The sequence below is a fragment of the Streptomyces sp. bgisy027 genome (assembly GCF_057710365.1).
This window is the reverse complement of the sequence record NZ_JBYIVZ010000062.1, coordinates 1-57671: the sequence shown is the minus strand read 5'-3', so window position 1 is coordinate 57671 and position 57671 is coordinate 1. Positions and strand designations below refer to the sequence as shown.

The window sequence follows — 57671 nt, the reverse complement described above, 5'->3', positions numbered from 1 at the left end:
CAGGCCGACCGCGATGCCCGCGATCATGCCGGTGTTGGAGTTCGCACCGGTCTCGGCGAGGTTGGAGTCACCGGCCGCGGGGGACGGGGCGCTGCTCGCGGGAGGGGTGCTGTCGCTCTCCGACGGGGTCGGGGTCGGCGAGTCGGTCTCCTCGGCCGGGGTCGAGGCGGGGGCCGACGGAGTCGGGGTGTCCGACGGAGCCGGCGGCTCCTCCTTCTTGCAGGCCGTGGACGGGGTCGTCAGGTTCGGCTTGATGTCCTCGTCGACATAGCCGGCCGCCTTGACGTGGACGCGGTACTCGGCGTCCGGCTTCCAGTCCTCGGCGAAGGTGATGGTGACGCCCTCGCGGGAGCCCTTGACCACCTGCTCACCGACCTTCTTCAGATCGGCGCCGTTGTTCTGGAGGAACACCGTGATGGTCGCCGGGACACCGCTGGGGTCCACATCGGTGACGGTGATGACGCCCTTGTCGCCGTCGCACTTGGCTTCGGCGGAGAATTCACTGATGTTGCACGCGAGCGCGGTGCCCGCGGCGGAGAGCGCGAGTGCGGCCGCTGCGGAGGCGACACTCAGAGCGCGCACGGAACGCGCGACAGTACGGCGGTTTATGGACACGTTTGTCCTTTACGGGAGTTGCACCACTGAGGGGGGTTCGGAGGGGGCCGGTGACGCGACATCACCGTCCCCAGGAGTCTCACAGGTCTATAAGCGTGGCATAAGGAGTGTCAACGCATATGCAGCCTACAGGCGTTGGCTTTGCCCTCTTATTAACAGCCGAGGCGTTTCAACGCCTCCGGCGCCTCCTCGATCCGGTCGACCAGGGCGATCCGGGCCTCCATCGACCGTTCCCGGGCAAGGGACTTGAGCAGTGGCCAGGCCGGCAGCCGCTCCGTCCAGTGCGCACGGTCGACGAGCACCATCGGGGTCGGTTCGCCGCGCGACTCGTAGTAGTTGGGCGTGGCGTTGTCGAAGATCTCCTGTACGGTCCCGGCGGCTCCCGGCAGGAAGACGACGCCCGCGCCGGAGCGGGCCAGCAGGCCGTCCTCGCGGGTGGCGTTGGCGAAGTACTTCGCGATGTGCGAGGCGAAGGGGTTCGGCGGCTCGTGGCCGTAGAACCAGGTCGGGATGCCGACGGAGCGGCCGCCCTTGGGCCAGCGGGCGCGCACCTCGAAGGCGGCCGACGCCCAGTCGGTGATCGAGGGCGTGAACGCCGGTGCCTTGGCCAGGAGTCGGAGCGCGTCGATGAGCATCCCGTCGTCGAGCGGGGCGGCGTACGCGCCGAGATTGGCGGCCTCCATCGCGCCCGGGCCGCCGCCGGTGGCGACGGTGAGACCGGCGCGGGTCAGCTCCCGGCCGAGCCGCGCGGCACCCTCGTACTCCTGCGTGCCGCGGCGCATCGCGTGCCCGCCCATCACGCCCACCACCCGGGCGCCGGACAGGAGTTCGTCGAGCGCGTCCGAGATGGAGTCGTCGTGGATGGCGCGGAGCATGGAGGCGTAGACGTCGCGGTCGGCCTTCGTGCGCTGGAACCAGGCGTAGGCCTGGGCGTCGGGGGTGCTCTCGTAGCCGTCCGCGAGGGAGGTGAAGAGTTCGTCGGGGGAGTAGACCAGGCCCCGGTACGGGTCGAAGGGGAGGTCCGGAACCGGGGGGAAGACCAGGGCGCCGCCGGTGCGGATCTTCGCGGCCGCCTCCTCGCGCATCGCGCAGCCGAGGAAGACGGCACCGGTGGTGTCCGCGGTGAGCAGTTCGCGCGTACGGTCCGTCAGGTCGACTGCCTGGACACGGAATCCGGCGAGGGAGCCGCGCGCCGAGACGATCGCGTCGAACTCCTGGAGCGTCTCTATCTCATGGTCGTCGTGGTGGGCCGCATGGGCGGGCATCGTCTGCACCCGCCCATGCTAGGCACCCTGTGTCGTACGGCGGTTGTCAGCCCTCGACGGCCGACGGGTCCATCCACACGACCTCCCAGGTGTGGCCGTCGAGGTCGTCGAAGGCGCGGCCGTACATGAAGCCCATGTCCTGGACCTTGTCCGACGCGGTGCCGCCGGCGGTGACCGCCTTCTCGACCAGCTCGTCCACCTTGTCGCGGCTCTCGGCGCTCAGACAGATCAGCACCTCGCTGGTCGTCGTGGCGTCTGCGATCTCCTTCTTGGTGAAGGTCGAGTAGAACGGCTTGGTGAGCAGCATCGCGACGATGGTGTCGCTGATCACGACGGACGCCGCGTTCTCGTCGCTGAACTGCGCGTTGATCGAGTAACCCAGTCCCGTGAAGAACTTCTTCGACGCGTCGAGGTCGTTCACGGGCAGGTTGACGAAGATCATCTGCTGGTAGGCGGGGGCGCTCATCGTGGTCTCTCCCATCACGGTGGTTGCTGTTCGGTGGGGTAGACCGGCGGGCCGGCCGGAACTCATCGCCCGGTGGAGATTTTTTCCCACGAGTTCCTCGGGACGTCCGCGAACGACCGCGGTGGCCGCCTCAGCGGGCGGCCAGCGGCAGTGCTGCCAGCTCCGCCACGATCAGGGTCAGGGGGCCGAAGACGGCCAGCAGGACGCCGGTGCGCAGGGCGGCGGCGCCGCGGAGCATCGTGGTCGGCGCGCCGAGGCGCAGCAGCGCGGCCGTGGTGTCGGCGCGGGCCTGCCTGGCCTCCAGCGCGGCCATGAAGAGGGTGGTCACGGTCGCGCCGGCGACCACGGTCGCGCCGAGGGCGGAGAGGGGGCCGATGGCGTCGGTGGCCGCGGAGCCGGACCGGGGGGCCATGGCGTGGACGGCGGCGGCCACCGCGCAGACGACACCGAGGGGGCGGCCGATCCGGGTGGCTTCCGCCATGAGGCCGCGGCCCGCCAGGAGCCGGAGCGGCCCCGGCCGTACGGCCTGGAGCACCCGGCCGCAGAGATGGGTGAGGCCCGGTGCCGCGAGGGCGAGGCCGACGGCCGCGAGTACCCAGCCGACCAGGACCGCGGTGGGGCCGGTGGGCAGGGCCGTGGGGAGGGCGAGCGTGTCGTCGGCGGTGACGCGGCCGGCGTAGGTCTCCACGGCCAGGCCCGCGGTGAGGACGGTGATGCCCCAGGGGAGGCCCGCCGGGGGTTTGCGGGGCACCGGGAAGTGGGTCAGGTCGTCCGGCGTCTGCCGACTGCCGTTCTCCTCGGCCGTCGCGGGGGCCGGGACGTCGGCAGGCGCTTGCGCCGCGCCGCCGTTCTGCGCGGCCCCGGGCGGCCGGCCTGCCGGGGCGGGCGCGGCCGTACGCTCGGCCGAGGCGGTGTCTGGCGTGGTCGCGCCGCCGCGTACCGCACCCCGCAGCCGTGCCCCGAACCGCCCGTAGGCCCCGAACGTCTCGCGGTCGGCCGATCTGCCGGACACCCCGAAGCGGCCGTACGGCCGTGCCCTCGCCTTCGTCGCGGCGGGCGCGGCGTGCTTCGGGCGCAGCAGCAGGGCGACCGCGGCCGACGCCAGTGCCGGTGTCAGGGCCAGGAGTGTCAGGGCGGCCGGCAGCGGCAGGGGGCTGTCCGCCGCCAGGAACCGGGAGGCGTCGCCGTCGAAGGGCATGCCCGTCAGATCGCCCCTCAGGTGCAGGAAGACCAGGAGGGCCAGCATCGAGCCGAGCAGGCAGGACAGGGCCGTCGTGGTGGCGGAGACCAGCATGAGCCGACCCGGTCCGAGGCCGGCCGCCGCCAGGCCGGGGCGCGGTCTGGTGCCGGGGTCCGTGCGGGCCACCGCCACCGCGAGGTGGATCGTCGCGGCCAGCGGGGGTGCGCACCAGGCCAGCCTGAGCGTGGCTGCGGCGGGGGAGTCCGGGTGCGACATCGCGTAGCCGAGGGCGGACAGCAACAGGAAGCCCGTGCCCGCCGACGCCGCCGCGACGAGCAGCCGGCGCAGCTGTACGGGGGGGTGGGCGCCGCGGGTCAGACGGAGAGCGAGCACGCGGCCCGGCCTTCCGCCTCGGCGACCGGAGGCAGTTGCACCGTGTTCACGCGCCGCCCGTCCAGCAGTGTCACGCTTCGGTCGGCGAGGGCTGCCGTGTCCGCGTCATGGCTGGCGAGCACCACGGTGATGCCGTGCGAGCGGGCGGCCGTCGTCAGGGTGCGCAGCACGTGCGTTCGGTCGGCACGGTGCAGGGGTGCCGTCGGCTCGTCGGCGAACAGCACCGTCGGCGAGGGAGCCAGCGCACGGGCGATGCAGACGCGCTGACGTACGGCCTGGACCAGCTGGTGCGGGCGCCTGCGGGCGACCTCACCCACGTCCAGGCGCTCCAGCCACTCCAGCGCGGCCTTCTTGGCGCGGCGGCGGCTGGTGCCGCGCAGCATCAGCGGCAGGGCCGTGTTCTCCCAGACGTTCAGCTCGGGAACGAGCGACGGCGCGGTGTCGACCCAGGCGAACCGGTCCCGGCGCAGCCGCTCGCGGGCCACCGGGCCCATCGTGTGCACCGGCACGCTGTTGAACCAGACCTCGCCGCGCCCCGCCGGGGCCAGGCCGGACAGACAGCGCAGCAGGGCGGTCTTGCCGCTGCCGCGTGGACCGAGGACGGCGAGGATCTCCCCCTCCTGGACGCCGAGCGAGACCCCGCTGAGCGCGGGCGAGCCGTCGTGGTACGAGAAGTGCAGGGCACGTGCCCAGAGCACGTCGTTGTCCGGCGGGGCCACCATGGCGTACACCTCGGTTCTGATCCGTTTTCCCGTTCTTCGTTCCCCCGTGCGGGGGAACGAAGGCTGGGCCGATCGGTCACTGGCACGCTAGGCAGTCGTCGCCCGAAGCCGGGACAGCACAGGGCCCCGGGCCGCCGTGTCTCACTCGAACGGGCGGCACCGGGGCCGGTGTGTTGATCATTCCGGCCGCGGGGCGGCGGAGGATCGGTCGGGGGTCACAGCTTCGTCCACGCCTCCGACAGCGTCTCGCGCAGAATCTGCTCGATCTCGTCGAACGTCTCCTGGTTGGAGATCAGCGGCGGGGCGAGCTGGATGACCGGGTCGCCGCGGTCGTCCGCACGGCAGTACAGGCCGTTCTCGAAGAGCTTCTTGGAGAGGAAGCCGTACAGGACGCGCTCGGTCTCCTCGTCGTTGAAGGACTCCTTGGTGGCCCTGTCCTTCACCAGCTCGATGCCGTAGAAGAAGCCGTTGCCGCGGACGTCGCCGACGATCGGCAGGTCGTACAGCTTCTCCAGCGTGCCGCGGAAGGCGCCCTCGTTGTCGAGGACGTGCTTGTTGAGGCCCTCGCGCTCGAACAGGTCGAGGTTGGCGATGCCCACGGCCGCGGAGACCGGGTGGCCGCCGAAGGTGTAGCCGTGCAGGAAGGTGTTGTCGCCCTTGTAGAAGGGCTCGGCCAGGCGGTCGGAGATGATGCAGGCGCCGATCGGGGAGTAGCCCGAGGTCATGCCCTTGGCGCAGGTGATCATGTCCGGGACGTAGCCGAACTTGTCGCAGGCGAACGTCGTGCCCAGGCGCCCGAAGGCGCAGATGACCTCGTCCGACACCAGCAGCACGTCGTACTGGTCGCAGATCTCGCGCACCCGCTGGAAGTAGCCGGGCGGGGGCGGGAAGCAGCCGCCCGCGTTCTGCACCGGCTCCAGGAAGACCGCGGCGACCGTGTCCGGGCCCTCGAAGAGGATCTGCTGCTCGATCTGGTCGGCGGCCCAGCGGCCGAAGGCCTCCGGGTCGTCGCCGAAGATCGGGGCGCGGTAGATGTTGGTGTTCGGGACCTTGTGCGCACCCGGCACCAGCGGCTCGAAGGGGGCCTTCAGGCCCGGCAGGCCGGTGATGGACAGGGCGCCCTGCGGGGTGCCGTGGTAGGCGACGGCACGCGAGATCACCTTGTGCTTGGTGGGCTTGCCGACCAGCTTGAAGTACTGCTTGGCGAGCTTCCAGGCGGTCTCCACCGCCTCGCCGCCGCCGGTGGTGAAGAAGACCTTGTTGAGATCGCCCGGCGCCTCGTCGGCCAGCCGCTCCGCCAGCTCGACCGCCTTCGGGTGGGCGTAGGACCACACCGGGAAGAACGCCAGCTCCTGGGCCTGCTTGAACGCGGTCTCGGCCAGCTCGACGCGGCCGTGACCGGCCTGGACCACGAACAGGCCGGCGAGACCGTCGAGGTAGCGCCTGCCCTTGTCGTCGTAGATGTAGGTGCCCTCGCCCCGGACGATGGTCGGGACGGGAGCCTTCTCGTACGAGGACATACGCGTGAAGTGCATCCACAAGTGGTCGTACGCGGTCCTGCTGAGGTCCTGAGGGGTGTCGGTGCTCACGGTTATCGGGTCCTCACGGTTATCGGGTTCCCCACATGTAGGTCTGCTTCTTGAGCTTGAGATAGACGAAGCTCTCCGTCGAGCGCACTCCGGGGACGGCCCGGATGCGTCTGTTGATGACCTCCAGGAGGTGGTCGTCGTCCTCGCAGACGATCTCCACCATCAGGTCGAAGGACCCGGCGGTCATCACCACGTACTCGCATTCGGACATGGCGGTCAGCGCGTCGGCCACGGACTCCACGTCGCCCTCGACGTTCACGCCGACCATCGCCTGCCGCCGGAAGCCCACGGTGAGCGGGTCCGTGACGGCGACGATCTGCATGACGCCCTGGTCGAGCAGCTTCTGGACGCGCTGGCGCACGGCCGCCTCGGACAGGCCCACGGCCTTGCCGATGGCGGCGTACGGCCGGCGGCCGTCCTCCTGAAGTTGTTCGATGATGGCTAGGGAGACGGCGTCCAGCGTGGGGCCGCCGCCGTTCCTGGACTCGCGGGAGTCCCTGTGCTCTGCGCTTCGACTGGCCACGACGTCACTGTGCACGACGTCTCGACAGTTCCGCAAGGCCGAGGCGATGAAATTCGTTGTTTACGTGACTGAGACCTGCGGATTTCGCAGAAGTGGCGCCAGCGGGGGTGTTGAAAACGTGGGCCGGACGATTAGGGTGGGTGTCTCAGAGAATGGACAGTTTCACCTGACAGGAGGGCCGGCAGTGAGCACCGAGCTGCGTCGTCTGCGCAACTACATCGACGGTGAGTTCAGGGACGCCGCCGACGGACGGACCACCGAGGTGGTCAACCCCGCGACGGGCGAGGCGTACGCGACCGCGCCGCTGTCCGGGCAGGCGGACGTCGACGCCGCGATGGAGGCCGCCGCGCGCGCCTTCCCCGCCTGGCGCGACGCCACCCCCGCCGAGCGCCAGAAGGCTCTGCTGAAGATCGCGGACGCGTTCGAGGAGCGCGCCGAGGACCTGATCGCCGCCGAGGTGGAGAACACCGGCAAGCCGATCGGGCTCACGCGGTCCGAGGAGATCCCGCCGATGGTCGACCAGATCCGCTTCTTCGCCGGCGCGGCGCGGATGCTGGAGGGCCGCTCGGCCGGTGAGTACATGGAGGGCCTGACCTCCATCGTGCGCCGTGAGCCGATCGGCGTCTGCGCGCAGGTCGCGCCCTGGAACTACCCGATGATGATGGCCGTGTGGAAGTTCGCCCCGGCCCTCGCCGCGGGCAACACGGTCGTCCTGAAGCCGTCGGACACGACGCCGGCGTCGACGGTCCTGATCGCCGAGATCATCGGTTCGGTCCTGCCCAAGGGCGTCTTCAACGTCATCACCGGCGACCGTGACACCGGCCGCCTCATGGTCGAGCACCCGACCCCCGCGATGGCCTCCATCACCGGTTCCGTGCGCGCCGGCATGTCGGTCGCCGAGTCCGCGTCGAAGGACCTCAAGCGGGTCCACCTGGAGCTCGGCGGCAAGGCGCCCGTCGTCGTCTTCGAGGACACCGACATCGCCAAGGCCGTCGAGGACATCTCCGTCGCGGGCTTCTTCAACGCCGGCCAGGACTGTACGGCCGCCACGCGCGTCCTCGTCCACGAGTCCATCCACGACGAGTTCGTGCAGGCGCTCGCGAAGGCCGCCGCCGACACCAAGACGGGCCGGCCGGACGACGAGGACGTGCTCTTCGGTCCCCTCAACAACCCCAACCAGCTCAAGCAGGTCTCCGGGTTCATCGAGCGGCTGCCCGCGCACGCCAAGGTCGAGGCCGGCGGTCACCAGGTCGGTGACAAGGGGTACTTCTACGCGCCGACCGTCGTGTCCGGGCTGAAGCAGGACGACGAGATCGTCCAGAAGGAGGTCTTCGGGCCGGTCATCACCGTGCAGTCCTTCTCGGACGAGGCGCAGGCCGTCCAGTGGGCGAACGGCGTCGAGTACGCGCTGGCGTCGTCGGTGTGGACCAAGGACCACGGGCGCGCGATGCGGATGTCCAAGGCACTGGACTTCGGCTGCGTGTGGATCAACACGCACATCCCGCTGGTCGCGGAGATGCCGCACGGCGGGTTCAAGAAGTCCGGCTACGGCAAGGACCTCTCGGCGTACGGCTTCGACGACTACACGCGGATCAAGCACGTGATGACGTCCCTGGACGCGTAGGTCGTAGGTCGTAGGCCGTATTTCGGCCGCGGGGGCGTGGGGGCTGGTTGCGCAGTTCCCCGCGCCCCTTCAGCGTGTGATCGACAGGGTGTCGGTCAGGGGCCGTTCCGCTCGACGGGGCGTCCATTGCAGGGCCCTCGGTGGCGGCGGCATGCTGCGGCAATGGCCCTCCCATCGATGAACTCCCCGCTGTCCCGCCGGAATCTGCTGCGCACGCTGGGTGCGGGCACCCTGCTCGGCGGGCTCGCCGGATGCGGTGTGCGGCCCGCCTATGTGTCGCCCGCCGACCGGGCCGCCACCGATGTCTCCGCCACCGACAAGCGGCTCGACTGGGCGAACTGGCCGCTGTACATCGACACGGACGACGAGGACGCCACGCGCCGGCCCACGCTGGAGGCGTTCGAGAAGCGCACGGGCATCTCCGTCGACTACGTCGAGGAGATCAACGACAACGACGAGTTCTTCGGCAAGATCAGCCCCGCCCTGATGAACCACCAGCGCACCGGCCGCGACCTGATCGTCATCAGCGACTGGATGTGCGCCCGGTTCGTACGGCTGGGCTGGGTGCAGGAGCTGGACCGGGCCCGTCAGCCGAACGTGACGAAGTACCTGGACCCGCTGCTGCGTTCACCGGCCTTCGACCCGGGACGGAAGTTCACCGTGCCGTGGCAGTCCGGCATCACCGGCATCGCGTACAACCGCCGCCGGCTGGGCCGCGAGATCCGCCAGGTCTCCGATCTGTGGGCGAGCGACCTGAAGGGCCGGGTCACGCTGCTCTCCGGGCTCGACGAGGCGTTCGCCCTGCTCATGCAGGGCAACGGAGTCGACATCACCCGCTGGACGGCGGACGACTTCCACCAGATCTGCGACCAGGTGGAGAAGCAGATCGGCCGGGGCCAGATCCGCCGCTTCACCGGCAACGACTACATCAAGGACCTGTCCGGCGGCGACGTCCTGGCCTGTCAGGCGTACTCCGGCGATGTGATCCAGCTCCAGGCGGACGACCCCGACATCCGGTTCGTCGTCCCCGAGGAGGGCGCCGAGCTGTGGTCGGAGTCCCTGATGGTCCCCAACCTCGCCCGCCACAAGGCCAATGCCGAGCGGCTGATCGACTACTACTACGAGCCCGAGGTGGCCGCCGAACTGGCGACCTGGGTCAACTACGTCTGCCCGGTCCCCGCCGCCCGGGACGTGCTCGCCTCGGCCGAGGACGAGGAGACGGCCGCCCTGGCCGAGGACCCGCTGATCTTCCCCGACAAGGCGATGCGCGAACGCCTCGCCATCGCGCGGGACATCACATCGCAGGAGCGGGTGGAGTTCGCCCAGCGGTGGAACGCGATCGCGGGGTTGTAGGCGGCCTTCTGCCGGTGCTCCTACGGGCGTTCCTGCCGGTGCTCCTACCGGTGTCCCTGCCGGTGCACCGCCGTACGACCCACCGTCGCCGCCAGTTTGCGCAGCCGGCGCCAGTCCAGGCGGGGGCTGCGCCGGGGGACACCGGGGCGTTTGCGGGGGACGCGGACGCGCAGGGCGCCCGAGGTGATGCGGATGTGGACCGGGGTGGGCAGGACGAGGGCCTCGCCGTCGATGCCGGCCTCGATCTCGTCGAGGTCGGCGTCGACGACCACCTCGGTCGCGGTCAGGATGCTGAGGCCGGGCGGCGCGGGGTCCAGGAGCAGGGCGGCCGCCTCGGCCGCGCTGTCCACCCTGATGCCGAGGACGCCGAGAACGGCGGCGTCCAGGCGGTCGCGGCGGCCGAGCCCGAAGGGGTCGTCCGTGCGGTAGGGGTTGTTGCTGACCAGCACGGCGTGCGGAGCCTCGAGCGTGGTGCCCGCCGCCCGGACGGTCAGCAGCGGGCCCTGCTGCCGGGTGAGCAGGTCGGGCAGCAGCTCCAGGCTGGTGCCGATCTTGTCGTCGCGGTAGCCGGGGCTCTGCACGATGGCCGCGTACGCCCCGAAGGAGGCGTTGTTGACGAAGGGCCGGCCGCCCGCGAAGCCCAGGTCGACGCGCAGCTCCACCCCGTCGGTGAGCGCGTCGAGGCAGGCGGCGGGGTCCTCGCGGTCGAGGCCGAGGTCCATGGCGAAGTGGTTGCGGGTGCCGGCGCTGATCACCAGGAACGGGATGTCGTACGCGGCGGCGACGGCCGCGACCAGCGCCTGGGTGCCGTCCCCGCCCGCGACGCCCAGCAGATCCGCGCCTTCCGAAACGGCCTTGCGGGCCAGGGCGGTGACGTCCTGGTGCTCGTCGGGGTCGAGGAGGACGACCTCGGCGCCGAGCCGTTCCGCCTTCTCCTTGAGCCCGAAGCGGTCCACCTTCCCGCCGCCCGAGCGCGGGTTCATGATCAGGACAGCCCGTCGCGGCGGTGCCGCCCTGTGCCCCCGCATCACCCGTACCCGCGGGCTGCCCGTGCCCCGCAGCGCGTACCGGCCGCTCCACACGGCCACCGTCCACAGCGCCACGGACGCCAGCAGCGCCCAGAACAGGGTGGCCGCGAACAGCGCGATCACGGCGGCCGGTACGGCCAGCGCCACCACGCCGGCCACCCAGCGCAGCGGTCCGCGCAGCGTCAGCGTCCACCACGCCGCGACCATGCCGATCCCCAGGCCCGCCACTCCGGCCACCAGCAGCAGCACGCCGCCGACCCCGCCGTAGGCGAGCGGCACGAGCACCGCGAGCCCCGCCGCGGCCAGGGAGGCCCGTGCCGCCCATCGTTGCCCCCGGTAAGCCCGTTCGCTCAGGTCCAGGCCCATGCGTCCTCCCTCGTCGGCGGACATCGTAGGGCCGGGCAGGTACATGCCGCATGTGGCCGCCAGTTCGGGCTGTACTGCAAGTATCTGTTTTGAACGTGTTCAACTCCAGGCGTACGCTGCCCCCATGAGCGACAGAGCCGCCCTGCTCAAGGGCATCCGTGTCTGGCTGGCCTTCTTCGTCGTCTGCCTGGTGCTCAGCGGCGCCACGGCCTTCCCCCTCGTCCACGAACTGCGCTGGACCGAGGACCTGTTGCGTGCCCTGTCCGTGCCGGATCACCTGCCCGGCCTGATGGACTGGATCGAGCGCGTCCGCCGCGGCCTCGACACCGCCGACGCCGAGTATCCGTTCCTGCTCTACGGCACGGACTGGCTGGCCTTCGCCCACCTCGTCATCGCCGTCGCCTTCTACGGGCCCTACCGTGACCCCGTCCGCAACATCTGGGTCGTCGAGTTCGGGATGATCGCCTGCGCCGGCATCATCCCGCTGGCCCTGATCTGCGGGCCGATCCGCGACATCCCGCTGTGGTGGTCGGTGATCGACATGTCCTTCGGCGTTTTCGGGGTGATCCCGCTGTACGTCGTGCGCGGGAGGATCAAGCGGCTGGAGGCGCTGACCGAGCCGGCGGCGCCCCCGGCCGCTGCCGCAGTCAGCGGTTGAACGCGGGGAAGGCGAAGCGCTGGGCGATGGCCAGGCCGTCGCCCTTCGCGTCGGTGGAGTTGACGGAGTACACGAGTGTCCGGGACAGGTCACGGGTGGCCGCGATCACGGTGTGATAGCCGGGCCGGGCACCCGTCTTGCCCCAGATCTCCTTGCCGCCCAGCTCGAAGCGCTCCAGCCCGGCGCCCATCGTGGCCCCGTCGATGTCGGGGACCGTGAACATCTCCGTCAGCTGCGGCTCGGGCACCACCTGACCGCGGAACAGGGCGAACAGCAGCCGCTCCAGGTCGGCCGTGGTGGAGATCAGGTCGCCGGCCGCGAACCGGTCGGACATGTTCCACTCGGTCACGTCGACCAGCCTGCCGTCGATCCAGTCGTAGCCGCGGTTGTGCGGCCCGTGGATCCGCGGGTCGGGGCCCGCCGGGAGCGAGGTGTGCCGCATGCCGAGCGGGCGGAAGATCCGTACGGCCGCCTGATGGGCGTAGGAGTCGCCGGTGACCTTCTCGACCAGCAGGCCCAGCACGGTGTAGTGGATGTTGCCGTACCGCTGGAACTCGCCGGGCGCGTGGTCCGGGTCGGGGCCCTTCGCGACCGAAGCGGCCACCACCTCCTCGGGGGTCAGCGTCTCGAAGCGGTGCGAGTAGCCGCCGTCGACGTCCTCGCCGAGGGACGCCCCCGGCTGCAGGCCGCTGGTGAAGTTCAGCAACTGCCGTACGGTGATGGGCGCGAAGTCCTCCGTGAGCAGCCCCGGCAGGTACTGCTGCACGGTCCCGTCGAGCGAGATCCGTCCCTCGGCGGCGAGATGCAGCACGATCGCCGAGGTCACGATCTTCGTCGTCGAACCGGCGCGGAACCGGGCGTTCTCCAGCACCGGCGCCCCGGTCCGCATGTCCCGCACGCCGGCCGCGCCGTGCCAGCTGCCCTTGCCGCCCACCCGGATCAGGGCGGCCGTGGCGTCCTGGTCGGGCAGCCCCGCCAGTGCGGCGCACAGGGCCCGCACGTCCGGGCCGTCCGGCGAGGCGGCCTCCACCGCACGCGCGGAGCAGGACGAGGGCGGTGCGGGCCGCGCCGACGCCGTACCGGCCGGCGACAGCACGGTCAGGGTCAGGGCGAGCGCGGAGGTGAGGAGGGCGGGAAGCGGGCGTACGGGCATCGACTGCTCCTGAGGTCGGTGGGAGGTACGCGATCATCGTCGGGCGGTTCGGGCCCGGCCGGATCGTCGGTGAGGAGGGGCTCGGACCCTGGGCGATCCCGGAGCAAGTGCCTTACGGGGCAAGGGTGTTGTGGGGGATGGTCCTTACGGGCCCGGCGGCGGACCCTCGTGGAGGGCCGAGCGGCAGCATCAAAAAGTGTTATCGCCGCCCTCGCTGTCCCGTCTCCTTCGCGTCCCCACCCCCCATACTCGGGAGCCCGCGATGTCCCGCCCGTACCAGAAGCGGAATGTGATCTCCGAGTGGCGCTCCACCATCGAGGCGGCGCAGACCGGGGACCGGCAGGCGCTGGACGAGCTGGTCGAGGGCTGGCTGCCGCTGGTCTACAACGTGGTCGGGCGGGCCCTGAACGGCCACGCCGACGTCGACGACGTCGTCCAGGAGACCATGGTGCGCGCCGTCGGCAGTCTCGGCTCGCTGCGGGACCCGGACAGCTTCCGCTCCTGGCTCGTCGCCATCGCCATGCGGCAGATACGGGACCGCGCCCGCCGCAGACAGCACGTGCAACTCGACGAGTCCGCCGCGCAGGAGGCCGGCGACTTCGCCGAACTGACCGTGCTGCGGCTCCAGTTGGAAGGCCAGCGGCGCGAGGCCGCGGAGGCGGTGCGCTGGCTGGACGGGGAGGACCGGCAACTGCTGGCGCTGTGGTGGCTGGAGGTCGCGGGCGAGCTGACCCGGCGCGAGCTGGCCGACGCGGCCGGGATCGGCCGGCGGCACGCCGCGGTGCGCGTGCAGCGCGTCAAGGAGCGGCTGGAGACCGCGCGCGGCATCGTGCGGGCGCTGGACGGCGCCTGCCCCGGCCTGCGTGAGCTGACCGCCCGCTTCAGCGGCCGCCCCGACTCGGTCTGGCGCAAGCGGCTGGCCCGGCACATCAGGGGCTGCGGCTACTGCGGCGACACCCCCGAGGCCGTCGTACCGGCGGAACGCCTGCTCGTCGGCATCGCACTCGTCCCCGTCCCCGTCGGCTTCACGCTGTCCCTGGCGTTCGGCGGCAAGACGGCGGCCGCGGCGACGGCGGCCTCCGTCGGCTGGTCAGCCAAGGCGATGGCCGCCCTCACGCAGCCGGCCGTCGCGGTGACGGCCGGCGCGACGCTCGTCGCGGGCGGCGCCTACGTCGTGACGCAGCCGCCGGACACGCCGCCGCGCGTCACGGTCCCCACGGCATCGAGCACGGCCCGCACGCCGTCGCCCGCGCTCCCCGCGACACCGACGTCCACGCCCGCGCCGTCCCTCTCCACGACGCCGTCACCGACGCGGAAGGCCGGCCTGTACGGCACGGTCGTCGATGCCGTCGAGCCGGCCCCGGATCCGAACTCCGCGCCCGGGGTCCTGCCGCACCGCCCCGAGTCCGGCATCACCAGCACCTGGGGCGCGAAGGCCGTCATGCAGCACCGGGGGGAAGCCGTGACGCTCAGCGGCCAGGGCTATGTCCTGGTGCGCTGGCAGATCTCCCCGCAGTCACGGCCGGGCGCGCTGGTCATGCCGACCTGGACCGGCCTGAAGGGCGAGCTGTTCCATGTCGCGTCCGGCGGCGGCCGGCGTATGGACGACACCACCGGGCCGGACACCACCGGGATGGGCAGCCCCGCCACCGGCTACACGGTCCTGCCGGACGGCGCCCAGCAGATGTGGCAGAACGAGTACTTCTACCTCGACGGCTCGGTCACGCTCCACCAGAACGAACGGGGCGCCGACTACGGCGTGATCGTTTTTCCGTCCACCTGGGAGGCGGCCGACAAGGACGTGCGGACCGGCCCCGACCAGGGCGCGATCCGCTACGGCCTCGTCCGTGACACCGGCCGGGACACCGCGCCGGTCCCGCAGTACGTCACCCGCGAGACGCCCACCGATCCGGCGACGGTGGCGCAACGCTCGCGCGTCTAGGTGTGCGGGGCTCCGCGTGGGGCACGTTGGCGCTCGGCCGCGGCGGCGTCGTGGCCGGCCGCGCGGTTCCCCGCGCCCTTCAGGGCGCTGCCGGACCGCGCTCAGGTTCCGCGCAGGCCCAGGAGCACATCGAGGCGGTTCGTGGTGATCGAGTCGACGCCGATTTCCAGCAGCCGGCGGATCGAGCGGCCGGTGTCCGGGGTCCACACGGACAGCAGATGGCCGCCCCGGTGGACGCGCTGGGCGAGGGCGTGGTCGACCAGGGCGAAACGGTAGTTCAGCCAGCGCGGGCGCACCGCGTCCAGCAGGGCGGGCCGCGGCGGTGCCAGCGTCGTCCAGGTCAGGGCGATCTCCGCGGTCGGGTCGGCCTCCCGCACGGCGAGCATGGCGGCGGCGTCCGCGCAGTAGTACACGCGGTCCCGGGCCCCGCACTCCCGCACGACGTCCGCGATCTTGCGGGCCGCCCGGACATCGGGCCTGCCCGGCAGGTCGAGCATCACCCGGGTTCCCTGGCACACCGCGAGGGCCTCGGCCAGCGTCGGCACCCCGCCCGCCGTCAGCCCCCGCACCTCGGCCGCCGACAGCGCGCGCAGCGGCCGGTCCTGCTCCCACAGCCGCTTCAGCGTCTCGTCGTGCAGCAGTACGGGCACGCCGTCCCTGGTGAGGCGCACATCGACCTCCACCGCGTCCGCGCCCAGGGCGAGCGCGGAGCGCAGGGAGTCGAGCGTGTTCTCGCGGACCCGGTAGGGGTCGCCGCGGTGGGCCACGGCGGTCACGTTCAGCATGAGGACATTCTGGAGGGGAGGGGCCGGCGTGGAGACGTGCGGGCCGGGTGGCTCAGGGCGCGAGCCACCCGGCCGTGTACGTGTCGATCTCCTCGGCGATCCGGGCCTTGCCGGTCTCGTCGAGGAAGGACGCGGTCACGGCGTTCTTCGCGAGGTCGGCCAGACCCCGCTCGTCGAGGTCGAGGAGGCGGGCGGCGACCGCGTACTCGTTGTTGAGGTCGGTGCCGAACATGGGCGGGTCGTCGGAGTTGATCGTGACGATGATCCCGGCCTTCGCGAATTCCCTGATCGGGTGCTCGTCCAGGGTGCGCACCGCGCGCGTGGCGATGTTGGAGGTCGGGCACACCTCCAGCGCGATCCGGTGCTCGGCCAGATGGGCCAGCAGCTTCGGGTCCTGCGCGGAGCTGGTGCCGTGCCCGATGCGCTCGGCGCGCAGGTGGGTGAGGGCGTCCCAGACCGTCTCCGGACCGGTCGTCTCACCGGCGTGCGGCACCGAGTGCAGCCCGGCGGCGACGGCCCGGTCGAAGTACGGCTTGAACTGCGGCCTCGGTACGCCGATCTCGGGCCCGCCGAGCCCGAAGGAGACCAGGCCCTCCGGGCGCAGCCGGTCGTCGGTGGCGAGCCGCGCGGTCTCCTCGGCGGATTCCAGACCTGCCTCGCCGGGGATGTCGAAGCACCAGCGCAGCACGGTGCCGAACTCGGCCTCGGCCGCCTTGCGGGCGTCCTCGATCGCCGCCATGAAGGCGCGCTCGTCTATGCCGCGGCGGGTCGAGGAGAACGGCGTGATGGTCAGCTCGGCGTAGCGCACCTGCTGCCGGGCCAGGTCACGCGCCACCTCGTACGTCAGCAGCCGTACGTCCTCCGGGGTGCGGATCAGGTCCACGACGGACAGGTACACGTCGATGAAGTGGGCGAAGTCCGTGAAGGTGAAGTAGTCCGCCAGGGCCTCCGGGTCGGTGGGGACCTTGGAGTCGGGGTGGCGGGCGGCGAGTTCCGCGACGATCCGGGGGGAGGCGGAACCGACGTGGTGGACGTGCAGTTCGGCCTTGGGCAGTCCGGCGATGAAGGCGTGCAGATCGCGCGGGACGCGGGCGTCGACGAGACGGTCGGTCAAGGTTCCTCCCCGGAACGGCGCCCTCCGTCCGGTTCGTGGCCGGCGGGGCGCGGTGATCGGCTGATCGGTGACTCGGGGATCATCGTAGGCCGGGCCCGCGGCGGTGATGCCAGGGCCTTAGCATGACGGGACGTACGACAGAGGGGATCCCGCGCATGTCCGACGACGCGCAGACGCCGGAAGCGCCGGAGGTGTCGGGGGAGGCGTCGAAGACCTCGCTCGACAAGCAGGCCGCGCCGCCGCGTCCGGCCGAGCCCGCGGGGCCCGGGCACACTCTTGTCCCGAACGACACTCCGGCCTGGGCCGCGCCCTCCGTGCACGACCAGCGGACGGTCACGTCGATGCCGGCCGCGGGTCCGGCGGGGGAGCCGCAGGATGCCGTGCCCGCGCCGCAGTGGGTGAATCCGTCACCGGCTCCGCGGCCCGCGCCCGATCCGTTCGCGCCGCCGGGTGCCACGCCGGTGAACCCCTTCGTGCCGCCGACGGCGTCCGTTCCTCACGCCACCCACGGCGAGCCCGTCCCTCCGCCGCCGATCGCGCCCGACGGGCCCGGGCAGGTTCCGTACGGCTATCCGGGCGGGGCCGGTCATCCGGCTGGCGGTCCCGGCTATCCCGCTCCCGGCCCGGGTGGCCCCGGTCACTACGGCTGGCCCGGGATGCACCCCCTGCCGAGCAACGGCATGGGGACGGCCGGGCTGGTGCTCGGGATCATCTCCGCCGTGATCTTCTGCCTGTGGCCGGTGGCCATCGTGGTGGGCGTCCTCGCCGTGATCTTCGGGGCGATCGGGCGCGGCAAGGCGCGTCGCGGCGAGGCGACGAATCCGGGGCAGGCGCTGGCCGGGATCATCTGTGGCGCGGCGGGCGTGGCCCTGGGCCTGGGCATGCTGGTGCTGGTGATCTCGACGAGGCTGTAGGGGAGGCGTCGGACCGGCTAGAAATCCGGACGCAGCCGCTCCCGCGCCTCCATCAGCGCGAACCCCAGCAGGTTCGGCCCCCGCCACCGCTCGGGATCGCCGGCCCCGTCGTCCCGTGCCGCCAGGCCGATGCCCCACACCCGGTCCACCGGGCTCGCCTCGACCAGTACGCGGTCCCCGGTCCCCAGCAGGAATGCCCTCAGCTCCGGGTGCGCACCGAATTTGTGGACCGAACCCTCGACGACTATGCGGAACCGCTCCCGTTCCCACGCCGCGTTGTCGAACCCCCGCACCAGCCGCCCGGCCTTCTTCGCCAGGGACGGGTGCTCCGCGGCCAGGACCTGCCGCTCCGCGTCCGGGTCCGAGAAGAGCCGCGCCTTCTCCGCCATCATCCAGTGCTCGGCGGTCGCGTACGACACGCCGGACACCGCGAACGGCGACGGCCACCACTGACTCAGACAGCTCGCGCCGACCCGGCCGTCGGGCAGCGGGCGGTGTCCCCAGAAGTGGAGATACCTGACTCTCGCCCCCGAGCGGACCTCCTGGACCAGGACGTCCCAAGAATCGATCTTCGCCATGTGGCCGAGTCTGGCACGCACCACCGACATTCCGTCCTCGGTTTTCCGGGCCTACTCGACACCTGGTCGACAGATTCCGTCGCGTAACCAAAAGGCAACAACGGAATCACTTGTTGGAGTCCCTCTGCTCTGTCAGGATCGGCACTCAATTCGAGCCCGAGCCACGCCGGCCTCTGATGGGGCACGGAGGGAGCGACATGCACAACCCGGGCACCGACACCCCGGACCGATTCGCGGCCCAGGACCGATTCGCGGACGGCGCGCAGTTCATCGCGGGCCGGTACGCGAAGGGGACCTCGGGGCGTACGCACGCCGTCGTCGACCCCGCCACCGGCGAGGAGGTGTACACGTACGACCTGGCCGGTGCGGATGACGTCGACGCGGCGGTCGCCGCCGCCCGGGCCGCCTTCCCCGGCTGGTCCGGCGCCACCCCCGGCGAGCGTTCCGACGCGCTGCACCGCTTCGCCGCCGTGCTCGCCGACCGCGCCGAGGAATTCGCCCGCGCGGAGTCCCTCCAGTGCGGCAAGCCGCTGAAGCTGACGCGTGAGTTCGACGTCCCGGGGACGATCGACAACACCGCCTTCTTCGCCGGTGCCGCCCGTCACCTCCAGGGTCAGTCGGCCGGCGAGTACTCCGGCGACCACACCTCGTACGTACGCCGCGAACCCATCGGTGTCGTCGGCTCGATCGCCCCCTGGAACTACCCCCTCCAGATGGCCGCCTGGAAGATCCTCCCGGCGATCGCCGCCGGCAACACCATCGTGCTGAAACCCGCCGAGCTCACCCCGCTGACCTCGCTCCTGTTCGCGCAGGCCGCCACCGACGCCGGCATCCCGGACGGTGTCGTCAACATCGTCACCGGCACCGGCAAGGAAGCCGGCGAACACCTCGTCGGTCACCCCGACGTCGCCATGACCTCCTTCACCGGCTCCACCGCCGTCGGCAGGCGCGTCGCCGAGATCGCGACCGCCACCGTCAAGCGGATCCACCTGGAGCTCGGCGGCAAGGCGCCGTTCGTGGTCTTCGACGACGCCGACCTGGAGGCCGCCGCCCACGGCGCCGTCGCGGGCTCGCTCATCAACACCGGGCAGGACTGCACGGCCGCCACACGCGCGTACGTGCAGCGGCCGCTGTACGAGGCGTTCGTCGAGCGCACCGCCGAGCTCATGGAGAGCGTCAGGCTCGGCGACCCGTTCGCGGTGGGCACCGACCTCGGGCCGCTCATCTCCCACGTCCAGCGCGACCGGGTCGCCGGCTTCGTCGGGCGTGCGCGTGGCTACGCGCGTGTGGTGACCGGCGGCGCCGCGCCGAAGGGCGAGCTGGAGAACGGCGCGTACTATCTGCCCACGCTCGTCGCCGACGCCGCCCAGGACAGCGAGATCGTCCAGTCCGAGATCTTCGGCCCGGTACTGGTCGTTCTCCCGTTCGACAGCGACGACGAGGGGATCCGGCTCGCCAACGACACCCCGTACGGGCTGGCCGCCTCCGCGTGGAGCCGCGACGTCTACCGGGCGAACCGCGCCACCCGCGAGATCAAGGCGGGCTGTGTGTGGGTCAACGACCACATCCCGATCATCAGTGAGATGCCGCACGGCGGCTACAAGGCGTCCGGCTTCGGCAAGGACATGTCCGCGTACTCCTTCGAGGAGTACACCCAGATCAAGCACGTCATGTTCGACAACACCGCGGTCGCCGCGAAGGACTGGCACCGCACCGTCTTCGGGGACCGATAGCCAGATCAGCAGGCACGGCCGGGCGTCCGACCCGCGCCCGGCCGTCCCCCCTCCCGAAAGGGCATCAAGCGCATGGAGCAGTACGAGCCCGACCGCCTCTCCCCGGCCCAAGTGGCCGCCATGCGGCGCAGCCTCCGCAACGGCAGGGCCGCCATGACCCGCCGCAGCCTGCTGCGCGCCTCCGCGGGCGGCGCGCTCGCGCTGGGCGGCCTGGGCACGCTCAGCGCCTGCGGGATCCCCGCGGCCGGCAAGACCGAGGGCGGCACGTCCGCCGAGGACCACTCGGCCAAGGAGAAGGAGGTCTCCTTCTCCAACTGGACCGAGTACATGGACGTCGACGACAGCGGCAAGCACCACCCGACGCTGGAGCAGTTCACCAAGCGGACCGGCATCAAGGTCAAATACACCGAGGACATCAACGACAACAACGAGTTCTTCGGGAAGATCAAGCCGCAGCTGGCGGCCGGGCAGGACACCGGCCGGGACATCGTCGTCCTCACCGACTGGCTTGCCGGACGTCTCATACGCCTCGGCTGGGCCCAGAAACTGGACCCCTCGAACCTGCCGCACGCCTTCGCCAACCTGTCCCAGCAGTTCCGCGACCCCGACTGGGACCCGGGACGGGCGTACTCCTACCCCTGGCAGGGCATCTCGACCGTCATCGCCTACAACAAGAAGGCGCTCGACGGCGTCGAGGTGAGGACGCTCTCCGACCTGCTCGACAACCCCAAGCTCAAGGGGCGTGTCGGCCTGCTCACCGAGATGCGCGACACCATCGGCATGACGCTGCTCGACATGGACAAGGACCCGGCGAAGTTCACCGACGACGACTACGACGCCGCCGTCGCCCGGCTCCAGAAGGCCGTCGACAGCAAGCAGATCCGCCGGTTCACCGGCAACGACTACACCTCCGACCTCACCAGCGGCGACTTCGCCGCCTGCCTGGCCTGGGCCGGTGACGTCGTACAGCTGAAGGCCGACAGCCCGGACATCGACTTCCTGATCCCGGACAGCGGCTACATGACGTCGAGCGACAACATGCTCGTCCCCAACAAGGCCCGTCACAAGACGAACGCCGAGCGGCTGATCGACTACTACTACGAGCCGAAGGCAGCCGCCGAGCTCGCCGCCTACATCAACTACGTCTGTCCCGTGGACGGCGTGAAGGAAGAGCTCGCGAAGATCGACGAGGACGCGGCGAACAACCCGCTGATCCTCCCCGACAAGGCCATGCAGGCCGCCTCCCGTGCCTTCCGCTCACTGAGCTCGAAGGAAGAGACGGCCTACGAAGAGAAGTTCGCGAAGCTCACAGGGGCGTGACCACACCATGACCAACGACACCAGCGGCGACGTCCGCCTCTCCGGCATCAACAAGACCTACGGCTCCTTCACCGCCGTGCACCCGCTCGACCTCACCGTGCCCCAGGGCTCCTTCTTCGCCCTGCTCGGCGCCTCCGGCTGCGGCAAGACCACCACCCTGCGCATGATCGCCGGCCTGGAGGAGCCCAGCGGCGGCACCGTCCATCTCGGCGACCAGGACGTGACCGCGCTCCCGCCGTACAAGCGGCCCGTGAACACGGTCTTCCAGTCCTACGCCCTCTTCCCGCACCTCGACATCTTCGAGAACGTCGCCTTCGGCCTGCGCCGACGCGGCATCAAGAGCGTGAAGAAGCAGGTCGAGGACATGCTGGAGCTGGTCCAGCTGGGCGAGCAGGCGCGCAAGAAGCCGCACCAGCTCTCCGGCGGCCAGCAGCAGCGCGTCGCCGTCGCCCGGGCCCTGATCAACCACCCCAAGGTGCTCCTCCTCGACGAGCCCCTCGGCGCCCTCGACCTGAAGCTGCGCCGCCAGATGCAGCTGGAGCTCAAGCGCATCCAGACCGAGGTCGGCATCACCTTCGTCCATGTCACGCACGACCAGGAGGAGGCCATGACGATGGCCGACACGGTCGCCGTGATGAACGCGGGCCGCGTCGAGCAGCTCGGCTCCCCGACCGACCTCTACGAGAACCCGCGCACGACCTTCGTCGCCAACTTCCTCGGCAGCTCCAACTTCATCGAGGCCGAGGTCGACTCCAGGAGCGGCGAGGACATCGTGCTGAAGGCGGGCGGCGGCAAGCTGGTCCTGCCCGAGGCGCGATGTTCCGCGCCCACGACGACGGGTGGCAAGGTGCTGGCCGGCGTACGCCCGGAGAAGATCTCCCTCGTCCCCGCCGAGGACGCGGGCGAGATACCCGAGGGCCGCAACCGCATAACGGGCAGGATCGCCGACTCCTCGTTCATCGGCGTCTCCACGCAGTACGTCGTCGACAGCCCCGTCTGCCCCGAGTTCGAGGTCTACGCCCAGAACATCGACCGCGACACCCGGCTCGTGCCCGGCGCCGAGGTCGTCCTGCACTGGAACCCGGCGCACACCTTCGGCCTCGACGCCGCCCAGTCCCTGCTTGCCGGGACAACGGGCTCCGCCGGCATCCAGGAAGAGGCGGGGGTCTGATGGCGACAGTCACCGAGGCGCCACCCCTGGCGCCGGCTCCCGAGGAGCCGAAGCCACCGCGCAAGAGGGGGCGCTGGACGCCGTACTGGCTCCTGCTCCCCGGCATCCTGTGGCTGCTGATCTTCTTCGCGATGCCGATGATCTACCAGGCCTCCACGTCCGTGCAGACGGGCTCCCTGGAGGAGGGCTACAAGGTCACCTGGCACTTCGCGACCTACTGGGACGCCCTGTCCGAGTACTACCCGCAGTTCCTGCGCTCGGTGCTCTACGCCGGCTCGGCGACGATCCTGTGTCTGCTCCTCGGCTACCCGCTGGCGTACCTCATCGCCTTCCGCGCGGGCCGCTGGCGGAACCTGATCATGATCCTGGTGATCGCGCCGTTCTTCACCAGCTTCCTGATCCGCACCCTCGCCTGGAAGACGATCCTCGCGGACGGCGGCCCGGTCGTCGGCGCCCTCAACACGCTGCACGTCCTGGACGTCACCAGCTGGCTCGGCATGACGGAGGGCGACCGCGTGCTGGCCACGCCGCTCGCGGTGGTGTGCGGTCTGACGTACAACTTCCTGCCGTTCATGGTCCTGCCGCTCTACACCTCGCTGGAGCGCATCGACCCACGGCTGCACGAGGCCGCCGGCGACCTGTACGCCAAACCGGTCACCACCTTCCGCCGGGTCACCTTCCCGCTGTCGATGCCGGGCGTCGTCTCCGGCACGCTGCTGACCTTCATCCCGGCGGCCGGTGACTACGTCAACGCGGACCTGCTGGGCTCCACCGACACCCGCATGGTCGGCAACGTCATCCAGACGCAGTTCCTGCGGATCCTGGACTATCCGACGGCCGCTGCGCTGTCCTTCATCCTCATGGCCGCCATCCTCGTCATGGTGACGCTCTACATCCGCAGGTCCGGCACGGAGGATCTGGTTTAAATGACCGTCGTCAACTGGTTCAAGCGCAATCTCGTCGTCATCGCGGGACTGCTGACGCTTGCTTATCTCCTGCTGCCCAACGTCATTGTGACGATCTTCTCCTTCAACCAGCCGAAGGGGCGTTTCAATTACCAGTGGCAGGAGTTCTCCACGGCCGCCTGGCAGGACCCGTGCGGAGTCTCCGACCTGTGCGGCTCGCTGTCGGTCAGCCTCCAGATCGCGTTCTGGGCGACCATCGGCGCCACCCTGCTGGGCACCCTGATTGCCTTCGCGCTGGTCCGCTACCGCTTCCGCGCACGCGGCGCCGTGAACTCGCTGATCTTCCTGCCGATGGCGATGCCCGAGGTCGTCATGGCCGCCTCGCTGCTCACCCTGTTCCTCAACCTGGGCGCTCAGCTCGGCTTCTGGACGATCCTCATCGCGCACATCATGTTCTGCCTGAGCTTCGTCGTCACCGCCGTCAAGGCGCGCGTGATGTCGATGGACCCGAGGCTGGAGCAGGCCGCCCAGGACCTGTACGCCGGACCGGTCCAGACGTTCGTCAGGGTCACCCTGCCGATCGCCGCCCCCGGCATCGCGGCGGGCGCGCTGCTCGCCTTCGCGCTCTCCTTCGACGATTTCATCATCACCAATTTCAACGCGGGCTCCACCGTCACCTTCCCGATGTTCGTCTGGGGCTCGGCCCAGCGCGGAACGCCCGTTCAGATCAATGTCATCGGTACGGCCATGTTCATCGTCGCCGTACTGTTCGTCCTGGCCTCCATGGCCATCGGAAACCGCCGTAAGAAGCAAAAGGCATAAGCCTCTGTAGGGAGTTGAAATCATGGCCCCAAGCGCCATGAGTTCTGGCCATCACTGGACGAAAGCACTCTCCGAAGCCCAGCCGGTCCCGTACTGGCTGGACGACCCCGGCCGCCCCCGCCCCGAGCCCGCCCTCACCACCGCCGAGACCTGTGACCTGCTGGTCGTCGGCGGCGGCTACAGCGGACTGTGGACCGCGCTCATCGCCAAGGAGCGCGACCCGCAGCGGGAGGTCGTCCTGGTCGAGGGCCGCGAGGTGGGCTGGGCCGCCTCCGGCCGCAACGGCGGCTTCTGCGCCGCGTCCCTCACTCACGGGCTGCCCAACGGGCTGACCCGCTGGCCGGACGAGATCCACAAGCTTCAGGAGCTGGGCGCCCGCAACCTCGACGAGATCGAGAGCGCGGTCGCCCGCTACTCCCTGGACTGCGAGTTCGAACGCACCGGCGAGATCGACGTGGCCACCGAGACGTACCAGGCGCAGGAACTGCGCGACTGGCACGAGGAGTTGCGGGACAAGGGCCTCGCCGAGGGCATCGACTTCCTCGACACCGACGAGGTGCGGGCACAGGTCGACTCACCGACCTTCCAGGCCGGCCTGTACGACCGCCGGGGCGTCGCCATGGTCAACCCGGCCAAGCTGGCCTGGGGCCTGAAGCGGGCGTGCATGGACCTCGGCGTCCGTGTCCACGAGCACACGCCCGCCCTCACCCTGAAGCCGTACGGCGCCGGCATGGCCGTCACCACCCCGTACGGCCGGATCCGCGCCCGCCAGGTCGCGCTCGGCACGAACATCTTCCCGAGCCTGGTCAAGCGGGTGCGCGCCTACACCGTCCCGGTCTACGACTACGCCCTGATGACCGAGCCGCTCACCGAGGACCAGCTCGCGTCGATCGGCTGGAAGAACCGCCAGGGCCTCGGCGACTCGGCGAACCAGTTCCACTACTTCCGCCTCTCCGCCGACAACCGCATCCTGTGGGGCGGTTACGACGCGATCTACCCGTACGGCGGCCGGGTGCGCGCGGAGTACGACGACCGCCCGGAGACGTACGCCAAGCTCGCCGGGCACTTCTTCACCTGCTTCCCGCAGCTGGAGGGCATGCGCTTCACGCATGCGTGGGGCGGCGCCATCGACACCTGCTCGCGCTTCTCGGCGTTCTTCGGCACGGCCCATCAGGGCAAGGTCGCCTACGCGGCGGGCTTCACCGGGCTCGGCGTCGGCGCGACCCGGTTCGGCGCGGACGTGATGCTGGACCTGCTGGCGGGGCAGCGCACGGAGCGCACCGAGCTGGAGATGGTCCGCAAGAAGCCGCTGCCGTTCCCGCCCGAGCCCTTCGCCTGGACCGGTATCGCGCTCACCAAGTGGTCGCTGGCCCGCGCGGACGCGCACGGCGGGCGGCGGAATCTGTGGCTGAAGGCGATGGACAGGCTGGGCCTGGGCTTCGACAGCTGATGAGCCGTGAGTGAAGTGACCCGGATCATTCTTTGAACCGGTCGCGAGAACTCGCGTAATGCCGGCCGGTGACCTCCCTCTCCCTCGTGACGCGATCGGCGTCCACGACAGAGAGGGAGGTCACCGTCATGACAGGGGCGAAAACGGCGGTCGAGTGGCTGGCGTCCGTGGCTCCGAATCCCGAGGCCTGCCGCTGGGAGTGGGAGCGCCATCCCCTCGGGGTGGCACTCCTGCCCGCCGGCAGGGCCTGGGACGTGCTCATCCTGCCGGGTGAGCTCGGCTATCCCACGCTCGACGTCCTCACTCGCATCATCGACCGGCTCGGGCCGGTCCTGGTCGACTTCGGCGACTCCCGGATGGGGTTCTTCGTGCCGCCCGGCACGGCCGCGCGCTGGCTCGGCACCGGCATCCGCACGGCCGGGGCCGGCACCTGGATCGTCGTGCCGTACCCGGGGCGCGCCACCGGTGGGGTGCGCTGGCTGGTCGAGCCGGACGGCACCGGGACCCTCACGGACCCGGCGCTTCTCGAACTGGCGATGCACGAGGCTGCCGCCGGCCTGGCCGACGGCTAGGGGAGCCGCGCTGGGCTGTGTGTCGGCTGCGGGTGCGTTGTGGCTGGTCGCGCCCACGCGGCGGAGCCGCACGTAGATACAGCCCTGCGCGCCTTGGGGGTGTTACCGAGCCGCTCGGTATCTTGACAAGGCGGATTGGTCTGGACCAAATTGTGGGCGACCCCAGTCTCCAAATCCCCCATGCCCGGAGGCACTTGTGGACCGCTCCAGATCCCTCGCCTTCCTCACCGCCGCGGCACTGATCCTGCCCGGCCTCACCGCGCTCTCGTCGGCCGCCCGTGCGGCCGACGCCGACCTCGCCCGCAACGGCGGCTTCGAGTCCGGCCTGGACGGCTGGACCTGCACGGCCGGTACGACCGTCAACTCCCCTGTCCACAGCGGCGCCTCGGCGCTCCAGGCCACCCCGGCCGGCGCCGACAACGCCCGATGCGCGCAGACGGTGACCGTGAAACCCGACTCCCAGTACACGCTGTCCGGATACGTCCGCGGCGCCTACGTCTACCTCGGCGCGAGCGGCACCGGCACCACCGACGTCTCCACCTGGACCCAGTCGGCCCCCTCCTGGCAGCTGCTGTCGACGACCTTCCGCACGGGCCCCTCCACCACCCGGGTCACCCTCTACACCCACGGCTGGTACGGCACCGGCGCCTACCAGGCCGACGACATCTCCCTGGTCGGCCCCGGCGTGGACGCCGGCCAGCCGCCCGCGGCACCGACCGGCCTGCAGACGGGCACCATCGCCGCGACCAGCATCGCCCTGTCCTGGTCACCGGTGGCCGGCGCGACGAGCTACGCGGTCTACCGCAACGGCGCCAAGGTCCAGACCGCCACCGGCACTTCGGCGACCGTCGGCGGTCTCACGCCGTCCACCGCGTACAGCTTCCAGGTCGCCGCGGTGAACGACGCGGGCGAGTCGGCGAAGTCGGCCACGGTGACCGCCACGACCACCGCCGCACCGGACGGACCGGGCACCGACCTCCCGGCCCACGCCCTGGTCGGCTACCTCCACGCGAGCTTCGCCAACGGCTCCGGCTACACGCGCATGGCCGACGTCCCCGACAGCTGGGACGTCATCGACCTGGCCTTCGGTGAACCGACCTCGGTCACCTCGGGCGACATCCGCTTCGACCGCTGCCCCGTGGCGGAGTGCCCCGACGTCGAGTCCGACGCGGACTTCAAGGCGGCGATCAAGGCCAAGCAGGCGGCCGGCAAGAAGGTGCTGATCTCGATCGGCGGCCAGAACGGCCAGGTGCAGCTGACCACCACGGCCGCGCGGGACACCTTCGTCACGTCGGTATCGAAGATCATCGACGAGTACGGCCTCGACGGCCTGGACATCGACTTCGAGGGTCACTCGCTGTCCCTGAACGCCGACGACACCGACTTCAAGAACCCGAAGACCCCGGTGATCGTCAACCTCATCGCGGCGCTGAAGACCCTGAAGGCCAGGTACGGCGACGACTTCGTGCTGACGATGGCCCCGGAGACCTTCTTCGTCCAGCTCGGCTACCAGTACTACGGCACCGGCCAGTGGGGCGGCCAGGACCCGAGAGCGGGGGCGTACCTGCCGGTCATCCACGCCCTGCGCGACGACCTGACGCTGCTGCACGTCCAGGACTACAACTCGGGCCCGATCATGGGCCTGGGCAACCAGTACCACTCCATGGGCGGCGCCGACTTCCACATCGCGATGACCGACATGCTGCTGACCGGCTTCCCGGTCGCCGGCAACGCGAACAACGTCTTTCCGCCGCTGCGCCCCGACCAGGTCGCCATCGGCATGCCGGCGTCGACCAACGCGGGCAACGGCCATGTCCCCCCGGCGGAGGTCACCAAGACCCTCGACTGCCTCACCGAGAAGACCGACTGCGGTTCCTACACGACCCACGGCACCTGGCCGGCGCTGCGCGGCCTGATGACGTGGTCGATCAACTGGGACCGCTACTCGAACTGGGAGTTCCAGCGGACGTTCGACGGCTACTTCGGCTGAGAGCGGCCGCCGCGGGCGAGGAACTGCCACAGCAGCGTCATGAGCACCGTACCGAGGCACCAACTGGCCACCACGTCCAGCGGCCAGTGATAGCCGCGCCGGACCAGCCCGAGGGCGACGCCCAGGTTGAGGGCGGCGCAGAGGGCGAGGACGGCGCGGCGGGCGAGTGCGGAGCGCAGCCAGGGGAGGAGGAGCAGGGCCGCGGCACCGTAGGCGACGACTGCCGTGGCCGTGTGGCCCGAGGGGAAGTAGCCGGTGGCGGGCGGCACGGCCGGGGTGCCCGGGCGGTCGGTCAGCAGCTTGAGCGGGACGACCAGAGCCGGGACGAGAGCCATCGGCACGGCCGCGGCGACGGCCGGCCGCCACCAGTGGTCTGTACCGGTGCGGCGATGTCGCCGGCTGACGTACACCAGGACGACCGCGAGAACCGGCACCGCGACCGGCACATTGCCGAGGTCCGCGAGGAGTTCGGAGAGGCGGTCGGGGTGGATCAGGGCGCGGCTGGCCGCCTCGTCGAGGCCGACCAACGGGCCGTCGGCCGTCACCTGCCAGGTGATGAGCGCGAAGAGGAGGGCCGGAAGCCCGAGAAGGAGAAAGAGGGAGGTCGGCCGCCCCGGAACAGGGGGGGTGGTTCCGAGGCGGCCGTCCGGACCGGATGGTCGCGCGCCCCGGGGGGTTTGGGGCGGGCGACTGTCCGATCGGTGAGGAGATCCGGAGCCGGAAGCTCCGGGTGTGTGCGCGAGGGCACGACCAGGTCGAAGCTGGGGAGGCCGCGGCCTGATGTCGCCCAGAGTCCCCTCTGGACGGGGTGTATCTCTCATCTGGTTAGAACCTACGGCAGGGCGAAGGCGTTAGACAGACGCAATCGCGTCCTGACATCCACCTCGCACACCTTCTTCACACGCTCTGACTAACGCGGCCCGGGCCCCGGAATCCGCGGAGTCGTCAGGGCTGGGGCGCATGGGGTTCCCGGGGCGGGAACCCCAGGTCCCACCAGTGGTTTCGCTGTGACCTCAGATGCGGGCGAAGGCCTGCTCGATGATGTCGAGACCCTCGTTCAGCAGGTCCTCGCCGATGACCAGCGGCGGCAGGAAGCGCAGCACGTTGCCGTAGGTGCCACAGGTCAGGACCAGCAGGCCCTCGGCGTGGCAGGCCTTGGCGAGCGCGGCGGTCGCCTCCGGGTTCGGCTCCTTGGTGGCGCGGTCCTTGACCAGCTCGATGGCCATCATGGCGCCCCGGCCGCGGACGTCGCCGACGATGTCGAACTTCTCGGCCATGGCGCCCAGGCGGGCCTTCATGATCGCCTCGATGTTCTTCGCCCTGGCGTTGAGGTCCAGCTCCTTCATCGTCTCGATGGAGCCGAGCGCGCCGGCGCAGGCGACGGGGTTGCCGCCGTACGTGCCACCGAGGCCACCGGCGTGCGCGGCGTCCATGATCTCCGCGCGGCCGGTCACGGCGGCCAGCGGCAGGCCGCCGGCGATGCCCTTGGCGGTGGTGATCAGGTCCGGGACGATGCCCTCGTCCTCGCAGGCGAACCACTGGCCGGTGCGGCAGAAGCCGGACTGGATCTCGTCGGCGACGAAGACGATGCCGTTGTCGGCGGCGAACTGGCGGATCGCGGGCAGGAAGCCCTTGGCCGGCTCGATGAAGCCGCCCTCGCCGAGCACCGGCTCGATGATGATCGCGGCGACATTGTCCGGGCCGACCTGCTTGGTGATCTGGTCGATGGCCTGCGCGGCGGCCTCGGGTCCGGCGTTCTCGGCACCGGTCGGCCAGCGGTAGCCGTAGGCGACCGGGACGCGGTAGACCTCGGGCGCGAACGGACCGAAGCCGTGCTTGTACGGCATGTTCTTCGCGGTCAGCGCCATCGTCAGGTTCGTACGACCGTGGTAGCCGTGGTCGAACACGACGACGGCCTGCCGCTTGGTGTAGGCGCGCGCGATCTTGACGGCGTTCTCGACGGCCTCGGCGCCCGAGTTGAACAGCGCGGACTTCTTGGCGTGGTCACCGGGCGTCAGCTCGGCCAGGGCCTCGGCGACCTCGACGTACCCCTCGTACGGCGTGACCATGAAACAGGTGTGGGTGAAGTCCGCGAGCTGGGCGGACGCGCGGCGTACGACGGCCTCGGCGGAGGCGCCGACGCTGGTCACCGCGATGCCGGAACCGAAGTCGATGAGCCGGTTGCCGTCGACGTCCTCGAGGATGCCGCCGCCCGCACGCGCGGTGAAGACGGGCAGCACGGAGCCCACGCCCTGCGCGACCGCGGCGGTACGGCGGGCCTGCAACTCCTGCGACTTCGGACCGGGGATGGCGGTGACGACGCGGCGCTCCTGCGGAACTGCGCTCATGAGGGGCTCCTGGGGGTTTTGCTGACGCTTGTCTTGTTCTTTTCTCGCAGGCTAGGGCGGGGAGTGGGGGGTGGGCATGCTCCATGTGGGCGTTGTCGGCGACGTCGGTTGTCCGTGGTGGACATAGCGACGCGGGGCCCGGCACCGGCCACGACGAGATCCTGATCATCTCGGTCCGCTCCGTCGGCCGTGTAAGCGGTGAACTCCCCAGGAGTGGGCGTTAGATTGACTCGCTGATGGTGGATGGCACGGATGGAACGGCTGGTCAGGGGGCAAGGGCGATGGACAGCGACGGGACGCAGGACGCGCGGGGCACACACGCGACGCCTGTGCCGCGTCCGGCGACGCCACCGGAGGCCCCGGCGGTGCCGCCGCGGCCGACGCGGGAACCGGCGATGCCGTCACGGCAGGAGAACGGCCAGGGTGAGGCAGTCGTTGCCTGGCTCGACGAAGCCCGGCCCGAGGCCCGGACCGGCATCTGGCGCTTCGGCTACCGCATGCCGAAGGCGGGGCCGGACGCGGAGCGGCTTGCTCCTGTGACCGTCTTCGGCATGTTGATCCCGCTCGCCGTGGCGCTCCTGGTCTGGTCCTTCTGGCAGCGGGGTGTGATCCCGTACCAGTACACGGTCCTGCGGCTGTTCACCCCGGACGACTGGTGGTACGGCGGCACGATCGCCTCGCCCAAGCTGCTGAAGGACCAGGCGATCCAGCGCCCGGGCGTGGAGGCGGTGCAGGTCTACAACGCCTTCTTCTTCGCCCTGCTCGTCTACGCCGTGGGCCGGCTGGGTGACTGGCCGGCCGTCGTCCGTCACGTGGTGGGCCGCAGGCCCCAGCCTGCCCGCGCTCTGCTCGCCGCCCTCGGCGCCCTGGTCACCTTGAGCTTCGTGTTCCCGAACGCCTTCCCTGGAATCGGCTGGGACGCCCTGCCGATCGCGGATCCACTGCGCTCGCTGATCGCGCTGATCAATGGCAGTTACGAGATCTACAGGTCGCCGTTGGTGCCGGGCGTGCTCAACGCCCTCATCACCTTGGCCGTCCTCTGGCCCTTCGCCAGGCTCGGGGGCTGGTGGTCGCTGACGCGTGGTCGGCTCGCCGCCCGTCGCCGCGCCGACCCTGAGGGAGACGCGTCGTCGGCCGACGACCGGTCCCGTGCCCGCTGGCCCGAGCTGCGGGAGGCCGGGCAGCACCAGGCTGCCGACGTCCTCACCACGGAGGTGCTCGCCGGGCGGATGAACGACGTGGACTGTGCCCGTGTCGAACACGGCTGGATCCGTGCCCGACGCCAGGGTCGGCTCCCTGGCTTCACGGACACGGTGCTGCGCCAGGGCGCTGCGGCGTTCACCCATCCCTCGGGCGCCCGGAACCTGCACGGCCGCGCCGCCCGGCACGACCTGCTGACCGGACAGGTGCGCATCGGACAGTGGGTGGCCACCGAGCGCGCGCCGCTGGCCTACGGCGGTGTCGGCGCGGCCCTCGGGCGCGAGACACTGGGCACCTCGATGCTTGTGGTCGGGCCGTCGGGCGCAGGGAAGACCCGGCACGTGATCGCCCCAGTCGTCGAGTCACTCGCGCTCCAGGCTCTCACCGGCAGCTGCGCGGTGGTGGTGGTGTCCAGCGCCGGCACACCGGTCGGGGCGGACTCGTCGTACGACGTCGTGGTGAGCGTCGGTGACCCCGCCTCCGTGCACGACCTCGACCCGTACGCGGACTCCGACGACCCCGACGAGGCGGCCGGATTCCTCGCCGAGGCCCTCGCCGGCGACCTCGACACCGTCGGCGCCGAGCGTGCGGGCACCGCTCTCGCCCAGCTCCTGGGCCCCTACCGTGCCGTGCATGGGCACTTCCCGGCCCTGCCCGTCCTGCGGGAGCTGCTGGAGGGAAACCCTGCCCACCTCTCCGACCTGCGCCGACGTCTCGCCGACGACCGGTACACGGCGATGCGCCGGGAACTGGAGGCCCGTGCACGGCAGGCCGGCACCTCCGGTGACCCTGGTCCGGCGCTGGCCGACCGGCTCGCGCTGCTCGATCGGCCCGCGTTCGCGGAGTTCTTCGGCTCGGGCGGCGAGACCATCCGCCCGTTCTCACTGCGTGCCGTCGCCCACCACCCGCTGCGCGTCCGGATCGACCTGCCCGAGCACGGGCACGAAGAGGCCTCCCGCCTGATCGCCCGATTGGTACTGGCACAGTTCGCGGCTGTTGCGCGCGACGGCTCACGCGAGCACTTCGTGAGCCTGATCCTGGACGATGCCACCGGAACCGTCACCCCCGGTTCGGTACGGCGGATTCAGCGGCTGCGGTCGCAGAACGCCGGTGTCGTACTCGCGCTGCGCACGGTTTCGGACGTGCCGGAGTCCCTGCACGGGCCGTTGTACGGGGCGGTCGGCTGCCGGATGGCCCTGGCAGGAGTGACGACCTGGGACGGCAGCCGGTTCGCTGAGGCATGGGGCACGGAGTGGGTCGAGACCAAGGATGTCGCCCGGCACACTGTCTTCGCGGACCAGCCGATGACCCGGGTCATGCACGCCCTGCGTAAGCGGCTGACCGGTAAGGCGGTCACCACCGAGGCGGTCACCGTGCGGCAGGTCGAGCGGGAGCGGTGGTCGGCGTCCGAGCTGGCGCACGGGGTGCCGCCGGGGCATGCCGTGCTCTCGCTCACCAGCGTTCAGGGCGAGCACGCGCCGCCGCTGCTGGTGGATCTGCGGGGCTGACCTGGGTATCCGGGCACGAGGCCACGCGGGGACCGTACGGTGAGGCAGAATCGACACAGGTCGTTCATACACGGCGGCCAAAAGATCACAGGGATCGCACAGAGCCCGCCGATGATCACTGAGATCACACCGACGATCACCGAGATCACACCGACTTGAAGGCCGCATGCCCCCCACGCTCTCCTCGCTCGTCCACCACTCCGCGCTGAAGCTGACCGTGCGTGCGGGCGAGGACCGCCTGGACGTGCCCGTGCGCTGGGCGCATGCCAGCGAGCTCACCGACCCGGTGCCCTATATGGAGGGCGGGGAGCTGCTGCTGATCACCGCGCTGAAGCTGGACGCCGAGAACCCCGAGTCGATGCGGCGCTATGTGCGGCGCCTGGTGGGCGCGGGTGTGGTCGGGCTCGGCTTCGCGGTCGGCGTCAACTATGAAGACATCCCCCAGGCCCTGGTCGAGGCCGCGGCGGCGGAGGACCTTCCGCTGCTGGAGGTGCCGCGCCGCACGCCCTTCCTCGCCATCAGCAAAGCGGTCTCCGCGGCGATCGCGGCGGACCAGTACCGTGCGGTGACGGCGGGCTTCGCGGCCCAGCGGGAGCTGACCAGGCACGCCCTGACCGACGGGCCCGAAGGGCTGCTGACCGCGCTGGCCTCGCAGGTGGACGGCTGGGCCGCGCTGTACGACGCCTCCGGTGCCGTCGTCGCGACGGCGCCCGAGTGGGCCGGGCGGCGGGCGGCACGGCTCACGGCGGACGTCGAGCGGCTGCGCGAGCGGCCCGCGCCGGCGTCGTCCGTGGTGGGGGGACCGGAGAACGAGGACCGGGTCGAACTGCACAGCCTGGGCACCGGCCGGCGCCCCCGGGCGGCCCTGGCCGTCGGAACGGCGACCGCACTCGGCACCGCGGAGCGCTACGCCGTGCACTCCGCCATCGCCCTGCTGACCCTGACGACCGAGCGTTCCCGTTCCCTGCAGGCCGCCGAGCAGCGGATCGGGGCGGCCGTGCTGCGCATGCTGCTCGCCGGACAGCCGGACCACGCCCGGGCCGTGGCCGGGGGACTGTACGGCGGACTGCTGGACGCGCCCTTCCGGATGATCGTCGCCGAGTCGGCGTCGGTGTCGGCGGCGCGGGTCGTGGACTCCGGGTCGCGGGTGCCGCTGACCAAGGCGTCCGCCGCGGTGCTGGTCGCGGCCGGCGAGGCGAACGGCGATCCGCTGGGCGGGCTCACCGAGGTCGTCGAGTCCGCGGCGGCTCGCGCCGGGGAGGCGGTGCTGGTGGTTCCGGAGGGGGAGGGCGAGACCGCGCGGCTGGTGGTGCTCGCGGCGGACGGCGGTGCGGCGGTCTCGGCGAGCGCGGAGTACGCGGCGGCGCTGGAGGCGACGCGCGTGGGAACCGTGTCGGAGCAGCCCGGGGTCATCGACGACGAGCTGGTCGTCGGCCTGTCCGCGCCGGCCGGACCCATCGCCGCGGCGGCGGCCTACAAGCAGGCCGAGCAGGCACTGTCGGTGGCCCGGCGGCGCGGGCGGGTGTTCGTGGAGCACGAGCAGCTGGCCGCGGGATCCGTGCTGCCGCTGCTCGCGGACGACGCGGTGAAGGCCTTCGCCGACGGTCTGCTGCGGGCGCTGCACGAGCACGACGCGACGGGCCGCGGCGACCTGGTGGCCTCCCTGCGGGCGTGGCTGTCCCGGCACGGCCAGTGGGACGCGGCGGCCGCGGACCTGGGAGTGCACCGGCACACGCTGCGGTACCGGATGCGGCGGGTGGAGGAGATCCTCGGCCGCTCGCTGGACGACGCGGACGTACGGATGGAGCTCTGGCTGGCGCTGAAGGCGACGTCGACGGAGTAGCGCGCTGGCGAGAGCCATGGTGCGCCAATCCGGCGAACCCCGGCTCCCCACCAGTACAGCTCGGACAAACACCGGTCCGCGCTCGCGCCCCTACCGTGGACCACGACACACAGGACATCCAACGCGGAAGGGCCGGGAAATCGACATGCCAAAGGAAAATGTGGCAGCCACCCACGCCTTCTGGCTCGCCGGCCGCCAGGTCACCGGCGAGGACAGCTTCGATGTGACCTCCCCATGGGACGGGCGGGTCGTCGGCAGGGTCAGCGTGCCGACCGACGCGCAGATCGAGGGGGCCGTGGCCGCCGCGTACGCCGTCCGGGACGAGTTCGCCGCGACGCCGGCGCATGTGCGGGCCGCCGCCCTCGACCACGTCAGCCGGCGCCTCGTCGAGCGCACCGAGGAGATCGCGCGACTGATCTCCGCCGAGAACGGCAAGCCCATGAAGTGGGCCCGGGGCGAGGTCGGCCGTGCCGTGTCCGTGTTCCGGTTCGCGGCCGAGGAGGCCCGGCGCTTCAACGGCGGCGAGGCCCAGCGGCTCGACACCGACCTCGGCGGCCAGGGGCGGCTCGCCTTCACCCGGCGCTTCCCCAAGGGCGTGGTCCTCGGCATCGCGCCGTTCAACTTCCCGCTGAACCTGTGCGCCCACAAGATCGCCCCGGCCATCGCCGCCGGTGCGCCGATCATCCTGAAGCCCGCCCCGGCCACCCCGCTGTCCGGCCTGATCATCGGTGACCTGCTCGCCGAGACCGAGCTTCCGGCCGGCTCCTGGAGCATCCTGCCGGTGCCGAACGACAAGATGCCCGCCCTGGTCCAGGACGAGCGTCTGCCGGTCATCTCCTTCACCGGTTCCGAGAAGGTCGGCTACGCGATCATGGACTCGGTGCCGCGCAAGCACTGCACCCTGGAGCTGGGCGGCAACGGCGCGGCGGTCGTGCTCGCCGACTTCGCCTCCGACGCGGACCTGGACTGGGCCGCGACCCGCATCGCGACCTTCTCCAACTACCAGGGCGGCCAGTCCTGCATCTCCGTGCAGCGGGTGATCGCGGACGCCTCCGTGTACGACCGGCTGCTGCCGCGCATCGTCGCCGCCGTCGAGAACCAGGTCACCGGCGACCCGAACGACGACGCCACCGATGTCGGCCCGCTGGTCAGCGAGGACGCCGCCAAGCGCGTCGAGACGTGGGTGGACGAGGCGGTCGCCGCCGGAGCCGCCCTCCTCACCGGCGGCAAGCGCGACGGTGCCTCCTACGCGCCGACCGTCCTCACCGACGTACCGGCCGACGTCACGCTCTCCTGCGAGGAGGTCTTCGGACCCGTCCTCAGCATCCAGAAGGCCGACGGGGAGGCCGCCGCCTTCGCCGCCGTCAACGACTCCAAGTACGGCCTCCAGGCGGGTGTGTTCACCCACGACCTCCAGACCGCCTTCCGTGCCCACCGGGCGCTGGAGGTCGGCGGTGTCGTCGTCGGCGACGTCCCGTCCTACCGCGCCGACCAGATGCCCTACGGCGGTGTCAAGCAGTCCGGTGTCGGCCGTGAGGGCGTGAAGTTCGCGATGGACGACTACACCTACGAGCGCGTGATGGTCCTCACCGGCATCGCGCTCTGAGCAGGTCCGCGAACCACTCTGGCCTATGACAATCGTTTTCAGGTAGAGTGGTCCCGTATCCCGGGATGAAAAAGGGCCCGGCACCGATGCCTTCCGGTGCCGGGCCCCTTCCGTGCGCCGGCCTGGTCCGGACCCTCAACCGGAGAAGCCGACGTGCGCGAGCCGCAGCGGGCCGCGCAGTCCGATGCGGACGTCACGGACGCCCGCGGCGATGATCCGAGCGGTGAGCGTCCGGTAGTCGTACGGCCCGGTGCCGGCCGCCTTCGACGTCAGCACGGCCGGCACCGGGCCGCCGGCCGGCGACACCTCGACCGTGCCCTCGCCCGCCACGGTCACCGTCACCTCGGTGACGCCGTCGCCGAAGTCGCAGTCCCGGTAGAGCAGTTCACCGGAACCGCCCCCGGCCGCCGTCACCGCGTCGCCCGAGCTCTTCGTGCGGTCGACGATCGCGACACCGCTCTGCTCGTCGAAGTCGGCCGCGGGCAGGCCCCGTCGGAGGACGGGCCGCGGGGCCGCGGGCTCGCCGTCCAGGACCACCGTCGTCCGCAGCCGGACGTCCTCGCTGGAGGCGCCGGCCAGCACCTCGTACGTTCCCGGCTCGCGGCGCCAGCCGTCCCGCGCCACGTCCCAGAAGTCGACGGCGGACAGGGGAACTTCGAAGGCCAGCTCCCTGCGCTCGCCCGGTTCGAGGCGCACCCTGCCATGTGCCAGCAGCTCGCGGCGCGGGCGCGGCACCGTCGGGTCCACGGCACGGAAGTAGACCTGGGCCACCTCGTCGGCCGTCATGTCCCCGGTGTTCGTGACCGCGAAGGTGATGTGCAGGGAGCCGTCCGCCGTGCGGGTGGCGAGGCCGGCGTAGGAGAAGGCGGCGTACGACAGGCCGTGGCCGAACGGGAACAGCGGGGTCCCCTCGAAGTACAGGTAGGTCTGGCGGCCGCCGATCACGTCGTAGTCGAGGAGGTCCGGCAGGTCGGCGTCGGCGGCGTACCAGGTCTGCGGGAGGCGGCCGGCGGGGGAGACGTCGCCGGCCAGGACCCGGGCCAGGGCGGTGCCGGCCGCCTGGCCGCCGTGGGAGGTCCAGAGCACCGCCGGGAGGGCGGCGACGTCGACCGCGTACGGGTACGCCGACACCAGCGCCAGGACCGTGCTCGGGTTGGCGGCGCGGGCGCCGCGCAACAGGCGTTCCTGGTGGGCGGGGAGGGCGAGCGTCGTACGGTCCTCGGTCTCGCGGCCGTTGATGTGCGGGTCGTTGCCCGCGACCACCAGGACCACGTCGGCCTGCGCGGCGGCCCTGGCCACCGCGTCCTCGCCGCGCTCGACGACGATCAGCTCGAAGACTTCCGGGTCGTGTTCGGCAACCCGCACCCCGTCGGCGGCGACTGAGACGTGGTGACCCGTGCCGATGTGCCTCAGGAGGTGTCCGTTCGCGTGCGGTTCCAGTCGGAACGTCTCCTGGACGACCCAGCCGCCCGGCTGGTCGGCGGAGGCACGCACCCGGCCGTCCTCGGCGACCGAGAGATAACGCCCGTCGGGCCCGCGCAGGGTCAGCACGCCCTCGCCCCAGTCCACCAGGGCCAGTTCGGTGCCGGCCGGGCCGGCGGTCAGCGCGGGCAGGTCGGTGCGGCCCGCCAGCAGCGCCGGGTCCAGTGCGCCCTCGGCGCCGCGCACCTCGTCGCCGGCGTCCGTCTCGGGGACGTGCAGGAAGGCGCCGGCCGAGGTCTTCAGCAGGATGCGGTCGACGCCCTCCGCGAAGTCCACGCGCTGCGCGCCGAACCGCTCGTACAGGCCCTCCAGCGGGGTCGAGCGGTGGATGAGCGTGCCGCTGTACCAGTCGAGCTTGCACTCGTCGGCGAGCAGGCCGACCACCGCGAGCCGGGTGTCGGGCGCGAGCGGCAGCAGGCCCGCGCTGTTCTTCAGCAGCACGACCGCCTGCTCGGCGGCCTCCTGGGCGAGGGCCCGGTGGGCCGGGGTGTCGAAGTCCCCGGTGAGCGCGTACGGGTCGTACTCGGGGTCGAACTCGCCGAGCCGGAAGCGGACCGAGAGCTGACGGCGGACGGCCGCGTCGAGGTCCGACTCGGTCAGCAGGCCCCGGTCCAGGGCGCCGCGGATCCGGGCGGTGATCTTCGAGCTGTCGGTGCCGTGGTCGGTGAAGCTGTCGACGCCGGCCAGCAGGGCCGCGGCCGTGGCCTCCTCGTGGGTGTCGAAGTAGTGCTCGGAGTCGACCAGGTTGGACGGCGCGCCCGCGTCCGAGCAGACCAGCAGGTCCTGATCGGTCCAGGTGCGCAGGTGCTCGCGCAGATACGGCGATACGTGGTTGGGGCGGCCGTTGACCAGGTTGTACGCCGGCATCACCCCGGCCGTCGCGCCCGCCTCGACCGTCGCGCGGAAGGCACGCAGGTCGTACTCGTTCAGGACACGCGGGCGGACCGAGGAGGACGTGACGTCGCGGCTGGTCTCGTTGTTGTGCGCCAGCCAGTGCTTGAGCACGGGCGCGGTGCGCCAGTACGTCGGATGGTCGCCGCGCAGGCCGCGGGTGTACGCGGTGGCGATGGCGGAGGTGAGGTTCGGGTCCTCGGAGTAGCCCTCCTCGCCACGCCCCCACAGGGGGTGGCGCAGCAGGTTGACGGTGGGGGACCAGACGTTGAGGCCGACGCGGTCGTCGCGGGCGCGCATGGCACGGGTCTCCTTGGAGACGGCCTCGCCGATCCGCCGTACGAGGTCCGGGTTCCAGGTCGCGCCGAGGCCCACCGCCTGCGGGAAGACGGTGGCCGGGCCCATCCACGCCACACCGTGCAGCGCCTCCTGGCCGGTGCGGAAGGCCGCGATGCCCAGGCGCTCGACCGCGGGCGTGAACTGGTGCAGGAACCCAGTCTTCTCGTCGAGCGTGAGCCGCGACAGAAGGTCGTCGATGCGCTTCGCGAACGGCAGTCGCCGATCGCGGAAGGGCGGCGTGTGCGGGGTGTGTGCGGTCACGTGGGGATCCCCTCGCGATGGATCGGCTGGACGCTTTCGAAGCGCTTCGATGCTCATTTGGTGGTGGGGCAGGTGTCAAGACACCTGAAGGAATCTTGGAAGCGACTCTTGTGCGCCCATGGGCGGTCACTTAACCTCACTGCAACATCGAAGCGCTTCGACAGTGGGGTTGACGCAATGACGCCGAAAGCCGCCTCCTCCGCCTCCTCCGGACCGAGCCGGAGAAGCTTCCTCGCCTCCACGGCGGTCGCCACCGCGGCGGTGGCCGGCGGGATGCCGCTGCTCGCCGCCTGCGGCGGTTCGGACAGCGGTTCGCGTGAGGGGACCACCTCGGGCAAGGACGCGAAGAAGATCCTGCCGACGTACGTGGCCGGCAGCGTGGTGACGCCGGACATCCCGTCGAAGAACGGCTCCTCGAACGGCTTCACCGGCAAGCTGGACATCGCGGACCTGAAGACGTCGGTCGCGAAGAAGCTCGGCAAGGGCGGCAAGGTCACCGTCATGTCGCCGTTCTGGGGCTCCCCGCCGAAGGGGAACAACCCCTACTACACGGCGATGAACGACCTGATCGGCGTCGACGTCCGGTGGCAGAACCAGGACGGCAACACCTACGACCAGAAGCTCGGCGCGGTCCTCGCCTCCAGCGACGTCCCCGACGTCGTCGTGGTCCCCGGCTGGAACATGGGCGGCAGGATACCCAGCGCCATCATCAGCAAGTTCGCCGACCTCGGCCCCTACCTCTCCGGGGACGAGGTCAAGAGGTACCCCAACCTCGCGGCGATCCCGACCGACGCCTGGCAGCGCTCCATATTCGGCGGCGCGCTGCGCGGACTGCCGATGCCGGCGTCGTACGTCACCAACATCGTGCCCCTCTACCGTCAGGACGTCTTCGACAAGGAGGGGTACCAGGTCCCCACCTCCACCGACGAGTTCCTGGCGCTGGCGAAGGACATCACCAACGCCAAGGCCAAGGTGTGGGCCTGCGGTGACATGAAGTGGACCGCGTTCAACTCCTTCGGCGTGCTGTCCGGTTCGGAGAAGCCGCTCGGCTGGAACCTCGTCGACGGCAAGCTGGTCTACCGCATCGAGACCGAGGAGTACCTGGAGGCCCTGGAGTGGACGCGCAAGCTGTTCGCGGTCGGCGTCGTCCACCCCGACTTCAAGCTCGGCAAGAGCCAGGCCACCGACCCGGCCACCAAGTTCGCCGCCGGTGAGTTCCTGATCTACAACAACGACATCTCCAGCTGGTACGGCCTCACCGCCTCCCAGGCCACCCAGAACCCGGACTTCAAGGTCTCCGGCATGGACATCTTCGGCGCCGGCGGCAGCGGCCCCACCCCGTGGGCGGCACAGCCCGCCGGCATCTTCGCGTTCATCAACAAGAACGCCTCCGAGGCCGTGGTCCGCGACGCGCTGGCCGTCGCCAACGTGACCGCGGCGCCGTACGGCACCAAGGAGTACATGCTCACCAACTACGGCGTCGAGGGCACCCACTACACCCTCAAGGACGGCGTCCCGGTCAAGACCGACCAGGGCAACAACGAGGTCCTCAACGCCTACGTCATGGTCGCGAGCCCCGCCTCCACCCTCGCCCACCCCGACTTCCCGGACATCGCCGCGGCGCAGGTGGAGTGGCAGCAGCGGATGGGCGCGCTCACCAAGAAGTCGTCGTTCTGGGGCATGCAGATCACCGAGCCCGCCCGCTACACCAACCTCTCCAACGACTTCGAGCAACTGGAGGACGACATCGTCCGCGGCCGCAAGAAGATCGGCGACATGCAGCAGGCCGTCTCCGACTGGAAGAGCAAGGGCGGCGACAAGCTCCGCGACTGGTACAAGAAGATCCTCGACGAGAACGGCAGCGCGGCCAACTGATCCCGGGTTCGAGGCAAGGAGAAGGCCGTGTCGCACAGCACGGTGCCTCGGAGCAGGACCGAGGCGAAGAGCAGGACCCCGGGGGAGAAGACCCCGGTCGCGTCCGGCGGCGCCCCCGGCTCCCCGGGTCGGGGCCGGTCGGGGAAGCTGGGCCTGAAGGTCAGATTCCGGCGCGACCGGGTGCTCCTCCTGATGACGCTGCCGGCCGTCGTGCTGGTCCTGCTCTTCAACTACACACCGATCCTCGGCAACGTCGTCGCCTTCCAGGACTACGACCCCTACATCAGCGACAACGGCGTCGTCTCCATTCTGAACAGCCCCTTCGTGGGCATGGAGAACTTCCAGCGGATCTTCGAGGACTCGGCCTTCTGGAACGCCGTCCAGAACACGCTGATCCTCTTCTTCCTCCAGCTCGTGCTGTTCTTCCCGATCCCGGTCCTGCTCGCGCTGCTCATCAACAGCGTGGTCAGGCCCCGGATACGGGCGGTCTCACAGGCGATCCTGTATCTGCCGCACTTCTTCTCCTGGGTGCTGGTCATCGCCGTGTTCCAGCAACTGTTCGGCGGCGCCGGGATCTTCTCCCAGCTGCTGCGGCAGCACGGCTACGACGGCCTCGACTTCATGACGGACCCGAGCACCTTCCCGCTGCTGATCACGGCGCAGAGCGTGTGGAAGGACGCCGGCTGGGGGATCATCGTGTTCCTCGCCGCGCTCGCCTCGGTACCGCCCGACCTCTACGAGGCCGCCGCGATGGACGGCGCGAACCGCTGGCGCCGCATGTGGCACGTCACGCTTCCCGCGCTGCGCCCGGTGATCGCCCTGCTGCTGGTGCTGCGCGTCGGCGACGCGCTGACCGTCGGCTTCGAACAGATCCTGCTGCAGCGGGACATGGTCGGACCGGGCGCCGCCGAGGTCCTCGACACCTTCGTGTGGTGGAACGGCGTGCGCAACCAGGACTTCGGCTACGCGGCCGCCGCCGGCCTGGTCAAGGGCGTCGTCAGCCTCGGACTGGTGCTCGCCGCGAACAAGGTGGCCCATCTCATGGGCGAGCAGGGGGTGTACAGGAAGTGACCGCCGTGATCGACAAGACGGTGCGCGGGCCCGGCCGGTGGGCTGCGCCGCCCCGGCCGGGCTGGGAGGAGGAGCCCTCCGGGGCCGGCCTCGCGGGCAAGGGGCTCGCGCTGACGCTGGCCTGCCTCGGGATCCTCTTCCCGCTGTGGATCGTCGTAGTGACGAGCCTGTCGTCGCGCAGGACGATCGACGAGGCCGGCGGTCTGGTGATGGTGCCGAAGGACATCACCTTCATCGCCTACAAGGAGCTGCTGAGCGGCGGGCAGGTCACCCGGGCGGCCGTCATCAGCGTTCTGGTCACCCTCGTCGGCACGCTGTTCTCGATGGCCGTGTCCGTGCTGTGCGCGTACGGTCTGTCGCGGACCGGGTCGCTGGGGCACCGCTGGATCCTGCTGACCCTGCTGGCGACGATGTTCTTCAGCGCCGGGCTCATCCCGACGTATCTGCTGGTGCAGACCCTCGGGCTGACGGATTCCTATCTCGCGCTGATCCTGCCGAGTGCGGTGAGCGTGTTCAACATCCTCGTGCTGCGCGGGTTCTTCATGGGGATCTCGCAGGAACTCATCGACAGCGCGCGCATCGACGGCGCCGGGGACCTTCGGATCCTCTGGCAGATCGTCATGCCGTTGTCGCGGGCCGTCATCGCGGTGATCACGCTGTTCTACGCGGTGGGGTACTGGAGCGCCTGGTTCAACGCCTCGCTGTATCTGAACGACCAGGACATGATGCCGCTGCAGAACGTCATGATCCAGCTCGTGCAGAAGCAGGAGGCGCCGGTCGGGCTGGGGCAGGCCATCAAGACGGGGCAGCTGTCGGGGCTGGCCGTGCAGATGGCCGTGATGGTCATGGCGCTGCTGCCTGTCGCCGTGCTTTCTCCCTTTGTCCAGAAGCACTTCAAGAAAGGCATGCTCACAGGGGCCGTCAAGGGCTGATGGGCGGCTGCGGGTCGGTTGTGGCGGGTCGCGCGGTTCCCCGCGCCCCTTGGGTTCTCCAGTCCCCTCTTCCAGGAGTCGAGGTATGTCCATGCGTACGTCCCGACCCAGCAGACGTGTGGTTCTCACCGGGGCCGCGGCGGTCGCCGGGCTCAGCACGGTGCCGTTGCTTTCGAGTACCGCCCAAGCCGCCGGACGGGCGTACCGCTGGCGCACCGCCGTCATGGGCGGCACCGGGTTCGTCACCGGAGTGCTCTTCCACCCCTCCGCCCGTGGACTCGCCTACGCCCGTACCGACATCGGGGGTGCCTATCGCTGGGACGAACGGGGCGAGCGGTGGGTGCCGTTGATCGATCACATCGGGTGGGACGACTGGAATCTGCTCGGGGTGGAGGCGATGGCCGTCGATCCGCAGCACCCCGACCGGCTGTACCTCGCGCTCGGCACCTACGCCCAGTCGTGGGCCGGCAATGGGGCCGTCCTGCGCTCCGAGGACCGCGGGAGCACCTGGCAGCGCACCGATCTCACCGTGAAACTCGGGGCCAACGAGGACGGGCGGGGGTGCGGGGAGCGGCTGCTCGTCGACCCTCGGGACAGCGACACGCTGTGGCTCGGCACCCGGCACGACGGGCTGCTCAAGTCGGGCGACAGGGGAGCGAGTTGGCGGTCGGCGGAGTTCCCCGCCGACCCGGGCGGCACCGGTCAGGGCATCACCTTCCTCGTCGCCGCCGGCCGTGCCGTCTACGCCGGCTGGGGCGACTCCGACGGCACGGCGGACCGGCCCAACCTGTACCGCACGTCCGACGGCAACACCTGGGAGACCGTCCCCGGCCTGCCCACCGGCACCGCCGCCAAGGTGCCGGTCCGCGCCGCGTACGACCGCCACACCCGCGAGCTGTACGTGACGTACGCCGACGCCCCCGGGCCCAACGGCCAGGCGGACGGCAGTGTGCACCGGCTGCGTACGACGGACGGCGCGTGGACCGAGGTCACCCCGGTGCAGCCCGGCGGCACCGACACCTTCGGGTACGGCGGTGTCGCCGTCGACGCCCGTCGCCCCGGTACCGTCGTCGTCTCCACCAACAACCGGTGGGCCGCCGTCGACACCCTGTACCGGACCACCGACGGCGGCCGCAGCTGGACGTCCCTGAAGGACACGGCCGTCCTCGACGTCTCCGAGACGCCCTACCTCAAGTGGGGTGAGGACGAGCCCAAGTTCGGCTGGTGGATCCAGGCGGTCGCCCTCGACCCGTACGACTCCCGGCACCTCCTGTACGGCACGGGCGCGACCCTCTACGGCACCCGGGACCTCAGGCACTGGGCCCCGCGGATCCGCGGCCTGGAGGAGACCTCGGTCCGTCAGCTGATCTCGCCGCCGACCGGGAAGGCACACCTGATCAGCGGCAACGGGGACATCGGCGTGATGTACCACGAGTCGCTCACCGCGTCCCCGGCGCGTGGCATGGCCGCCCACCCGATTTTCGGGACCGCCACGGGTCTCGCGCAGGCGGCGGCCAGGCCGTCGTACGTCGTCCGTGCGGGATGGGGCGACCACGGCAACGGCGCGTACTCCGACGACGGCGGGCGGACCTGGGCGCCCTTCCCCGCGCAGCCCGCCATCGCCAAGGACGCGCCCGGACCGATCGCCGCCAACGCCGACGGCGGCGTGCTGCTGTGGTCCTTCGTGCACTGGGACGGCACTCCGTACGCGGCGCGGCGCTCCGCCGACAACGGCGCCACCTGGTCGGAGGTCACCACGTTCCCGAAGGGGGCCACCCCGGTCGCGGACCCGGTCGACCCGTCCGTGTTCTACGCCTTCGACACCGCGACCGGCACCCTCCACGCCAGCACCGACGGCGGCCTGACCTTCGCCGCGCGGGCCGGCGGGCTCAGCTCGGGCGACAGGGAGTTCCAGCTGGCCGTGGCGCCCGGCCGGTCCGGCGACCTGTGGCTGAGCCTCAAGTGGAACGGGCTGTACCGCTCCACCGACGGGGGCGCGACCTTCACCAAGGTCTCCAGCTGCTGGGCCTCGTACACCCTCGGTTTCGGCAGGGCCGCCCGGGGCGCGTCCTACCCGGCGGTCTACCTGGTCGGCTCGACCGAGGCCATCACCGCCGTGTACCGCTCCGACGACGAGGCGGGGACCTGGGTGCGGATCAACGACGACCGGCACCAGTGGGGCTGGATCGGCGCCGCCGTCACCGGCGACCCGCGGATCCACGGCCGTGTCTACCTCGCCACCAACGGGCGGGGCGTGCAGTACGGGGAGCCCGCCTGATGCCGGAACGAAAAGGACCTGCCCTGAGCGACGCCACCCGCGGCCGCATCCTCTTCGGCGGCGACTACAACCCCGAGCAGTGGCCCGAGGAGACCTGGCACGAGGACGTCCGGCTGATGAGGGAGGCCGGGGTCAACTCGGTCACCCTCGGCGTCTTCTCCTGGGCGAAGCTCGAACCCCGGCCGGGCGCACGGGAGTTCGGCTGGCTGGACCGGCTGATGGACCTGATGCACGAGAACGGCATCGGCGTCGTCCTCGCCACCCCGACCTCCTCACCGCCGCCCTGGATGGGCCGCCTGCACCCCGAGACGCTCCCGCGCGACGAGGACGGCCGGACCGAGTGGTGGGGCTCCCGTCAGCACTTCTCCCACTCCAGCGCGACCTACCGCCGCTACGCCGCCGCCATCACCGAGGACCTCGCCGCCCGCTACGGCAGCCACCCCGCGCTGCGGATGTGGCACATCAACAACGAGTACTGCACCTACGACTGGGGCGACGAGGCCGAGGACGCCTTCCGCGGCTGGCTCCAGGCCAGGTACGGCACGCTCGAAGTCCTCAACCGGGCCTGGGGAACGGCCTTCTGGAGCCAGGGCTACGGCGACTGGCACGAGGTCCTGCCGCCGCGCCGGGCGCACTACATGAAGAACCCCACCCAGGTGCTGGACTTCCGGCGCTTCACCTCCGACGCCCTGCTGGAGTGCTACCTCGCCGAACGCGACATCGTGGCCCGGCACACTCCGCACATCCCGGTGACGACCAACTTCATGGCGCTGTGGCAGGGCCTGGACGCCTGGCGGTGGGCCGAGGAGGAGGACGTCGTCTCCATCGACGTCTACCCGGATCCGAGGGATCCGTTCGGCGGGCAGTACGGTGCGCTGGTGCACGACATGACCCGCTCGCAGGCCCGGGGCGGCCCCTGGACGGTGATGGAGCAGGCCGCGGGCCCGGTCAACTGGCGCGGGGTCAACCATCCCAAGCCCGCCGGCCTCAACCGGCTCTGGTCCCTCCAGGCGGTGGCCCGCGGCGCCGACGCCGTCTGCTACTTCCAGTGGCGCCAGTCCCGGCAGGGCTCGGAGAAGTTCCACTCCGGGATGGTCGGCCACGCCGGTGAGCGGGGCCGCACCTTCCGGGAGGTCAAGCGGATCGGCACCGAACTCGCCCTGCTGAGCGGGAAGACGGCGGGGACCCGGGTCGAGGCCGCCGAGGTCGCCGTACTCCTCGACTGGAACGCCTGGTGGGCGGGCGAGCAGGACGGACGGCTCTCCCGCGAGACCGACCTGGCACAGGTCGTCCGTGCCTGGCACCGCGCCCTGTGGGAGGCGCACACCGTCGCCGACTTCGCCCACCCCGAGCACGACCTGTCCGGCTACCGGCTGGTCGTCGTACCGCAGCTGTACCTCATGACGGACGCGGCGATCGACAACCTGGTCGCCCACGTCGAGGCCGGCGGCAGCCTCGTCGCCGGCTTCCAGACCGGCGTCGCCGACGAGGACGACCGGGTCCGCGAGGGCGGCATGGACGTCCGGCTGCGCGACCTGTTCGGCATCCGCGTGCTGCACGAGTGGTGGCCGCTGGACGCGGGGGAGACGGTGGACGCCGACGGATTCCGCGGCACCCTGTGGTCCGAGGAGATCGAGGCGGCGGACGACGTCGACGCCGTCGTCCCGTACAAGGGCGGCGAGCTGGACGGGCTCCCGGCGGTCCTGCGCAAGGGCCGCGCCCGGTACCTCTCCACCCTCCCCGAGCCGCACGCCCTGCGCGCGCTGCTCGCCGACATCGCCGCCGAGGCGGGCGTACGGCCGACCCTCGCCGGACTTCCGGCCGGGGTGGAAGCGGTACGGCGCGGCGGGCTGCTGTTCCTGCTCCACCACGGGCGCGATCACGTCACCGTGCCGGTGCCGGGCCGCCATCGCGATCTGCTGACCGGCACCGAGGTCACCGACGCGGTCGAGCTCGGGCGGTACGGGGTGGCCGTCCTGGAGGCCGTCTCATGAGCGGGCCCGTGCAGGGCACCTGGGAGCCGGCTCCCGCCGCCCGCTGGGAGGACGCCTTCCTGAGCGGGAACGGACGACACGGCATCATGGTGTTCGGTGATCCGAACGTCGACCGGGTCGTCGTCAACCATCACACCCTGGTCCGCCCCAACGGCGGCGAACACGCCCGACCGCCCGCCCTGGCCGCCGAACTCCCGCTGCTCCAGGACCGGTTGCTGGCCGGGGACGTCACCGCCGCCGAGTCCTTCACCGACGGGCGGGAACTCCAGTGGGTGCAGCCCTTCCACCCCGCCTTCCGGATACGGCTGAGCCGCTCGGCCACCGGGGTGCACGCGGACTACCGCCGCGAGGTCGACTTCACCACCGGCGTCTGCACGGCCGTGCGGGGCGCCTGGCAGAGCGAGGCCTTCGTCTCCCGCGCCGACGACGTCATCGTCCACCGCGTCACCGAGCCCGGCCTCACCGCCGAAGTGACCCTCGACCACCAACTGCCGGGCGCACCCGGCGCCTTGGCGGTCGGTCACGGCACCGTCCTCACCCCCGAAGGCGCACTCCTCACCCTCCGCGTCCGCTACTCCGGCAGCGACCGCGCCTACACGGGCATCACCCTCGCCGTCGTCACCGGCGGCCGCACCCGCACCTCGCTCCCCGGCATCCGGATCGAGAACGCCGGTGCCCTGCTCCTGCTCACCCGGGTCCGGCGCCACACCGGCGAGCCGGACGTCCTCGCCGAGGCACGCGAACTGCGCGCACTCCTGCCCGAGGACGCCGACGACGACCCGTACACCGTTCTCCTCGCCCGCCACCGGGCCCTGCACCGCCCTGCCTGTCTCCGCGCCGGCCTCGACCTCGACGCGGACGACACCGAAAGGGCCCTGCCCGGCTCTGAGCTGGTCCGCCGTCCGAAGAGCGCCGCCCTCCTGGAGCGCCTCTTCGCGGCCGGCCGCTACCACCTGCTGTCCGCCTCCGGCATGCTGCCGCCGCGCCTCACCGGCCTGTGGACCGGCGACTGGAACACGGCGTGGTCGGGTGCCTTCACGACCGACGCCAACCTCAACCTCCAGACCGCCTCGGCCGCGGCCGCAGCGCTCCCGGAGGTGACCGAGGCCCACGCCGCCCTCGTGCACGGCCAGGTCGCACACTGGCGCGACAACGCCCGCGCGGTCTTCGGCACCCGGGGCGTCGTGGCGCCCGCCCACACCGACGGCGAGTCCGGGCACGTCTACCACTTCAGCCGCGAGTACCCCCTGCACCTGTGGACCGCGGGCGCCGACTGGCTCCTCAAACCCCTCGTCGACCACGACGAGACCTGGGGCGAGCGCGACCCGCGCACCGCGGCCGTCCTCGCCGAAGTCGCCCTGTTCTACGAGGACTTCCTCACCCGCACCGACGAGGACGGCCATCTCGTCGTCGTCCCGTCCTACTCGCCGGAGAACCGCCCGGCGAACGCGAGCTGGGGCAGCGTCAACGCCGCCATGGACCTCTCGGCGGCCCGGCACGCCCTGCGCACCGCCGCCCGCTACCACCCGGGCACCTCCGGGGCCGACCGCTGGCGCGCCCTCGCCGACCGCCTCCCGCCGCACCGGATCAACGCCGACGGCGCCCTCGCGGAATGGGCCGCGCCCGGCCTGGAGGACAGCTACGACCACCGCCACCTCAGCCACCTCTACGGTGTCTGGCCGCTCGACGAGATCACCCCGTACGACACCCCCGGCCTCGCGGTCGCCGCGCGCCGCGCCCTGGAACTCCGTGGTGCCGAGAACGACTCCGCGCACGGCCATCTGCACCACGCCCTGATCGCGGCCCGGCTCGGGGACGGCGAGCGCGTCGCCAACGCCCTCGACCAGGTCCTCGGCGGCGACTTCTTCCACGCCTCCCTGATGAGCGCCCACTACCCCCGCCGCGACGTCTACAACGCGGACGCCGCGCACACGCTGCCCGCCGTACTGATCGAGATGCTCGTACAGTCGACCCCCGACCGGCTGGTCCTGCTGCCCGCGGTCCCGCGGACCTGCCCGCGGGGGCGGCTCAGCGGCATCCGCACCCGGTTCGGGGCGCGGCTCGATCTGAGCTGGGGCCCCGAAGGTGCCACGGCCGTCCTCATGCCGACCCGCACCCTGCGCATCGAACTCCGGACTTCCCCCGGCGACGGCGATCGCGCCGCGCGTCCGCTCGACCTCGTCGCCGGAGAAGACCACGTCCTCAGCCTCGGGGCGTGGTGACCTCCCCGCAATTCCAAGGCGATTCCCCCCCACCCATGGAAGGGACACCATGGCAAAGAGCACACTGCGCAAGATCACCACGGCCGTGCTGGCCCCGGCGATGGCCCTCGGCGCCGTCGTCGGCCTCGCGTCCGCCCCCGCCTCGGCCGCCGTCTGGAACTCCTGCGACCAGTGGGGCAACACCAGCCTGAACGGCTACACGCTCTACAACAACATCTGGGGCTCCGGCGCCGGCAGCCAGTGTGTCTGGGCCAACTCCGGCACCAACTGGGGCGTCTGGGCCAACCACCCGGGCACCGGCGGCATCAAGTCCTACCCGAACTCCAAGAAGGTGATCAACAAGACGATCGCCTCCCTCGGCTCTCTCACCAGCAACTACAACGTCACGGTCCCGTCGTCCGGCGCGTACAACACGTCGTACGACATCTGGGACACCGACTACGACTACGAGATCATGCTCTGGGTCAACTACAACGGCGCCGTCGGCCCCCTCGGCACCTCGCAGGGCAACGTCACCCTGGGCGGTCACACCTGGACCGTCTACAAGGGCAACAACGGGGCCAACGAGGTGTTCTCGTTCCTGCGGACCTCCGACTCCAGCTCCGGGAGCGTCGACATCAAGCCGATCCTCACCTGGATCGCCGGCACCAAGGGCTGGATGTCCAGCGGCGAGACCATCGGTGACGTCCAGTTCGGCTACGAGATCACCTCGTCGTCGGGCGGCCTGGACTTCGTCACCAACAATCTGACCGTCAGCAGCAGCTGACGTGTCACGCGGCCGGGGCCGGCCCACGTCTCGCCTCAGGCGGGGTCGACCTCGGCCCGCAGCGCGTTGTAGTCCACGAAGGCGGCCTCGACCTCGTCGCGGTCCAGGCCGTAGCGGGCCAGGTCGTAGCGGTGCGGCCGGGTGCCCTTCGGACGGGCGACCACACCGGCGAGCCGGGCGGCCTCCGCTTCCGTCCAGCGTGCGCCGACCGCGTCGTAGAGCTTGGGGGCACCGGTGGCCGGCTCGGCGCCGAGCCAGGAGTACGGGGCGTCCACGACCGCCTCCCCGGGGAGTGCAGCACGGGCCGCGAGCCCGCGTCGCATGGCGCGGGAGAGCAGGCCGAACCAGGTGGCGCCGATGCCGTGCAGGTCGAGCGGGCGGGTGCTGACGGTCATGCCGTGCTCGATCAGGCTGCAGAACGAGGCCACGGCGGTGACCGGGTCACGGTGGCACCACACGAGCGTGGCGTCCGGGAACACCCGGTGCAGCGCGTCCAGATTGCCCAGGTGCAGCGGGGACTTCAGCACCCAGCGGCGCCTCGGACGGCCGTACTGCAGGACCTGGAACACCTGCTTGAGATACCGGTAGTCGTCGGTGAACTCCCGCTCGCGGTACCACGCCGTGTACTCGGGGATCAGCGCCTGCGACAGCGGCATCAGGGCGTGCGGCAGGGCGAAGGTGCACTCCTCCGGGCCCTCGGCGGCCATCGGGTGGATGTCGCGGAAGCGCGGCGTGAACAGGTGGGTGCCCTGGACCATCCGGCGCCCGGCCGTGATCGCCTTGCGGCGCTCCCGCGGTGGCAACTCCAGGTCAGGGGTGAGCAGTTCCCACAGCAGTGGGCCGCGGTGCTGAGCCGACAGCGCCAGCACGCCGTGCGTGACCGTGGTCGCGGTGCGCGGCAGGCCCACCACGAAGACCGGCTTCTCGATTCTCTCCCGCTCGATCTGCGGACGCTCGGCGATCAGCTTCCGGATCCGGGCCCGGTTGGCGAGATGCCGGCGCACGAAGACCTGCGCGGACTGCCAGCCGACCGGCGTGAGGTTGTCGGCCCTCGCCCACCAGCCCAGCAGCGCCCGGAAGTCGTCGACGAACTGCCCGTCGCCCTGAGCCTGTCCCGTCTCCACGACGATGCGGTCGAAGATCCGGTCGGGCCTGCGCCGGGAGCCGAACGCCGGCCGCAGCAGCTGATCGGCCAGGGCGAGAGCGAGGGGAGGCATGGACACGGGATGACCCTATCGCGCCTAACTCGTCGTACAGGATGGGGAGTTGGGCTACTCCTTGATCGGCAGCCGTGCCCCGTCCCGCAGGAACAGCGGGATGCGGTCCAGCGGGGCGTCGACGGTGACGGCGTGCCCGCCTTCGTACGCCTGTGCGGTCCAGGCGTCCGTCCACCGTGCCCCGGCCGGAAGGTACGCCGTCCGGGTCGTCGCGCCCGGCTCCAGGACCGGCGCCACCAGCAGGTCCGCGCCGAGCAGATAGGCGTCGGCGACCTGCCAGCACGGCTTGTCGGCGGGGAACTCCAGGAACAGCGGCCGCATCACCGGCAGGCCCTCCTCGTGGGCCTCGCGCATGACGTCGAGGACGTACGGCTTCAGGCGCTCGCGCAGCCGCAGGTACGCCTCCAGGATCGGGCCGGCCTGCTCGCCGTAGGACCAGACCTCGTTCGGGCCGCCGGTCATCTCCGGGCCGAGCGGCATGCCGGGGTCGCGGAAGCCGTGCAGACGCATCAGCGGGGACAGGGCGCCGAACTGGAACCAGCGGATCATGACCTCGCGGTAGGCGGGGTCGTCCGGGTCGCCGCCGTGGAAGCCGCCGATGTCCGTGTTCCACCACGGGATGCCGGACATGGCGGTGTTCAGGCCGGCCGCGATCTGCCGGCGCAGGGTCGGGAAGTCGGTGCCGATGTCACCGGACCACAGGGCGGCGCCGTAGCGCTGGCTGCCCGCCCACGCCGAGCGGTTGAGGGTGACGATCTCCTCCTCGCCGCACGCGCTGAGCCCCTCGTAGAAGGTGCGGGAGTTCTCGGCCGGGTAGCAGTTGCCGACCTCCAGACCGGGGCCCGCCCAGTAGCGCAGGTTCTCCGGGAAACCGGGCTTGAGCTCCGGCTCGCAGGCGTCCAGCCAGAAGGCCGTGATGCCGTACGGGTCGAGGTAGTTCTCCTTGATCCTCGACCACACGAACTCCCGGGCCTCGGGGTTGGTGGCGTCGTAGAAGGCGATCTGGACGGTGGAGGCGACCTCCTTGTCGGGCCAGTCGGCGTGTGCCATCGGGCCGTACTGGGTGCCGATGAAGTAGCCGCGCTGCTCCATCACGGGATGGTTCTCGCTCAGCGGTGACACCGACGGCCACACGGACACCACCAGCTTGATGCCCAGCTCCTGCAGTTCGCGGACCATGGCCGCCGGGTCCGGCCACTCGGCGGGGTCGAACTTCCACTCGCCCAGGTGCGTCCAGTGGAAGAAGTCGCACACGATCGCCGAGATGGGCAGACCCCGGCGCTTGTACTCCCGGGCCACGCCCAGGAGTTCGGCCTGTGTGCGGTAGCGCAGCTTGCACTGCCAGAAGCCCGCGGCCCACTCCGGCAGCATCGGCGTACGGCCTGTCGCCGCGCTGTAGCGGCGCTGGCCGTCGGCCGGGGTGCCCGCGGTGATCCAGTAGTCGATCTGGCGGGCGGAGTCGGCGACCCAGCGGGTGCCGTTGTGCGCGAGTTCCACCCGGCCGATCGCCGGGTTGTTCCACAGCAGGGTGTAGCCGCGGCTGGAGGCGAGCACCGGGATGCCGACCTCGGCGTTTCGCTGCACCAGGTCCAGGACCAGGCCCTTCTGGTCGAACCGGCCGTGCTGGTGCTGGCCGAGGCCGTACAGCTGCTCGTCGTCGTAGGCGGCGAACCGCTGCTCCAGGCGGTGGTGGCCGTTGCCCACGGCGGTGTACAGACGCGGGCCCGGCCACCAGAAGTGGGCGCGGGCCTCCGCGAGGAGCTCGGCGCAGTCCTCGGTGCGCAGGAAGCGGATCAGCCCCTCTGCGTCCACGTGGACGGTCAGGGCGCCCACGGTCAGCTGCGCCTCCCCGTCACCGATCTTGACCGAGCTCTCCGTGGCCGGCGGTTCGTCGAGCAGCGCACCCGGCAGCCCGTCGAGGATCGGACCGCCGAGCCGGGCCCGCACCCGGACCGCGTCCGGCCCCCACGGCTCGACGCGGACGGTCTCCTGCCGGCCGCTCCACTCCAGCGCACCGTCCCGCTCACGGAACGTGCCGACGGTCGGCGACGACTGCGCGAGGCTGACCGCGCCCGGCTGAGGCATGTCTTCGGCGAGCTGATTCACGTGGGCGCTCCAGGGGAGGGAGGCGGGTGCAGGCATGGCGGTGCCCGGGCAGGGGCACGGTGGTGCGGTGATCGGTCCGTGGCGGGCGTGCGATGACCAGGGCGTGGCGGGAGGTGCGGATGATCAATCTCTGGCGGGATGCGCGGATGATCGGTGGGCGGCGGGATGCGCGGATGATCGGTGGGCGGCGGGACGTGCGGTGGTCAGTGGGCGGCGGACGGTGCCGGACCCGTGCTCGCCCGGACCGTCAACTCGGGTGCGATCAGCACGACTTCGTCGCTGCCGCGCCCGTCCAGCTTGGCAGCCAGCTGCCGCACGGCATGCCGGCCCATCTCCTGCGCGGGGATGGAGACCGACGTCAGCCGCACCGAGGCCTGCGTGGCGACCTGGTCGGGGCAGATCGCGACGACCGACACGTCCTCCGGCACGGCGCGGCCCTGCCGGCGCAGCAGGGCGAGCAGCGGCTCGACGGCCGACTCGTTCTGCACGACGAACCCCGTGGTGCTCGGGCGCTCGTCGAAGATCCGGGCGAGGGTGACGGCCATGGCGTCGTACCCGCCCTCGCACGGCCGGTGCAGCAGCCGCATCCCCAACTCCTGGGAACGCAGCCGCAGTCCGTCCAGCGTGCGCTCCGCGAAACCGGTGTGCCGCTCGTAGACGGCCGGGGCCTCTCCTATGACAGCGATGTCGCGGTGCCCCAGCGTCGCCAGATGCTCCACGCACAGCGCACCGGTCGCCTTGAAGTCGAGGTCGACGCAGGTCAGCCCGGCGGTGTCGGCGGGCAGCCCGATCAGCACGGACGGCTGGTGCGAGCCGCGCAGCAGCGGCAGCCGCTCGTCGTCCAGTTCGACGTCCATCAGGATCATCGCGTCCGCGAGCCCGCTGCCGGTGACCCGGCGCACGGCGTCGGGGCCCTCCTCGCCGGTCAGCAGCAGGACGTCGTAGCCGTGTGTGCGGGCCGTGGTGGCCACGGCGATGGCGATCTCCATCATCACCGGCACGTACATGTCGGTGCGCAGCGGGATCATCAGCGCGATGATGTTCGACCGGCTGCTGGCCAGGGCGCGGGCACCCGCGTTCGGGTGGTAGCCGAGCTCGCGGATGCTCTGCTCGACCCGCTGCCGGGTGGTCGCGGAGATGGACCGCTTGCCGCTGAGGACATAGCTCACCGTGCTCGCCGAGACTCCGGCGTGCTGGGCGACCTCGGCGAGGGTGACCATCCAGCTCTCCAAGCTTGTGTGAAGCGCTTCGACACTGCGCGACAGGTACTGGGTCAGGTGTGAGGGTGGTTCGACACTAGCCCCGGCGGGCGTGGGTGTCCATAGGTTGTCGAAGCGCTTCGACAATTTTTCCGATGCGGCGCGAGCACCTGTTCGGCGCAAGCCGCCCGGCGAGGTCCGCGGCCGGGGTTCCAGCGTACGGTCCGCACGCAGACCGGCCCCCGATCCGCCGACATCGGCCAAGCGGTCGCGCGCGGGGTGGTGGTCGCGCCGGTAATCGGGTAGATACGATCGGGTAGCACCCGTCGGTAACCAAACGGCCCAAGATCCCGATTCGCGGCGAGGTGAGCCTCATGTCCGCAGCACCCACGAAGCCCACTGTCACTGAGCGTGAGGCACGCCAAGTGGCGGAGGAGGCCCGGCAACAGGACTGGCGCAAGCCCAGTTTCGCCAAGGAACTGTTCCTCGGCCGCTTCCGCCTGGACCTCATCCACCCCCACCCGATGCCCACCGACGAGGCCACCCAGCGCGGCGAGGAGTTCCTCGCCAAGCTGCGCGACTTCATCGAGACGAAGGTCGACGGCGCCCTCATCGAGCGCGAGGCCCGCATCCCCGACGAGGTGATCGACGGCCTCAAGGAGCTCGGCGCCTTCGGCATGAAGATCGACACCAAGTACGGCGGTCTCGGCCTCACCCAGGTCTACTACAACAAGGCCCTCACCCTGGCGGGCTCGGCGAGTCCCGCGATCGGTGTCCTGCTCTCCGCCCATCAGTCGATCGGCGTACCGCAGCCGCTGAAGCTGTTCGGCACCGCCGAGCAGAAGGAGCGGTTCCTGCCGCGCTGCGCCCGCACCGACATCAGCGCCTTCCTGCTGACCGAGCCCGACGTCGGCTCCGACCCGGCCCGCCTCGCCACCTCCGCCGTGCCCGACGATGGGGGAGACTACGTCCTCGACGGCGTGAAGCTGTGGACGACCAACGGAGTGGTCGCCGACCTCCTCGTCGTCATGGCGCGGGTGCCGAAGTCCGAGGGGCACAAGGGCGGCATCACCGCCTTCGTCGTGGAGACCAACTCGCCCGGCATCACCGTCGAGAACCGCAACGCCTTCATGGGCCTGCGCGGCATCGAGAACGGCGTCACCCGCTTCCACCAGGTCCGTGTCCCCGCCGCCAACCGCGTCGGCCCCGAGGGCGCCGGCCTGAAGATCGCGCTCACCACGCTGAACACCGGACGGCTGTCGCTGCCCGCGTCCTGTGTCGCGGCCGGCAAGTGGTGCCTGAAGATCGCCCGCGAGTGGTCGGCGGCGCGCGAGCAGTGGGGCAAGCCGCTCGCCCAGCACGAGGCCGTCGGCTCCAAGATCTCCTTCATCGCGGCCACCACCTTCGCCCTGGAGGCCGTCACCGACCTCGCCTCGCAGATGGCCGACGAGGACCGCAACGACATCCGCATCGAAGGCGCCCTCGCCAAGCTGTACGCCTCCGAGATGGCCTGGCTCATGGCCGACGAGCTCATCCAGATCCGCGGCGGCCGGGGCTTCGAGACGGCCGACTCGCTCAGGGCCCGCGGCGAGCGCGGCGTCCCCGCCGAACAGGTCCTGCGCGACCTGCGCATCAACCGCATCTTCGAGGGCTCGACGGAGGTCATGCACCTGCTGATCGCCCGCGAGGCCGTCGACGCCCACCTGTCGGTGGCCGGTGACCTCATCGACCCCGACAAGTCCCTCCAGGACAAGGCGAAGGCGGGCGCGAACGCCGGCGTCTTCTACGCCAGGTGGCTGCCGAAGCTGGTCGCAGGACAGGGGCAACTGCCGTACTCGTACGGCGAGTTCAAGCGCGGCGTCGACCTCTCCCCGCACCTGCGCTACGTGGAGCGCACCTCCCGCAAGCTGGCCCGCTCCACCTTCTACGGCATGTCCCGCTGGCAGGGCCGCATGGAGACCAAGCAGGGCTTCCTGGGCCGGGTCGTCGACATCGGCGCCGAACTGTTCGCCATGAGCGCCGCCTGCGTCCGCGCCGAGCACCTGCGGGCCCGGGGCGAGCACGGGCGCGAGGCCTACCAACTCGCCGACGCCTTCTGCCGGCAGTCCCGGCTGCGCGTCGAGGAGCTCTTCGGCCGGCTGTGGTCCAACACCGACGACCTCGACCGCAAGGTCGTCAAGGGAGTCATGGCGGGCACCTACGAGTGGCTGGAATCGGGCATCGTCGACCCCTCGGACGACGGCGGTGTGTGGATCGCGGACGCGACCCCGGGCCCGAGCGAGCGGGAGAACGTGCACCGCCC

42 protein-coding genes (1 of these 42 running past the window's edge) are annotated in these 57671 nt (G+C 71.1%); 24 read left to right on the top strand and 18 right to left on the bottom strand.

Features of this window, described 5'->3' with window-relative positions; genetic code table 11:
* The 7 genes from AC3ETA_RS40910 to AC3ETA_RS40880 form a co-directional block, all read right to left on the bottom strand.
* Window positions 1-582 carry part of the coding region annotated (locus AC3ETA_RS40910; protein ID WP_432197976.1) for an LAETG motif-containing sortase-dependent surface protein on the bottom strand (this coding region is incomplete at its 3' end). The annotated region extends 51 nt beyond the left edge of the window, so 582 of the 633 annotated nt are shown.
* A 185-nt stretch (window positions 583-767) separates the two neighbouring features.
* Complete coding sequence (locus AC3ETA_RS40905) at window positions 768-1889, bottom strand: LOG family protein (protein WP_432197975.1); 1122 nt, start codon at window positions 1887-1889, stop codon at window positions 768-770.
* Between the two features lie 37 nt (window positions 1890-1926).
* On the bottom strand, window positions 1927-2346 hold the full coding sequence (locus tag AC3ETA_RS40900) for a VOC family protein (protein ID WP_432197974.1): 420 nt from the start codon (window positions 2344-2346) through the stop codon (window positions 1927-1929).
* 130 nt (window positions 2347-2476) lie between these two features.
* Entirely contained in the window at window positions 2477-3919 is a 1443-nt protein-coding gene (locus tag AC3ETA_RS40895; protein WP_432197973.1) for a hypothetical protein, read from the bottom strand.
* Complete coding sequence (locus AC3ETA_RS40890; RefSeq protein ID WP_432197972.1) at window positions 3901-4641, bottom strand: ABC transporter ATP-binding protein; 741 nt, start codon at window positions 4639-4641, stop codon at window positions 3901-3903. Before AC3ETA_RS40890 ends, AC3ETA_RS40895 begins: the two co-directional genes overlap by 19 nt.
* A gap of 215 nt (window positions 4642-4856) precedes the next feature.
* Window positions 4857-6230 (bottom strand): aspartate aminotransferase family protein, encoded by a 1374-nt coding sequence (locus tag AC3ETA_RS40885; RefSeq protein ID WP_432197971.1) that lies wholly within the window; start codon window positions 6228-6230, stop codon window positions 4857-4859.
* A gap of 19 nt (window positions 6231-6249) precedes the next feature.
* A complete protein-coding gene (locus AC3ETA_RS40880; protein ID WP_126903147.1) occupies window positions 6250-6768 on the bottom strand; it encodes an Lrp/AsnC family transcriptional regulator in 519 nt (172 codons plus the stop codon).
* Between the two features lie 169 nt (window positions 6769-6937).
* Here AC3ETA_RS40880 and AC3ETA_RS40875 point away from each other — a divergent pair, with 169 nt between their 5' ends.
* The gene (locus tag AC3ETA_RS40875; RefSeq protein WP_432197970.1) at window positions 6938-8377 is read left to right on the top strand and encodes a gamma-aminobutyraldehyde dehydrogenase; all 1440 of its coding nucleotides are present in this window, start codon (window positions 6938-6940) and stop codon (window positions 8375-8377) included.
* Between the two features lie 162 nt (window positions 8378-8539).
* A complete protein-coding gene (locus AC3ETA_RS40870) occupies window positions 8540-9730 on the top strand; it encodes a polyamine ABC transporter substrate-binding protein (RefSeq protein ID WP_432197969.1) in 1191 nt (396 codons plus the stop codon).
* A 44-nt stretch (window positions 9731-9774) separates the two neighbouring features.
* Here AC3ETA_RS40870 and AC3ETA_RS40865 read toward each other — a convergent pair whose 3' ends face one another.
* The gene (locus AC3ETA_RS40865) at window positions 9775-11124 is read right to left on the bottom strand and encodes a diacylglycerol/lipid kinase family protein (RefSeq protein ID WP_432197968.1); all 1350 of its coding nucleotides are present in this window, start codon (window positions 11122-11124) and stop codon (window positions 9775-9777) included.
* A 124-nt stretch (window positions 11125-11248) separates the two neighbouring features.
* On the opposite strand from AC3ETA_RS40865, the gene AC3ETA_RS40860 reads away from it, so the two are divergent.
* A complete protein-coding gene (locus AC3ETA_RS40860; RefSeq protein ID WP_432197967.1) occupies window positions 11249-11782 on the top strand; it encodes a hypothetical protein in 534 nt (177 codons plus the stop codon).
* Here the strand turns inward: AC3ETA_RS40860 and AC3ETA_RS40855 are convergent.
* A complete protein-coding gene (locus AC3ETA_RS40855) occupies window positions 11772-12935 on the bottom strand; it encodes a serine hydrolase domain-containing protein (RefSeq protein ID WP_432197966.1) in 1164 nt (387 codons plus the stop codon). The genes AC3ETA_RS40860 and AC3ETA_RS40855 overlap by 11 nt on opposite strands.
* 262 nt (window positions 12936-13197) lie before the next feature.
* Here AC3ETA_RS40855 and AC3ETA_RS40850 point away from each other — a divergent pair, with 262 nt between their 5' ends.
* Entirely contained in the window at window positions 13198-14877 is a 1680-nt protein-coding gene (locus AC3ETA_RS40850) for a sigma-70 family RNA polymerase sigma factor (protein WP_432197965.1), read from the top strand.
* 101 nt (window positions 14878-14978) lie between these two features.
* Here AC3ETA_RS40850 and AC3ETA_RS40845 read toward each other — a convergent pair whose 3' ends face one another.
* Both AC3ETA_RS40845 and AC3ETA_RS40840 read right to left on the bottom strand, forming a co-directional pair.
* Window positions 14979-15662, bottom strand: coding sequence for a glycerophosphodiester phosphodiesterase (locus tag AC3ETA_RS40845; protein ID WP_432197964.1), 684 nt, complete (start codon window positions 15660-15662; stop codon window positions 14979-14981).
* A gap of 52 nt (window positions 15663-15714) precedes the next feature.
* Window positions 15715-16833, bottom strand: a complete 1119-nt coding sequence (locus AC3ETA_RS40840; RefSeq protein WP_432197978.1) for an adenosine deaminase — start codon at window positions 16831-16833, stop codon at window positions 15715-15717.
* Between the two features lie 98 nt (window positions 16834-16931).
* Here AC3ETA_RS40840 and AC3ETA_RS40835 point away from each other — a divergent pair, with 98 nt between their 5' ends.
* Window positions 16932-17690, top strand: coding sequence for a DUF4190 domain-containing protein (locus tag AC3ETA_RS40835; RefSeq protein ID WP_432197963.1), 759 nt, complete (start codon window positions 16932-16934; stop codon window positions 17688-17690).
* A gap of 17 nt (window positions 17691-17707) precedes the next feature.
* Here AC3ETA_RS40835 and ybiA read toward each other — a convergent pair whose 3' ends face one another.
* The gene (gene ybiA / locus AC3ETA_RS40830; protein ID WP_432197962.1) at window positions 17708-18298 is read right to left on the bottom strand and encodes a riboflavin biosynthesis intermediates N-glycosidase; all 591 of its coding nucleotides are present in this window, start codon (window positions 18296-18298) and stop codon (window positions 17708-17710) included.
* A 167-nt stretch (window positions 18299-18465) separates the two neighbouring features.
* On the opposite strand from ybiA, the gene AC3ETA_RS40825 reads away from it, so the two are divergent.
* The 8 genes from AC3ETA_RS40825 (at window position 18466) to AC3ETA_RS40790 (ending at window position 28231) form a co-directional block, all read left to right on the top strand.
* On the top strand, window positions 18466-20001 hold the full coding sequence (locus AC3ETA_RS40825; protein WP_432197961.1) for a gamma-aminobutyraldehyde dehydrogenase: 1536 nt from the start codon (window positions 18466-18468) through the stop codon (window positions 19999-20001).
* A gap of 72 nt (window positions 20002-20073) precedes the next feature.
* Complete coding sequence (locus AC3ETA_RS40820; protein WP_432197960.1) at window positions 20074-21321, top strand: polyamine ABC transporter substrate-binding protein; 1248 nt, start codon at window positions 20074-20076, stop codon at window positions 21319-21321.
* Window positions 21322-21328: 7 nt separating this feature from the next.
* Entirely contained in the window at window positions 21329-22492 is a 1164-nt protein-coding gene (locus AC3ETA_RS40815; RefSeq protein ID WP_432197959.1) for an ABC transporter ATP-binding protein, read from the top strand.
* Window positions 22492-23418, top strand: a complete 927-nt coding sequence (locus tag AC3ETA_RS40810; RefSeq protein ID WP_432197958.1) for an ABC transporter permease — start codon at window positions 22492-22494, stop codon at window positions 23416-23418. Before AC3ETA_RS40815 ends, AC3ETA_RS40810 begins: the two co-directional genes overlap by 1 nt.
* Window positions 23419-24219, top strand: a complete 801-nt coding sequence (locus AC3ETA_RS40805) for an ABC transporter permease (protein ID WP_432197957.1) — start codon at window positions 23419-23421, stop codon at window positions 24217-24219.
* A gap of 22 nt (window positions 24220-24241) precedes the next feature.
* Window positions 24242-25669, top strand: a complete 1428-nt coding sequence (locus tag AC3ETA_RS40800) for an NAD(P)/FAD-dependent oxidoreductase (protein WP_432197956.1) — start codon at window positions 24242-24244, stop codon at window positions 25667-25669.
* A gap of 128 nt (window positions 25670-25797) precedes the next feature.
* Window positions 25798-26241: a hypothetical protein gene (locus AC3ETA_RS40795; RefSeq protein ID WP_432197955.1), complete on the top strand. Its 444-nt coding sequence runs from the start codon at window positions 25798-25800 to the stop codon at window positions 26239-26241.
* 196 nt (window positions 26242-26437) lie between these two features.
* On the top strand, window positions 26438-28231 hold the full coding sequence (locus AC3ETA_RS40790; RefSeq protein ID WP_432197954.1) for a chitinase: 1794 nt from the start codon (window positions 26438-26440) through the stop codon (window positions 28229-28231).
* Here AC3ETA_RS40790 and AC3ETA_RS40785 read toward each other — a convergent pair.
* Window positions 28219-28776, bottom strand: coding sequence for a phosphatase PAP2 family protein (locus AC3ETA_RS40785; protein WP_432197953.1), 558 nt, complete (start codon window positions 28774-28776; stop codon window positions 28219-28221). The two genes, AC3ETA_RS40790 and AC3ETA_RS40785, sit on opposite strands and share 13 nt — an antisense overlap.
* A 468-nt stretch (window positions 28777-29244) precedes the next feature.
* Complete coding sequence (gabT, locus tag AC3ETA_RS40780) at window positions 29245-30579, bottom strand: 4-aminobutyrate--2-oxoglutarate transaminase (RefSeq protein WP_432197952.1); 1335 nt, start codon at window positions 30577-30579, stop codon at window positions 29245-29247.
* 281 nt (window positions 30580-30860) lie between these two features.
* Here gabT and AC3ETA_RS40775 point away from each other — a divergent pair, with 281 nt between their 5' ends.
* From AC3ETA_RS40775 to AC3ETA_RS40765, 3 genes are all read left to right on the top strand, one after another.
* Window positions 30861-33287 carry a type IV secretory system conjugative DNA transfer family protein gene (locus tag AC3ETA_RS40775; protein ID WP_432197951.1) on the top strand — a complete coding sequence of 809 codons (2427 nt, stop codon included), beginning with the start codon at window positions 30861-30863 and terminating at the stop codon, window positions 33285-33287.
* A gap of 166 nt (window positions 33288-33453) precedes the next feature.
* On the top strand, window positions 33454-35130 hold the full coding sequence (locus AC3ETA_RS40770; protein WP_432197950.1) for a PucR family transcriptional regulator: 1677 nt from the start codon (window positions 33454-33456) through the stop codon (window positions 35128-35130).
* A 160-nt stretch (window positions 35131-35290) separates the two neighbouring features.
* Entirely contained in the window at window positions 35291-36736 is a 1446-nt protein-coding gene (locus AC3ETA_RS40765) for an aldehyde dehydrogenase family protein (protein ID WP_432197949.1), read from the top strand.
* A 135-nt stretch (window positions 36737-36871) separates the two neighbouring features.
* Here AC3ETA_RS40765 and AC3ETA_RS40760 read toward each other — a convergent pair whose 3' ends face one another.
* Entirely contained in the window at window positions 36872-39709 is a 2838-nt protein-coding gene (locus AC3ETA_RS40760; RefSeq protein ID WP_432197948.1) for a glycoside hydrolase family 3 C-terminal domain-containing protein, read from the bottom strand.
* 177 nt (window positions 39710-39886) lie between these two features.
* Here AC3ETA_RS40760 and AC3ETA_RS40755 point away from each other — a divergent pair, with 177 nt between their 5' ends.
* The 7 genes from AC3ETA_RS40755 (at window position 39887) to AC3ETA_RS40725 (ending at window position 50847) form a co-directional block, all read left to right on the top strand.
* The gene (locus AC3ETA_RS40755; RefSeq protein WP_432197947.1) at window positions 39887-41584 is read left to right on the top strand and encodes an extracellular solute-binding protein; all 1698 of its coding nucleotides are present in this window, start codon (window positions 39887-39889) and stop codon (window positions 41582-41584) included.
* Between the two features lie 27 nt (window positions 41585-41611).
* Window positions 41612-42655, top strand: coding sequence for an ABC transporter permease (locus tag AC3ETA_RS40750; protein WP_432197946.1), 1044 nt, complete (start codon window positions 41612-41614; stop codon window positions 42653-42655).
* Window positions 42652-43587 carry a carbohydrate ABC transporter permease gene (locus AC3ETA_RS40745; protein ID WP_432197945.1) on the top strand — a complete coding sequence of 312 codons (936 nt, stop codon included), beginning with the start codon at window positions 42652-42654 and terminating at the stop codon, window positions 43585-43587. Before AC3ETA_RS40750 ends, AC3ETA_RS40745 begins: the two co-directional genes overlap by 4 nt.
* 91 nt (window positions 43588-43678) lie before the next feature.
* Window positions 43679-45865 carry a WD40/YVTN/BNR-like repeat-containing protein gene (locus AC3ETA_RS40740; RefSeq protein WP_432197977.1) on the top strand — a complete coding sequence of 729 codons (2187 nt, stop codon included), beginning with the start codon at window positions 43679-43681 and terminating at the stop codon, window positions 45863-45865.
* Window positions 45865-47859, top strand: coding sequence for a beta-galactosidase (locus AC3ETA_RS40735; RefSeq protein WP_432197944.1), 1995 nt, complete (start codon window positions 45865-45867; stop codon window positions 47857-47859). Before AC3ETA_RS40740 ends, AC3ETA_RS40735 begins: the two co-directional genes overlap by 1 nt.
* On the top strand, window positions 47856-50081 hold the full coding sequence (locus AC3ETA_RS40730) for a glycosyl hydrolase family 95 catalytic domain-containing protein (protein ID WP_432197943.1): 2226 nt from the start codon (window positions 47856-47858) through the stop codon (window positions 50079-50081). Before AC3ETA_RS40735 ends, AC3ETA_RS40730 begins: the two co-directional genes overlap by 4 nt.
* Before the next feature lie 49 nt (window positions 50082-50130).
* A complete protein-coding gene (locus tag AC3ETA_RS40725) occupies window positions 50131-50847 on the top strand; it encodes a glycoside hydrolase family 12 protein (protein ID WP_432197942.1) in 717 nt (238 codons plus the stop codon).
* 35 nt (window positions 50848-50882) lie between these two features.
* Here AC3ETA_RS40725 and AC3ETA_RS40720 read toward each other — a convergent pair whose 3' ends face one another.
* From AC3ETA_RS40720 to AC3ETA_RS40710, 3 genes are all read right to left on the bottom strand, one after another.
* Entirely contained in the window at window positions 50883-52070 is a 1188-nt protein-coding gene (locus AC3ETA_RS40720; RefSeq protein WP_432197941.1) for a sulfotransferase family protein, read from the bottom strand.
* A gap of 48 nt (window positions 52071-52118) precedes the next feature.
* Window positions 52119-54170, bottom strand: coding sequence for a glycoside hydrolase family 31 protein (locus AC3ETA_RS40715; RefSeq protein WP_432197940.1), 2052 nt, complete (start codon window positions 54168-54170; stop codon window positions 52119-52121).
* A 203-nt stretch (window positions 54171-54373) separates the two neighbouring features.
* Window positions 54374-55390: a LacI family DNA-binding transcriptional regulator gene (locus AC3ETA_RS40710; RefSeq protein ID WP_432197939.1), complete on the bottom strand. Its 1017-nt coding sequence runs from the start codon at window positions 55388-55390 to the stop codon at window positions 54374-54376.
* 353 nt (window positions 55391-55743) lie between these two features.
* Here AC3ETA_RS40710 and AC3ETA_RS40705 point away from each other — a divergent pair.
* Window positions 55744-57671, top strand: a 1928-nt coding sequence (locus AC3ETA_RS40705) for an acyl-CoA dehydrogenase family protein (protein WP_432197938.1), incomplete at its 3' end; no start/stop codon positions are given.

Coding starts and splice junctions, on each gene's coding strand:
- AC3ETA_RS40900 (WP_432197974.1), bottom strand. CDS start 2,346: ATGAGCGCCCCCGCCTACCAGCAGATGATCTTCGTCAACCTGCCCGTG.
- AC3ETA_RS40890 (WP_432197972.1), bottom strand. CDS start 4,641: ATGGTGGCCCCGCCGGACAACGACGTGCTCTGGGCACGTGCCCTGCAC.
- AC3ETA_RS40870 (WP_432197969.1), top strand. CDS start 8,540: ATGGCCCTCCCATCGATGAACTCCCCGCTGTCCCGCCGGAATCTGCTG.
- AC3ETA_RS40865 (WP_432197968.1), bottom strand. CDS start 11,124: ATGGGCCTGGACCTGAGCGAACGGGCTTACCGGGGGCAACGATGGGCG.
- AC3ETA_RS40860 (WP_432197967.1), top strand. CDS start 11,249: ATGAGCGACAGAGCCGCCCTGCTCAAGGGCATCCGTGTCTGGCTGGCC.
- AC3ETA_RS40855 (WP_432197966.1), bottom strand. CDS start 12,935: ATGCCCGTACGCCCGCTTCCCGCCCTCCTCACCTCCGCGCTCGCCCTG.
- AC3ETA_RS40850 (WP_432197965.1), top strand. CDS start 13,198: ATGTCCCGCCCGTACCAGAAGCGGAATGTGATCTCCGAGTGGCGCTCC.
- AC3ETA_RS40845 (WP_432197964.1), bottom strand. CDS start 15,662: ATGCTGAACGTGACCGCCGTGGCCCACCGCGGCGACCCCTACCGGGTC.
- AC3ETA_RS40835 (WP_432197963.1), top strand. CDS start 16,932: ATGTCCGACGACGCGCAGACGCCGGAAGCGCCGGAGGTGTCGGGGGAG.
- ybiA (WP_432197962.1), bottom strand. CDS start 18,298: ATGTCGGTGGTGCGTGCCAGACTCGGCCACATGGCGAAGATCGATTCT.
- AC3ETA_RS40825 (WP_432197961.1), top strand. CDS start 18,466: ATGCACAACCCGGGCACCGACACCCCGGACCGATTCGCGGCCCAGGAC.
- AC3ETA_RS40820 (WP_432197960.1), top strand. CDS start 20,074: ATGGAGCAGTACGAGCCCGACCGCCTCTCCCCGGCCCAAGTGGCCGCC.
- AC3ETA_RS40815 (WP_432197959.1), top strand. CDS start 21,329: ATGACCAACGACACCAGCGGCGACGTCCGCCTCTCCGGCATCAACAAG.
- AC3ETA_RS40810 (WP_432197958.1), top strand. CDS start 22,492: ATGGCGACAGTCACCGAGGCGCCACCCCTGGCGCCGGCTCCCGAGGAG.
- AC3ETA_RS40805 (WP_432197957.1), top strand. CDS start 23,419: ATGACCGTCGTCAACTGGTTCAAGCGCAATCTCGTCGTCATCGCGGGA.
- AC3ETA_RS40800 (WP_432197956.1), top strand. CDS start 24,242: ATGGCCCCAAGCGCCATGAGTTCTGGCCATCACTGGACGAAAGCACTC.
- AC3ETA_RS40795 (WP_432197955.1), top strand. CDS start 25,798: ATGACAGGGGCGAAAACGGCGGTCGAGTGGCTGGCGTCCGTGGCTCCG.
- gabT (WP_432197952.1), bottom strand. CDS start 30,579: ATGAGCGCAGTTCCGCAGGAGCGCCGCGTCGTCACCGCCATCCCCGGT.
- AC3ETA_RS40775 (WP_432197951.1), top strand. CDS start 30,861: ATGGACAGCGACGGGACGCAGGACGCGCGGGGCACACACGCGACGCCT.
- AC3ETA_RS40770 (WP_432197950.1), top strand. CDS start 33,454: ATGCCCCCCACGCTCTCCTCGCTCGTCCACCACTCCGCGCTGAAGCTG.
- AC3ETA_RS40755 (WP_432197947.1), top strand. CDS start 39,887: ATGACGCCGAAAGCCGCCTCCTCCGCCTCCTCCGGACCGAGCCGGAGA.
- AC3ETA_RS40740 (WP_432197977.1), top strand. CDS start 43,679: ATGCGTACGTCCCGACCCAGCAGACGTGTGGTTCTCACCGGGGCCGCG.
- AC3ETA_RS40735 (WP_432197944.1), top strand. CDS start 45,865: ATGCCGGAACGAAAAGGACCTGCCCTGAGCGACGCCACCCGCGGCCGC.
- AC3ETA_RS40730 (WP_432197943.1), top strand. CDS start 47,856: ATGAGCGGGCCCGTGCAGGGCACCTGGGAGCCGGCTCCCGCCGCCCGC.
- AC3ETA_RS40725 (WP_432197942.1), top strand. CDS start 50,131: ATGGCAAAGAGCACACTGCGCAAGATCACCACGGCCGTGCTGGCCCCG.
- AC3ETA_RS40710 (WP_432197939.1), bottom strand. CDS start 55,390: ATGGTCACCCTCGCCGAGGTCGCCCAGCACGCCGGAGTCTCGGCGAGC.